Raw genomic sequence first — 57,671 nt, 5'->3', positions numbered from 1 at the left:
CGAGACGTTCGCGTTCTGCCTGTTCGGCGGCCTGGCGGGCGAGTTCTTCCTGTTGGAGACGGAGTTGTTCTTCTGCCAGCAAGGCTTGTTCTTCGGTTATCTGGGCTTGTCCTCCCGGGGTGAGTAACTTGCCTTGCGATGCTGCCTGTGCCGCTGTAGCGGGGGAAAACAATTTGGGGCGTACTTCGGATTGGCCTCCTGCTGGAACTCCGGTGATGAGGGTTCGTTTTTTCAAAAGAGGAGGATTGGGCTGTGAGTCGGGCTGGTCACTCATAGGAAAAATTGTCTGCTAAGAATAAAAAAAGTTTATGAAAAAGAGGCCTTGTCGGCAATCAAAGAATGTGGAGATATGGGAAATACAATGGGATATTATTTGACGAGGGGGATGGCTCCTGTGAGGAAGGTATCCTCGGAATTGGCTCCCTGGGTTATTTTTTCCAGAATAATTTTGACGGATTTAACCGATCCCTTGAAGTAGGGCGGGATGACGAGTTGTTCATTCCAATCGTCGCGCAGAGTTGCTTTGAATTCGTATTGCCCGTCGTTGAGAATGACTCTAATACTATGGGGCCTGTTATACAGGGAATAGGCGATGGCGGGGTGGCGTCTTGCTTCAGTATCGCCGTTGCGACCAAGGCGGACGGGAGAGATCCCCGGTTGGATGAGCAGTCCTTCCAATTTTTGCGGAGTAGGGAATGTGATGAGAATGAACTGTGATTCTCCATCGCCTTCCGCTCCTTCGGCCCAGAATCCTTGACTACCCTCCCGCAGGTTGTCTGGGGAACAGGCATTGCCGAACGGATCGGCCCCAGCTGAGGATGATGTTTCAATTTTGTAATCTCCAGGGATGCGAATCGGGGTGTTGTTCAGTTTCAGTGAAGTACGTTTTTCATTTGCATTTTCGCGAAAACTCAGACGAGGTCCGAATTCCAGGGCAAGGGTATCGGTCGGGGGCTGTCCGGCCTGCGGAGTGAAATCCCATTTCATGACGCCTTTTTCGGAGCGTGTAACAGCATTTTTGTCCTGCGGAGAGATGAGATTCAGGGAATCGGGGAGCATTTCCTCCGAAAAGATAAGGATTTCTCCGTGCTGGATGGGGGCGGACCAGGTACGGATGGCATTGAGATCCATCTGGAAGAGCAGAGGATTCTGAATGATTTGTGCGCCATCTTGATGAGGCAGATACTGGCGTGTTTGGCGATAGGGAACGGTGAAATGGATCGTGAGGGTATTAGGCCCTTGTTTCAGCTTGGGGGAAAACGTCAGCCAATGCGTGATATCGCTGACTTGTTGCAGAGATGGTGCCTGGTATTGAGGATGCCTACCTTCGACCTGCTTCCATTCTTCGGCCAGCTGATTGACTCCGACACTGATGTCTCCCAGCGATTTGGAGAAAGGAACGCGGTGGATGGGCAACGGGGACGATGCATTGGCTTCGGCATCGGGCAGTTTGTACTGGAAGGGAATGCCCATAGGCAGTTTCTTGCCGGCTTGTTGAGCGTCACAGGTGAGAGTACATGTATAGATGACGAGCACTTCGTGCTGGCGGACGGCCAGATCGATATGGACGGAGTCGAGGCTGACTCCGTCCATGGCACTGAGGTTCATGGGCATGGGAATTCCGGGAATGGGTGCCGGGAAAGTTGCCGTGTATTCCGCCTTCGCATGGTTCTGCTGGGGCGCTTCTTGCGTTTGAGATGGCTTGTCTGTGGGAATGGGGGCTTCTCCGCAGACGGGAAACGAGCCGGACAGTAAAAGCCCGGCGGTCAACATGCAATGAAGGGAGAACGGCAATTTCATGGATTCCCATGATGATGAACTGGCATTTTTCTTCAAGCTCATTTCCCGCCTTAACTCCTTCCGGCTTTCTCTTGGATGTGATGAAAAAAATTCATCCCATGGATTGATCTCCCTCGTCGGAAAACGTTGAGACTTCTTGATAATATACTATATATTGTGGTGCGACAAAAGGAGTCACGCAATATTTTTCTTTTCCTCTCCATGAAGATTCGATAGAAGAAGCCACTACTGCAATCCGGAAACCGGTTGCCATCCCCCCCTTCGGCCATGAAAGATTCTGATAACGAACAGCTATCCTTTTTGCCTAATCAATCTCAACCTTCACCTACTCCAAAAGAGCCTACAGAAATGAGTACCCCTCCCTCCGCACCAACGACAACTGTGCTGAAATTGCGCAATGGGCAGGAAATCGTCCTTCCTCCACGTAAAGATCTACTGGGCGGCCTGAAATTTACCAGGAGATTTTCCTCTCCTTCGGTGTTCCCCTACGATGAAGTGATTTGGGAACGTCGCGATGTCCGTATCATGGACTGGAAAACGGGCAAGCCTATTTATGAACGCCTGGGGGTGGAAGCTCCTGCCCATTGGGATGACAACGCCGTCAAAATTACGGCTGACAAATACTTGTTCGGCAGTGTTCCCGGTACTCCCGAGTATGAGGAAAGTTTCCGCAACGTGTTTGACCGTGTGGCCAATACTTATACGGTGTGGGGGTGGGAAGAAGGCTATTTTGCCGATCTGGAAGACGCCGAAGTGTTTAATGAAGAACTGAAAGCTATGCTTATCAAGCAGATTTGGGCTCCGAACTCTCCGGTCTGGTTTAATATCGGGCATTGGGAACAGTGGCGCTGGGGACGTCCGGATCTTCGCGACTCTTACTCCGGTCATGGCAATAAGTCTTATCATACCAAGGGATCGAAGGAAAACCTTCAGACCTATACCCTGCAGTCGACTTACGAATATCCGCAATGTTCCGCATGCTTCCTGACGGAAGTGGGAGACAGTATGGAGGATATTCTGGAACACCTGACGACGGAAGGCCGTATTTTTGCGTCCGGTTCCGGTGTCGGCATCAATATTTCGTCTCTGCGTTCTTCCCGCGAGCCTATCAGCGGCAAGGGGCGTTCGTCCGGTCCTATTTCCTTTGATCGTGGATGGGACAGAATGGCCGGAGCTATCAAGTCCGGGGGGAAAACGCGCCGTGCCGCCCGCATGGTGCTGATGTTCAGCGATCATCCTGATATCTTCGATTTCATCAATGTGAAGAACCGTCAGGAAGATGTCGCCAAGGTTATTCTTCGTGAACACAATGTCCATGTGGAACTCAAGCGCCTGGCTGAAACCAAGCTTATTGCCGGTACCCCTGCGGAAAAGACGGCTGCCCGCGTGATTCTATCTTTGCCGTTGACGACGGATGAGAGTTTCGATCCGCACATGGACGCCTTGTTGTATGGGGAAACCCTCTCCAACCAGAATGCCAACCATTCCGTTTCCCTGAAGGGCGACTTCTGGCAGGCTCATGCCAGTAACGGTAATACCTATACCCGTTGGGTGACGAATCCCTCCCGCATCGAACAAACCTTTCGTGCCCAGGAACTTCTGGAATCCATGGCTAAGTCTATTTGGGAAAACGGTGAACCCGGCGTACATAACAATGACGTGATCAATCTTTGGAATCCCGTCAAATCCATTGGAGACATCACAACCTCCAATCCCTGTTCCGAGTACGTTTTCCTCAACAATACGAGTTGCAACCTCTCATCGTTCAATGCCTACCGCTTCCTTCGCAAGGAACATGGCTCCGTTTCTTTTGATGCGGACTCTCTCGTGCATGCTGCCCGTCTGGCTATGGTCTGTGCCGACTTGAATGTAGAGCGCGGCGGATTCCCGATTCCAGAAATCGCGCAGGGTACTTACCGTTTCCGCACGACTGGTATCGGATATGCCAATGTGGGAGGAGCCCTGATGGCTATCGGTGTACCTTACGATTCCGACGAAGGCCGCTGGATTGCTTCCCAATTGTGTAGTCTGTTGACCGCAGCCTGCTGGACTGCCTCCGCGGAAATGGGAGCCGAGTTGGGTTCTTATATCGAATACCCGGAAAGCAAGAATGACCTGAAGGCTGTTCTCCGCCTGCACCGCGCTACCCAGCAGCTTGCTTCTTCCATCACCGGGATCAAAACGGACAAGGATGCAGAAAAGATTATCTCCGGCATTATGGATAAGGCAGACGGTCCGTTGCCTGAAGCACAAGGACTGAATGCCGCTTACGCCCTCAATGCCTATTTACGCAGTTTCAAGGCTCCTTCCCGCATGAATGCAGACCGTGTGGCTTGTGCCCGGGAACTGCAGGAAAAGGCTTCCGAACTTTGGGATAAGGTCGTTAAGGCCAAGGCCTACCGCAATTCCTTCGTGTCTGTGATGGCTCCTACCGGGACGATTTCAGCTCCGCTGGGGTGTTACGATGAAGGAACGACATCCATTGAGCCGGACTACACTCTCGTCAAATGGAAGCAGCTTGCAGGAGGCGGTTCCCTCAAAATGTTCAATCGCCTTGCTTTGGAAGGTCTCCGGACATTGGGATATGACGAAAGTTATGTTGTTGAAGCCTCTTTTGAAGTTGCCGGTATCGATGGCCTGCTCAGTGCCTGCGGCGGTCGTATGGACGATGTCGTTTCCCAGCTGATCCTGGATCCCTGTGGCGATGAAGCCGGTCCGGTACGTGCCGCATGGCGTCGTCTGTTGAAGGGTTCCGAAACCCGTACCGAAATTTTGGAGAAGGTGACCTACATCACCAATCCTTCCAACATGCCCGTGTTGTCAGCCGATGAGCTTATCATTGTCAACGGCGCTGCGCACATTGAATCCATCCCGTGGCTCCAAAAGTCGGATCTGGCCGTATTTGACTGTGCTGCGACCAATGGAAACGGCGTGCGCGCCATAGCCCCCTCCGGTCATGTCTTGATGCTCGGGGCTTTGCAGCCGTTTATTTCGGGGGCTTGCTCCAAGACGGTCAATATGCCTGTGAGCGCTACGGAAAAGGACATTTACGATTCCCTCGTCTTGTCTCACGACCTGGGAGTCAAGTGCATCGCCATTTTCCGAGCCGGTTCCAAGGCTAATGCCGTTTATGTGGTGGATACCCCGGAAACGCGCCGCTTTAAAGCCGACCACATTTGGAAGCAGCTGGTCGACGGAGGCCAGGAAGCTATTGATGAAATTATTGCCGAAGCCTCCAAGCCACGCCAGAGGAAACTTCCCGGTCGTCGCTTGGGACAGACCGTCAAGTTCTCTGTGGGAGGACAGTTGACCGGTTACCTTACGGTCGGAGTTTACACCGACGGTACCTGCGGTGAAGTATTCGGACGTTTGGGGCAGGTTGGTTCCTTTGCCTCCGGGATGTTTGAAGCTTACTGCAAACTTCTTTCTACTGCTCTTCAATTCGGAGTACCGTTGAAGGAAGTGGTCAAGGGGTTCCGCAATTATTCGTTTGAACCGTCCGGTTTTTGCCGCGTCGGGGATGATACGGATGGGGATACCTGTACGGAGATCCGTTCCTGTGCTTCTGTCGTGGACTTGATTGCCAAGATCCTCGCATGGCTCTTCCCGGAAAGCCATGGATATCGGTTACGCGACGTTTTTGCCATTTCCAGTGAAAGCATTCTGATGCATACGCTGGATGCCGCTCAGGTGACTGCTCTGCCTCCGCGTATGATATCAGCCCCGGCTTCCACGGCTCCTGCTCCGGAGGAAGAAAACCGGAATGCTGCCATTGACTCCGGTCTGAACGGTGCCGCCATCTGCCCGCAGTGCCACTCGCTTTCCTATGTGCAGGATGGCAAATGCAAGGTGTGCCGCTCTTGTGGATACAAGGATGGCGGTTGTGGGGAATAACCCTTGCATGTTGGTTTTTTACCATTCAGGGAGGCCGTTTGAGGACGGTCTCCTTTTTTATTATCAAGTATGGTCCGTTCTTTGGAAGACAACGCCTTGAGGCTCCGAGACACAAATGATGGGCTTCTTTTTTCTTGAACTGAACCGAACGATTCATGTACGTTAAAACCATCATATACTACCTTTCAGACAAATTGTGAAACCTGCAATCGATATACGCAACGATGATTGGCCGGAGGCCATTTGGGATGTGTCCGGTATCTTTGCCAATGACCGGGAGCTGATCTATTTCCACGACTACTTTCTCAATCATTTCGGATTAAAACCCTTTTCCCTGGTTCATGGATCTCCGTTGTCAACATGGAACAGCGGTCGCGTCCTGCCGCATTTGCTCCGTTCCGGGGAAGAACTGGAACTCTGTATCAAATCGTGGCAGGAACGTAAGGTTGCCATGGATTTGACATTTTCCAATCCGTTCCTGACCGAGGAGAATTTGAAAGAGGCATTGGGTAACTCCCTTCTGGAAGTAGCCGAACGCGTCAATCCGACAGGGGAGAACGGAGTGATCATGTCATCTGATCTCCTTTATCAGTACATCAAAAAGCGTTATCCCAAAGTCAAAACCGTTTCTTCCATTCTGAAGGTAACTATGGAAAAAGGTGGGGGAAATCTCGACTATTACAAGCGCCTGGCCGACCTCTACGACAAGGTGATGCTGCACCCCAATGATAACGACAACTACGAGTTGCTTGAAAAATTGGAGGACAAAAACAAATACGAGATAATCGTCAACGAGAACTGTGCCCGCCAGTGCGCCATCAGGCATAAGCACTATGAATCTCTTTCCAAAATGGCACTGAACTTTTTGGGGCATACGGATAATTTCGATGACTTGCGCAATAAGAACGCATGCGCCAAAATCGATGTCCTTCTGGGAACCTCTTCCCAATGCACGACCCAGTTAAGCCGCGAAGAGATGAAAACGTTGTACGACATGGGATTCCGCCGCTTCAAAATACAGGGACGCGGCCTTGGCAATGCCGGTGGGGAGATCATGGATCTGCTGCGGTTGATCTTGAAAAAGGATGACGGTTCCCCCGTATCGACAGATGCTATCATCATCCGGTTTCTGGAATCCATGCGCGAAATCATTTAATCATCATATCGAGAGGAAGCAATAAACATGAAGGAAACATCTCTTCCCTCCGAAGAAGGCAAAGGCAAATCCGCCCCTAAGGGCAAAGCGAAGATGGCCCGTTCATCTCAAACCGGCAAACAGGCAAGTGTTGCCCAGGTGAATCCGGCAACTCAAAACACGAAGAAAGGCCCTGGCAAAAAAACGGTGGCGCCTTCTGTTGACAAACCCCAGAACAGGCCTGTCAGAAAGCCGTCTGTGAAAGCCAAACCGGAATCCCTGCAATATCTGTTCCGTTCGGACATGCCGCTGGCTGACTGGAACATCGGCGGTGTATTCCGGTGGGACAAGCTTTGTATGGGGGTACTGGGCACTCTCATGCTCTTGAAAACGCCGGAAGTAAAATTACCGGAATTCAGCGGATGCCCTCCCTGTTTATGGGCACTTAACTGGTTTACCCCGGAGCCTCTTATGGCTCCCAACAAAATCAGAGCTACCATCGAAGCCTACGTGAAGGAAAAAGTGGGTGTCTTCCTGTACTTCGACAATCCGTTCCTGACGCCGGCGGATATGCGCGATACCTTGTGCAACGGCATGATCAATCTTCTTGCCGAATGTAATCCCCATCGCCTCAATGGCGTTTATGTGGCTTCCCCGCTTTTGGCAAAACACGTACGGGCCAATTTCCCGGGACTCCGCATTCGCCTGGCCGCGAATTTCCATATTAAGGAAAAGTTCCGTACGGCCCAATGGTACAATAACCTCTCCATGCGTTATGACCGTGTTGCTTTGGATCCCCGGGATGGAATCAATACGGAATTGCTTTCCAAATTGCGCGATAAAAAGAAATTCGAAATCACGGTCAACGATACATGGTTGGATTCAAGCCAGGTCCGCCGGAAGCATCTGGAGCTTCTTGGAAAAATTCTCCGAGAACCTTTGAATGTTGACTATAAGCTTGAACGACAGAAATACTTGCAGGATGCCGGCTTCCTGGATCCGAAAGTCCCGTTAGGTTCGCGACCTCTGACCTTGACCGTAGGGGAGGTGAAAGCCATGTACGACCAAGGATTTCGTCATTTCCGTCTTCAGGCGGAAAGTTTGAGCTGCGAACTGACATTGGCTCATTTTGCCGTCAAACACTTTTTGACGGACGAACCGGGAACGGAACACAAAAAAGCCGTTTTGTTGACAACTCTTCTTATTCAGCGTGATCCTACTGTTCCCTCGCTTCCGACAAGCATGAAAAACTACGTGATCCGCCATTATGAATAAATAAGGTGGTAAGCGTTGGAATGGGTGATTGACACCATGCCTAAAAACAAGGATAAGGAGATCAAAACCAATATGATGCGCATCCTGGACGGATGGAGTGTCGACTATCGGTATTACACGTATGAATGCGGAGAATTCATTGATGCTCTTCATACGGCACGTTCTCTCAATCAACCTCCGGAAAAACTCTACAAGACTCTCGTAACGGAAGGTGCTCCCCGACAATACTATGTTTTTGTCATCCCGATTGCCATGGAGCTGGATCTGAAGAAAGCAGCCCGAGTTGTCGGTACCAAATCGCTTGCCATGATTCCCGTCAAAGACATCAACTTTGTGACTGGGTATATCCGGGGAGGTTGTACGTCAATCGGAATGAAAAAGAAGTATCCCACAGTGATCGATTCTTCGGCAAATCATCGTAAGTCGATTATTGTTAGCGGTGGACGGATCGGTTTGCAGATTGAACTTGCTCCGGAAGATTTGCTCCGTGTCACCAGTGCTCAATTTGCCGACGTTGTCGCTGGAACAATCAGTGTGGGAGAGATGGAAAAATCGCAATCCGGGGAGTGACGATTTTTTTTACAGCATGACAAATCATCTGCAATTGTGTATAATGATTTGAAAATTAGGTGTTAATAAATTTTTTTTCTAAAGGTTTTTGGAAAAAAGTTAAGTGCTGTAATGGAAAAAGCTGGAAAAATTCAAAAGAAGTTGGGATATTACTGACCTCAGCAAGGAAACATACCCGACGATACGCCGATGAAAAAAGACGATATGCCCCAAGAAGAGAATGATTCTATCTTCATGTTCGATCCCGATAAAGATTGGACGGATGAACCGACCCAGGAGGACGAAGGAGAAATGACGGAGCTGGGTGCCGCATGCCTTTTCTATTCCATAGATGAGATCCGGCAGTTGCTTGACCAAGGAGAAGATGTCGATGGACGAGATCCCGAGGGATTCACTCCTTTGATGCTTATGTGCGAAGAAGGAGATGAAGAGAACTGTGAAGAAGTTGTACGCCTCTTACTCGAGCGCGGCGCCAAGGTTAATGTCCGCAGTAAAGAAGGCACTACACCTTTGATGTTGGCTTGTCGGAGTGCTCGGAGGGGTATCGTTCGTCTTCTTCTGGATCAAGGAGCCATTTTCGAGGCTCGTGACGATAGCGGTTTTACTGCGCTGATGTATGCCTGTATAGGCGGAGACGTCGAGATTGTTCGCATGCTTCTCAAGCAGGGGGCAGATCTGAATGATCGTGAAGACGAAGGTGTTACTCCTCTGATGTGCGCCAGCATTTCTGAAAACATGGAAATGATCGATTTTCTCCTCGACCTGGATGCCGATGTGAATGAAACGGAACAGGAAGGCGGTAGAGTTTTGTTGACTGCCTGCAGGCTGGGCAATGTGGAGCTTATCCAAAGATTTTTGGATGCTGGGGCGGATATTGATATTCGGAATGTCGATGGATTGACTCCTTTGATGATGGCCTGCAAGAGCAAGAATATAGACGCCGTCCGCCTGGTCCTCGGTTTGGGAGTAGACGTAGATGCTGCCGATAACAATGGCGTCACTTCCTTAATGATGGCTTGTTCTCTGAGCGCCGCGAATATTGTGCATGCCCTTTGCGATTGTGGCGCAGACTGGAAGATCCGTGACAAACGCAAACGATCTGTCCTGATGTATGCCAGTGAAGGCGGTAGCCATGCCATCGTGAAATACTTGGTTGATCAAGGGGCGGAAGTCAATGATTCCGATGTCGATGGGGACACCGCCTTAATGTATTCCTGTAATCAGGGTTTCGTTGGAGTAACCCGTGTTTTGGTTTCCCGAGGTGCCGAATTGAACGTCAAGAACATTGAAGGAATGACTCCTTTGATGTTTGCTTGTGAAGAAGGCAATCGTGAAACGGTCCAATTGCTTATTTCCCATGGTGCTGATGCCGCTGCACAGGATATTGCTGGTGATACCGCAGCTGTCTATGCTGAAAGATTCGGTCACCCCGAACTTATCAAACTCCTTTCTCCCAAAAAGAAAAAGTAAACGGCTTCCTCTTCTCTTAAGGAAATTTGTTTTCTTTTTCCATACTTCCTTACAAATAGAATAGACATTCCGCCCCTGTTTTTCAATTTTCCTTCGCCGGAAGTTGAGAAACAGGGGTTGTTTTTATAAGGTGGAGTTTAATTTAAGCGAACTATTTTCTACTTCGAAAGATATCACAATTTCTCGATTTGAAAGAATCCAATTGGCTTCGAGTTAGCTCTTACCAATTATCTATTATGTTTTCCGAGCCTGTCTAGGTTTCTACGTTTCCCTTTATTTCGTCGTCGTATGTAGAGCCTCCAATCCAAGAACGGAATGAAGTTTTCAAGTAATCCGAATTAAAAATAGGCTGCATCCAAAAATGGATGCAGCCTGTGTATGATAAATGAATGGAACTCTTTGTTATGAGGAGGATTTAGTCCTTCTTGTTCAAAAGGAGTTTCTCGAGGAGTGCTTGGGAAGACTGTGCCATGTCTGCAGGATTGGTGAGCATACCGGCGCGGAGCAGGGCTGTGTTGGTGATTTGGTCTGCAACAAGCTTGGCCAGATCGGGATCTTCCGTACGGAGGGTTGCGAGACGGTGGACAAGGTCGTTTTTCGGGTTGAGCTCAATCTGCGGATGGGATTCCGGAACCTCCTGTCCCATGGCTTTCATGTATTCCCGCAGTTCATTGTTCATATCGTCGGCGCCATGGAGAGCGACGGCGGCACCGGAGACGAGGCGTTTGCCGAACGTGATTTTACCGAATTTACCCTCGTAGAGTTTTTCCAGCCATTCCTGAAGGGAACTTGCTTCGTTTTCAGGCAGATCTCCTTCCGTCGAGGTTGTGCCACTGTCAGGAAGAGTAACATCGGAACGGTCAATGGCTTTGAGGGGTTTGCCGTCGATGCTGGACAGGGAATCCAGAACGAATTGGTCGCCGTGGTCGGTGAAGAAAGCGACTTCGAACCCGTGAGCCTTGAAAGCTTCGAGATAGGGGCTGGCTTCGATCATTCCACGGGATTCTCCGGTGAGGACGTAAATATCCTTCTGGTCCTCCTTCATGCGGGAGACGTATTCTTCAAACGAGGTTGTTTTTCCGGGTTCGGTGAAAGTGGATTCGAAACGCAGGAGTTTCCCGAGAGTTTCTTTGTAAGCCCAGGCAGTGACTACTCCTTCCTTCATGAACCGGGAGAATTTGGAGTAGAAGTCGCTATAGGTATCGGGGTGGTCTTTGGCAAGTTTTTCCAGGTGTTTGAGGAAACGCTTGGTGAGGATGTCGTTGATTTTGCGAATCAGGGAATTATCCTGGAGCATTTCGCGAGAAATGTTCAAGGGGAGGTCTTCGCTGTCCACGACACCGTGGAGGAAGCGGAGCCACTCGGGCAGCAACCCCTCCGGCTTGGAGTCGATAAGTACGCGTCGGCAATACAAGGCGACATTGGGCTCAATGCGTCCGAAACCGAAGCTTTCCGGATTTTCCTTGGGAATGAAGAGCAAGGCATTCAGGGCGATGGGGGCATCGGCGCTGAAATGCATGTAGGAGAGGGGTTTCTCATCGGTGTGGGCAATGAATTGGAAGAATTCGTCGTACTCCTCGGGTTTGATGTCAGACTTGGACTTGGTCCAGATGGCCTGGACGGTGTTAAGACGTTCCCCTTTGAACTCGATGGGGAAGGGGACAAAGTTGGAATATCGGGTGAGGATTTCGCGGACTCGGTATTCTTTAGCGAAATCGGCATATTCCTCTTTGAGGTGGATGACGATCCGAGTGCCGCGGTCGACATTTTCAGCGGTGTCGATGGTATATCCTTCGCGTCCGTCGCTGGTCCAGACGAGGCCTTCTCCCTGGGGATGCCAGGTACGCGTGTAGACTTCCACCTTGTCGGCAACCATGAAAGAACTGTAGAACCCGACACCGAACTGGCCGATAAGGTCGGCATTGCCTTCGGCGTTCTTCAGGGCTTCGAGGAATTTTTTGGTACCGGAGTGGGCGATGGTGCCGAGATTTTCGACAAGGTCGTCGCGAGTCATGCCAATCCCGGTGTCGGCGATAGTGATGGTACGTTTTTCTTCATCAGTAGTGACGGAGATATCTAGAGCTTTGTCCGGTTGGTAGATTTCCTCGTTCTTGAGCTGGACGAGACGAAGTTTTTCCAGTGCATCGGATGAGTTGGATACCAGCTCGCGGATGAAGATTTCACGGTCGCTGTAAAGAGCATGGATGACGATGTCCAGCAACTGCCGGACTTCTGCCTGGAATGTATGTGTTGAAGTACTCATGTGTGTCTGGAGAAATATGAATGGTAATTGAGACATTAATGCCAGGGAAAAGTCTCAAAAGTGAAGACCTATATTGCGTCATAAGCAGGTAGGAGACGGGAAATGATGAAAAATAACGTTTTCTTCTGAATTGAGAACATTTTCTTGATGCAAAGTATGGATCGTGATGATAATGTGGTGACATGAAAAAAGTACTTGTTGCCATTGATTTTTCGGATGCCTCTGACCAGGTGGTGGAAAAACTCGCCCATTTGGTTTGCTCGCAGGAAAACACGATCGTATATTTGCTCCATATCCTGGAACCCAGTATTTGCTATGAAGTGACGGGAGTACTGCCGGACGATATCCCGTATCCTGTTCTTGATACGGAGGAACGTACCGTGATTCGTTTGAGTGCTTCGAAATACCTTCACACCTATGCGGAAAAACTTCATCAGCTCTCCGGTGTCCAGGTGGAAGAAATTATCAGTGACGAATTTGAGGTGGGTGAATCCATCATCCATTACGCCCAGGAACATGAGATGGATCTAATCGTCCTCGGTAAACATGGTCGTGGTTTCTTGGAAAGCGTTCTGGTGGGCAGCGTCGCCACATCCGTTGTCAGGAATTCCCCCTTGCCCGTGCTGGTGATTCCCGTCGCCAAAAAGAAGAAATAATCCGTTCATGCTTACAATCCTGTTTGTTGGGGACATCGTCGGGGAACCCGGACGCAAGGCCTTCATGCATATGTTGCCGGAACTTAAGCATGAATTTGGCGTGGATGTAACGATTGCCAACGCTGAAAACGCTGCCGCCGGTCGTGGACTGACTCCCAAGCTGGCTCAAGAACTTTTGTCGGCCGGTGCCGATGTATTGACTACCGGGGACCATGTTTGGGATCAGCCCGAATTAGCTCCTTGGCTCCAGTTGGGGGATGCGAAAGTTCTACGTCCTCTCAACTATCCCGAAGGTACGCCCGGAAACGGTAGCATCGTTCTGGATACGCCGAAGGGCAGGGTAGCCGTCATGCAACTTCAAGGGAGGTCTTTCATCCAGCCTCCACTGGAGAATCCTTTCCAACTGGGGGAATCGGAAGCCATTCGCCTGCGTGAGGAAGAAAAAGCGAACATTATCTTCGTAGATATACACGCGGAAACAACTAGTGAAAAAGTCTCTACCGGTTACAACCTGGACGGACTGGTCTCTGCCGTCATAGGAACCCATACCCATGTCCAGACAGCGGACGAAATCATTTTGGAACAGGGGACGGCTTACCTGACGGATGCCGGCATGTGCGGCCCTTCCATCGGTGTCTTGGGGAGGGAAAGAGAACCCATTATCAAGAGATTCCGCACTTCCATGCCGACCAAGTTTCCCGTCGCCGGATGGCCTGTGCGCCTTTGCGGAGCAGTCATTCGCGTAGATGAACAGACAGGAAAAGCCTTGGATATCGTACGCATCCAGAGAATGGTAGAAAAATCCGACCTGCATGCCTCATGACAACACCAGTGGATTGTTTCGGCGGGATCGGCCGTCTGTATGGCACCCCTGCCTATGATTACTTTCGTCAAGCCAGAGTTGCCGTCATCGGGATTGGCGGGGTAGGTTCCTGGGTAGCAGAAGCATTGGCACGCAGCGCCGTGGGTACCATCATCCTGATGGATATGGACGATATCTGCGTGACCAACACCAATCGCCAACTGCATGCTCTGCATTCCACCTATGGCACAATGAAAGTAGATGCCATGGCTGACCGTATTCTTGATATCTGCCCACAGACCGAAGTTGTGCGGATGGCTTGTTTTTACACGGAAAAGAATGCAAAACTTCTTTGGGAGGAACACCCTGACATTGTCGTAGATGCCATTGATTCCATGGCATCCAAATCTCACCTTATTGCTTCCTGCTATCATCAAGGCATACCTGTCGTCACATGTGGCGGAGCCGGAGGGCGCCGGGATGTTTCCATGATCCGTGTCGATGATATCGCTCGGACGGAAGGGGACCAGCTGCTGTCCCGCCTTCGCAGAATTCTCAAACATGAATACGGAATGCCATTTCATGAAAAGAAACGCAAGCTGGGCATTCCCTGTGTTTTTTCAGTGGAAAAGCCTGTTTATCCCACCTGCGATGGAGGTACCTCCTGCCAGAGAGACCCCGGATTCCATGGTCGTATGGCTTGCGATGCAGGTTTCGGCTCCGTTTCCCACATTACGGGGACATTCGGACTTATGGCTGCCGGGGAAGCCTTGCGACTGTTAGAAAAGCAATCCAGGAAACACGGGTCATCGGTAGAAGAGGCACCTCCATCGCATGGCGATCCGGATTCCTCTGACATTGAAATTCCCGGGAACTCCAATTATTGTAGCAAAACTTCCGACGGAGAATGAAAGACTTAGGACATCTTCTTCCCTTGACTCCGTCTGCAACACGTATCATACCCGTCCCGTCCATGAAAAAACTGCTCCTCTTTACCCTCTCCTTGGCCTGCTTCCCTTTGACGCAGTGTAATACCATGTTGAAAGACCAGCAAGCTATTGCCTTGCGAGAACAAGCCATTTCCGCCGAACCTAAAGGCAATTATTACATTGGCCGTCGCTATCATGTTCCGGCAACTCGTTTTTGGGGTTATTTACGTAAGCCCGGTTCTTCTTGGCGAGATGCCCAACTCGTCATCATGGACGAAAGTGTCAAACTGGCTCCCGACCGTTATCCGGAAGTCGGTTCCTCACCCTCCTTTGCCTTCGACGACAACTACGAATACCGCATTTATGGCCGTTACACCGGAAAAACAGCCTACGAACCTAATTCCAATCTCAAACTCCCTGTTTTCAGACTGACCGGCTACGAACTGATCGACAAAAATCCCGGCTGGCTTTTCAAACCATCAGAACGTCGTTCTGATGAAGCAGTTAGCCTCCGTCCCATCATCATGCCACCTCCTCTCTCCTCAGAAACTCGCTAATTTTTTTCAAAAAGAGCTTGCAAAAACAGGCTAGAGAAGATATAAATCTTTCCGCCGACTGGCGACACCCAAGTGCTCGGGTGGCGGAATTGGTAGACGCGCTAGACTAAGGATCTAGTGGTGATAAACCGTAGGGGTTCGAGCCCCCTCTCGAGTACCAACTGATAAGCCCCTTAATTCGAAAGAATTAAGGGGCTTTCCTTTATCAAAATATCGAGCTCTCCAATTTAGAGTCATTATCAAAAATCGGCACGAATTCGCAAAATTCGGAACACGTTTGGTAGCCATTGGTAGCCGAAATCGCTTTCCAAAAGACTCGTTTACAGCGGTATGTGAAGCTTTGAATTTTGAAGAAACATTTTTGCAGGGCATTTCATATACATTTCCGTTATTTTCCTGTTTTTGAAGACTTCTTTCCGGGAGTGACGAGATTCAGGACATGACCTGTCGTCGAAATGTGCTACAAAGGGGCGATGTCCAAACCTTCCGTCATACGATGCGTGCTTGACGAACAACGCAAGGCCCAAAAGAGGAAAACGATCTACCGTGTTTCCATACCGGCTGAGTTGTCGGAAACAGGCAAGAGACAAAATCGTTATTTCACGACACAGAGGGAAGGCAATGCCTTTGCTGCTCAGGTGAGGAGAAGAAGAAATGCAGAAGACGGCAGTGTGTTTCAGGTTTCTGCATCTGAAGCGCAGTTGTTAAGGGAAGCACAGCATATTCTGGAACCTTATGGGCTTGATGTCTTTGTGGTTATCAAGGAGCTTGCACCGCTTTTGGAACAGGTGAATGATATATCGGAAATCAGACGTCTTGTTCGGATGGGGATGGAGCAGGAAAAGAGAGACAGTAAATCCATTCCTTTTTGTGACGCCGTATCAAAGTTGCTGGAAGTAAAACAGCACATTCAAAAACGCAGGGAAAAGCACACTTGCCCAGACTGTTAGATAACAGGACGTATCAGCAAATGCTGTCCGGATTTTGCTGTGACGTTCCTTTCTCAGCTGACGACGGACGACTGCCGGAAGATGATTGGCAGGACCTTCTGTACAAGTTAATCTTCATACCGTCGTGCAACAACCTGTGAGAGGGAAGGAGGGGGGAATTTTTCTGCAGCTTATTCTGTACATTTCCCCTTCAGAGCGATGCGAACTAGAATAAAGTTGACCGGACATACATAAACAGCGGGGCCAGTGACTAACCGACTCCAATCCAGAGAAATACATTGAGCAACACTATATGCAGACCATAGTTCACCAAATGGTTTCCGATAAATCCGATTCCCTTCTTGACGTCTGGTTTTGTTTTGAATGTGAAGTAATTTGACAGGTAATAATTCATCACAAAACTTAGCCCATACGCTACATTCACATTCATCCACAGGGTCAGCAACAAATACACCCCATAGTGGACGCCCGTAGCTAGAACGCCTACCAAAAAAACGTACGGCCTCTCCTCCGAAACACTGTTTGAGTTGCTCCAGAGTCGTTGGTAAATTGGCCTTAGACTTAGAATTTAAACAAGTACGAGTTCCTGAATTTGCGCCTGGCTTTCGGAAAGATGATGAATTTGGAAAGAAGGCGGACAATTTTGTTAAGCTTTCTGACTCGCTTCGAATTTTTCCATTCTAAAAATAATGCATTCTCCTCAAGGAACTCTTGCAAGTAGTCCGTCCATTCCTGAGGATTGTTCACAGACAATTTTTTATGGTTCAAGAATCGCAGGACAAGTTCTTGTTGCAAGGTTTCATTACTATCGAGGATTTTTTTGAGAATATCCTGAAATTGATCGATCTGCAATACCATGTCTTGGTGTTCGTTCAACCATTCCACACAGATTTGATCTTTTTCACGATTGACGCTCTCTTCCAGGATCCGTTCCAGATGACTTACCCACCAAAGTTTTCCTCGGCCATGTGCATGCGCATAATCGATGATGTCCTTATAATGGTGTTTTATTTTTATAATCTGCCCGGCTACAGAATCGATCATCTCCGGAGTGATTGCAGGCATGCAGGGTAGGGTAAAACCGCATGCAAGGAAGTTCAGATTCGTTCTCAGGCACTTTTCACATTTGCCGCAATTGCGCTGGATATGAGATTCTTGAGATAAAACATTTTCCCAACATACGCGGAGATGGTGGGTTGCCAATTCCCATTTCGATACAAGAGCCGCTTTTTCTGTTCTTCCATATTCCAACCCATCCAGGTGGACATTGAAAGTATCCGATGAAAATAGAGGATCGGTAATTGGATTACTTCCCCAGATATTGACGAATGAGTCGATATAATTTCTGGAACCGCCAACTAACAAGTTGGGATACAACGGTGCAAGGAAGGAGCCCAAACCGGCAATACAGGCAATGTGTGTGAATGCCCCCCATTCCTGCCCAGAGACGACATGTTGTATTGGAAAATTACGGAAATTACTCTTAATTGAATGCAATTGATCAATTCCAAGATCTTTGAGCATCATCAAGGAATTTTGCCATGATTCCTGTAAAAAATCCTGTTCGTTCAAGGGGATGTCAGCACCTTCGATCATCAGCCCCGCTTGAATGGATAGATTATTGTTTCCAACCATTCCCTTCCGGTGGCGGTAACAGGAAAAACAGGCATCCAAACCACCGGAAAAACAGACTAACGCTTTCTTTGAAGATTGAATGACAGCATCGTCATTGTAAATATTTTCGGGAATTATGGTGATTGGAGAACAGATCCCAGGAGAAGTATTGCACCAGAATCCGACCATTTCCTCGATATTTTTCAGGAGAGATTTGCTAACGGTTCCCTTGATATGAAATTTTCCTCCATAGGACATCATGTGGAAAACCAGCATGCGAATCCATGGATCGCTTTTTGGCTCAATCTGGTCGATGTGTTCGACGCCGGATATTTCTGCATGCACAAGGAAATTCCCCTGCGGAGAAATAAACCGCGCTCCAACCATGAAATGGTTGCTATCGGTTTGCAAAGGTTTGAGAGGAACAATGGCCCGGTCATAGTCAAATGCCGTAGGATTCATATCCTGCCAGAAAGGGAAGTCGTCCGGATCTTTCAGGAAGTGAACATGAGGATATTTTGAGAAGGAAAGCTCAAAGGTATTGGAAAGTTTGCCATAGCTGTTGTCCAACATGTAGACTTCCTTATTCATTAAGAATGATCCGATGGCACCATGCAAGCGATCGGATAAAACAATATCTGCCTGGTCAATAAGAGAAAGAAATAGTTTTACATACTTTCTATTGATTTCCGGATTTTCACAATCATCGCTATGCAAGGCGGATAGGTCAAAGGTATTGAATCCCTTGTAAATTTCTTTGTCGGCCCCCAATGTTCCTTCGCGATCACTGCGGAGCAGGAGAAGTATTTTTTTCCCATTGGGAAGAGTAATGAGAGAATCTTCTAAGCGTTGTCTGAAACATAATTCCTCAAATGTGGGATCCGATGGATTTTTATCGAGAAATTCTTTTGCATTCATCGATAGAGCGATATCGTCGGAAACCAGGAAGCGGGCTCGATAATTCCTTGATTTGCAATAAGAAAAGCTCGTCCAATCTCTGCAGAAGACGGTAAATCGTTCATCAAAGACCGCGAGGAGTTGCTCGCAATTATGTACACTTTGTGGAAGAACAAGGCAGTTTTTGATCCTGGGGTCAGAAAAGATTTCAATGAACCATGGCAGGCAATTCCAGTCCGGAATGAATGCTCCCCCTCCTCCATAAACCATATTGTAGGAGGTAACACCATGATCTAAAGATTTGTATTCCTTTGGAGAGAGTCCCGAACGGGAAAATAATTCCTGTGTGGCTACGGCAATAAGGGCATCACCGACGTTGCCAGGATCCGGTTTGTAATAAAAAGAATCCCATTCGGCAAGTAGATCCGTGATCTCGGATGCTGTTCGATAATAGGACTGCATCAACTCATGGGCACTATCGGAACATTTCATGAGATCAATGAATTCCCGGATACCGGGATTCAGTGCGCTAAAGAAATCGTTGTCCTTGCAATAGGATAGGAGTTCAAGAAATGTTTTCTTCACAATAGTAAAAGATCGTTTCTTATTTTCCAGAGGGGTATCCCAAAAATCCCAGTATAACTGTTCAATCAGGCAATGGGAAAGACAACTGCGTTTCAGAGATTCATCCTGGATTGTCCGGAAAATAAATTCTGCCTGGAGTAGAATAATCTGGCAGAGAGAATCAAAATGCATTGCTCTTGCCCGAGTAATCGATGCTTTGTGCTGCCTGTAATAATAAAAACTTTCTTTCCGTAATCCGATTCGTTGGGCTTGAAACAATGCTTTTCGGAAAAAGAGATTGTCTTCAAAATATAAACCGATCGGGAAACGCAGGTGACAACGTTCTATGAATTCTCGATTCCATAGTGTCGTACATGCCATGACCGGAAGTTTCCACAAAGCATGCCAATCTGATGAAAAATCGTTGTAAGTGAAGCATTTGTCGTTGAGATGTTCAGGAATAATTGCAGAGTAATCCGTATAGGTATAAAATTGTGTGTCCTGAGTTTCTTCAAAGTACAGGTTTGCCTGGAACATGAGCATATCGACTTGATCGGCATCCGCTTGTTCCCATAAACATTCAAATGCATTTAATTTCAGCCAGTCGTCCGAATCGACAAATACCACATATTTTCCCTGGGCAATGTCCAGGGCATTGTTGCGGGAAGCACTTAATCCCTGGTTCGATTGATTAATGATGGTGATCCGCGAATCTTGCGAAGCATATTCCTGAAGAATAACTGTACTTTTGTCTGAAGAACCGTCATTGATACAAATGATCTCCAGATCGTGTAATGTCTGATTGACTATACTATCCAGACACTGACGTAGATATCGTTCCGTATTATAGACGGGAACAATGACCGATATTTTTGGAGATGATTGATTCATAAATTGAAAAGGGAAAAGATGAATTTGATAGATGGTAAAAATTAAACTGGTCTGTGAATTGTCTATTGAGAAAATTTGGATATATTACTTGGCATTTTTTATTAATTTTCTATACATTATGTAGCGCCGCAATTTGTTTCCAATAAGACGAATACATTTCTTTCTATTCAAATCCACAAGTTCGTTTTGAAAAGATTCCCACAGCACTTTCTTGCCTCTTTCCTCGGATCGTAGAATCAGATTGAATTGTTGTTTAAGGATATTGGGAAAAATATTCCGAAGAATGAATTTGAATTCTTTCGATCCAAAACATTCGTTGTAAATATAATTCAATCCAATATGGTAATCTTGAATTTTCCGAGGAGTAACATTTGTTTGTGTAATTGATGAGGGATTATAGGTATAATTATATAGTTTTGTTTGCAGAATGATGGTTGTGGGCTGGCTTTTCAATAGACAGACAATATATGGATAATCTTCAAAGTATATACCTGGAATAAATTTCCTGTTCTTAATTATTGAACTTCGGAATAGTTTTCCCCATGCCGTAAAAGAGATACTCCATTTCCCTTTTTTATTACAAAAAAAGAGTGGTTTATTCGTTAGTTTATAGGGAGTGTCTTTCGAATTGTCAATTTGTGAAATATCTTTATAAAGGTGATCAATTCGGACATATGAGAACGATACTACATCGGCGGTATGCCGCTCTGCCAATGCGTGCGTAATCTCAAGTGTTCGAGTATGAATAGAATCGTCTGAATCAACAAAAAGGACATATTTTCCGGATGCGGCTTCCAATCCATTATTTCTTGCTTCTGAAAGTCCTGCATTGTTCTGTGTAATGATTTTAACCCTGTTGTCGTTTTTAGCATATTTTGCAAGAATGTCAGCGCTTTCGTCGGTAGAACCATCGTCGACACAAATTACTTCGAAGCCGGAAAATGTTTGTCCAAGAATAGAATCAAGACAATTTGAAAGATATTTTCCAGTGTTGAAAACTGGGACAATGATAGAAATTTCGGGCATGAATATAATGTTGTAGGTATCGTCCTTGTTACAATTTTCCGCTGTTGGATAAGGCTATGATTTTCGTAAGGTTGGCATATGTTTTTCCATCGATTTCATTTTTAAATCGATCAATTCCAATATTCCTTAAAATAGATGCTGTAATATGGCTGAGAGCTAATTTATTGTCGCTTGATGACAAATCATCTACAAGGGATATGATATTATAGGATAATTTGAAGAATTCATCGGCATATTCATGAATTATGTGATATTTTTCCAGATGGTTGTATATATCAATAATAATAAATAATCTGTCGTGGATATATGATTGTTGAGAAACCATGGAATTTCCGGTTATAGATCCTGTTCTTCTGTAATAATTATAAAATTTTTCATTTATGAAATAAACACTTTTGGCGAGCGTAAAATATTTCCAGAAAAATGAATTGTCTTCGAAGGCCAGACCTTCTGGAAAGCGAAGATGATATTGGTCAATGATGGATTTTTTGAATATCTTGTTCCAGGCGACTACATTGCAAGAGGCTAGTACTGATTTATCGATCTTCTGAAATTTAGTCTTATCAATAGCAAAGAATTGATCATCACTATTTTTGATAAAGAGGAAATCTGGATCGTATTTGACATCAACTCCACAGACGGAAACGTCTGCACCGCTTTCTTGCATGAACTTCATCATGGTTTCATACATGTTAGATGCGACAGTGTCGTCTGAATCGACAAAAGCGACATACGGAGCTCTGGCTGCCAGGATTCCAGTGTTTCTTGCCGCAGACAGACCTTTGTTCTTGTCATGATAGATGATTTTGATGTTCGGATGCGTAAGTGCGTATTCTTCAAGAATCTTCCGGGAATTATCCGTAGATACATCTTCAACACAAATGATTTCTATGGAGCCAAGAGTTTGATCAGCAAGGCTTTCAAGGCATGGAACAAGGTAGTTTTCAACGTTGTAGACAGGGACGATTACTGAAAGAATGGGAGGAGGTTCTTCTGTCGTGGAGTCGGGAATATGCTGGGAAGGAATATCGTCTGGAATAATAGAAGCGATAAAAGTATCAAGCATGGCCAGGAATTGCGATTTGTACTCTTCTTTGAAGGAAGAGGAAAGCAGTCCGAGCTTCTGTAAATTGATATGAATTGTATCCTTTAAAAGAATGAATAATGTTTTTTGTGAAAAACATTGATCTTTTGCATAGTATAGCAGTTTCTTCGAAATATCAATTTGGTCTAAAATTTTCTTTTTATACATGGCATCTTCCTTTCTGGGAGATGCTGAAATACCGGCAAATGTATTGTAGTAATACTTGGGGGAATCTTCGTCCAAAAGAACAATCTTGTTCGCATGATAAAATGCGCACAGATTGAAAAACTGATCCTCTCCAACAAGACCTTCGGCAAAGGATATGTCATTGTGATGGAGCAGCAGTTCTCTTTTATACAAATGTTTGCATGCTCCGGTGTTTGAATTTTTGTAGAGAAGGTTAATCTTTTCGCTTTCTCCTATGTATTCGCTTTTTTCTATTTTGCAATATTCATACCATGTTGCAAGGCGTATCATTCCTGTTTTATCCCGAACAAAAACTTTTGCCGATGTAATGTCGGCATTCGTTGTTGTGGCGGATAGATAAAGTTTTTCTATATAGTTGAAATCGATAAAGTCGTCTGAATCAATGAAAATGAGATAGTCTCCATGCGATTCACGGATACCAAGATTTCTGGCGATTCCCTGTCCTTGATTTTTCTCCTGTCTGAGTATTTTTACACGGGAATCAATTTCAGCAATTTCCGATATAATCTGAAATGAACGGTCGGAAGAACAGTCGTCGATACATATGACTTCGATGTTTTTAAATGTTTGATTGAGAACTGTAGCGAGGCAATAACCAATATATTGCTCGACATTGTAGACAGGGATGATGATGGATACTTGCTTCTGATATTCATCAGGCAAATAGGAAACGAGATGATCCTTTATTCTTCTGAGAAGATCGGCATGACTCCTTTTCAGTTCTTCTTCAAATACGTTGTTATCTTGCAGTTCATAAAAATCATAGTAATTCGACGTTTTTTCTTCGTCTGAATCTGGAGAAGTACAGGGTGAAATCTGTATATATAATGGCTTATTGAGATTCCTCCTCCATTTGCGTCGATATTTTGCGATTGGAATTAAAAACAGTAATGACTTTAAAATTTTTCTTCCTGTCGGGAGTTTTTGTTTCTCTTTGAAAAATATTTGATTATTTTTGTCCGATTCTTGTTTCATTATGATCTAAATAACTTTAGAAGGAGATAATATACTTTCCCAATTTATGAAAATAAGTTGTTGGCAATCGTAGAACTGAGCAGGCGTTTTTGTCGACAAATTCTAGTTTCAAATAAAGGAAATCGCAACAGACTGTGGAATGGGGTGAATTCATGCCGAACGGTAATCGTCCACCAGAAAGAGAGCTCTCGAAAAGACACTCTCTTACTCAAAGATATCTCAATGTCCATCATTTTACGCCACCTGTCCAATAATGAGCATAATATTGTTTCATGACTCGTGATGTACTCTTCATCACGAATAGTGCATATGTGAAACAAGTAAGCCATTCAATTCGAAAAGGTAACAACAATACATAGCTTCTCTGGATGAGTATCAGAGAAGAGATGGTGTGAATCTAACGAATAAAAAAACCGCCAGCAAGCCTAAAATCAGCATGATTTCTCATTCGCATAATTTTTTTATTATCTGCGGATTATGAAAAAAGCATAGGGGATGCCTGACAGAGTAAGGATTCTCTCACATGGAATTTTGTCACTAAATTGCCCTGTTTGCTTTCTCCGACTACCCTAAATTTTTCTTGCATGATTTTTTCAGAATACCTGATTCTCTTTTTCCTCTTCTTTATGAAAACTTTGCAAAGTTTATGAGAAAAAGCATACTAAAAATTTAGCAACTAGATAAATACTGATTATAATTGTATTAATATTAACATATTAGAGATATTAATGGCGGTTTTTTTATCCGCTATCTTCAAATCCGAAAATATAAAACTCAGGAAACGGTCCCCCTGGCAATCAATCAGCGTTTTTGTCCGATGAGGTCGGATAATGAAGTGGTAGGGGGGTGTTTTCAGTCTTCCTACATAGTATGTTTACAGGATTAAAATATTTGGTTGTTGGTAGCGGCCTCTATGGTGCTGTCATGGCAGAGCGTCTGGCGAGCCAGCTTGGAGAACGCGTGCTTGTTATTGACAAGCGTCCGAATCCCGGAGGAAATTGCCATTCATCGTTTGATCCTGAAACAGGAATCGAAATCCATACATATGGTTCCCATATTTTCCATACGTCACAGGAAAAGGTGTGGGACTATATCAATTGTTTTACAAGTTTTACTCCATATCGCCACTTTGTACAAACTGTTTACCGTGGACAGGTTTATCCAATGCCTATCAGCCTGGCGACGATCAATTCGTTTTTTAGATCTGCCATGGGACCGGATGAAGCCCAAAGATTTATTGAGAATGAGATAGCTACGCTTTCGATTGATAATCCAGTCAATTTGGAGGAAAAGGCTATTTCTTTGATTGGTCCTAGTCTTTATCATGCTTTCATTAAAGGTTATACGGCGAAACAGTGGGAAAAATCTCCTCGCGAACTGCCGTCTGATATCATTACCCGTCTTCCGGTTCGTTTTAATTACAATACAAACTATTTTAACGATCCTTGGCAAGGTCTTCCCGTGGACGGATATAGTGCTATGTTTGAAAAACTTTTGGCACACTCTAACATTGAGGTTCGAACAGGAATTGATTTCAAGGATATTCGGTCACAGGTTCCTTCTGACTGTACAGTGATTTACACGGGTATGATTGACGAATACTTTGATAATTGTTTCGGAACTCTCGATTGGCGTAGTTTGCGATTTGATGTCGAACGCGTTGAAACTGGTGATTATCAGGGATGTCCTGTGATGAATTATGCTGATGAGGATGTTCCATGGACACGAATTCACGAGTTCAAGCATTATAATCCGGAGCGTGTAAGTGCCTTTAATGCTTCGTCTTCCATCATCTGCCGAGAGTATTCTCAAACGTATTGTCCCGGTATGGAAGCTTATTACCCGATTAATAACGACAGGAATCAAGCCATTTATTCTCAATATGCCAGGAAGGCTAGTCAATGTTCGAATCTTGTGCTGGGCGGACGTCTGGGCTGTTATCGATACTGGGATATGGATAAGACCATTTTCTATGCCCTGGAACAATTCGAACAGTGTTTTCTCAATCGATAATTTTGGAATATCCTCTATTTCAAGTCATTTATGTTTTGCGACGATACCAGAAGTTTGTCTCCCTTAGTGTCTATCATAGTTCCCGTCTATAATTCTCGGGATTATTTGCATAGGTGTCTGGATTCCCTGTCGAAGCAGACATACAAAAATCTGGAGATCATTTGTATCAATGATGGTTCGACTGATGATTCTCTTGATATCCTACGTGAACATGAAAAGAAAGATCCTCGTATTTATTTGATAGACAAAGAAAACCGAGGTTATGGGAATACCCTTAATATTGGTCTGGATGTAGCAAGGGGGACTTATATCGGGATTCTTGAATCAGATGATTTTGCCGAAGAACGGATGTATCAAGAATTGGTGGATCTTGCAGAGTTGCATGGTGTTGATGTAGTAAAATCAGATTATTATGACCACTGGGACAAACAGGGGAAAATACATCCCAAAGGTATCTTCAGGGGAATGGAGACCCTGACTGTTTCAGTTCTTACCCCTACCGTCCATCCGCGGTTATTCCTGATGCCTCCCTCTATTTGGTCAGCCATCTACAGAAAGGATTTTTTGGATACGCATGGTATTCGATTTTTAGAAACTCCCGGTGCTTCCTATCAGGATACAAGTTTTAACTTTAAGGTACTGGCTAAGGCGAGAAGTATTTGGTTGCAACCTGAATGTCTTGTTCATTATCGCCGAGACAATGAACAATCTTCCATTCTCAGCAAAGAAAAAATATTCAGCATCTGTGTGGAGAACGATGAAATACTGCGTTGTCTCGTCCCAGGTAGCGAATCAGCAACAACGATTTTAAGAGTTGCCAACAAAGTGTTCGTAAACAGTTATTTGTGGAATATGAACAGAATCCCTCTCAATGCTGTACCTGGTTTCTTGCAACGGATGAAGGAAGATGTCTTGAAGCGTTTGGATTCCGGGCAGTGGGAGCCGTCATTTTTGTCGACCTGGGAACGGATGTTTATTTTCCTGCTTACCAAGTCAGCCCGCTTTGCTTATTGGTTCCACCTCTTGAATCGAAGTAACATTATCAAGATATCCACAGGAACGTATACAAGAGTTAAAGTATTGGGAATAAGAGTATTAAAAAATAAATCCCATATGGACGAATGACGGCATTATCTCCAACAATTTCTATAATCGTACCGGTATTCAATGTCGAATGCTATTTAGAACAGTGTCTGGAGTCCATTACCGGTCAGACATACGAAAATTTGGAAATCATCATCATAGATGATGCTTCCACCGACCGTAGCCTGCGACTGGTGGAGGAGATCTCCAAGGGAGATTCTCGCTTTACGATCCTGCGTCAGTCTTCCAATTCCGGATATGGGGCAGCCGTTAATCGAGGGATAGATTTTGCGCATGGTGAATATATTTCTATCATTGAGCCGGATGACTTTATATCTACGGATATGATGGAGATACTTCTGGATAACATCATACAACACGATGCACAAATAGCCAAATGTTCGTTTGAGCAAATTGATACACAAAGAGGTAACAAGCACAGCAGGCAGGAATGGTTTGTTCCGGGCAAAGCTCCTGCACAGATTTTCAATATTACAGATTACCCAGAATTCCTCTTTTATCATCCTAGCATCTGGAGTTGCCTCTACAAAACGAGCTTCCTCAGGGGACACCACATTCGTTTCAAAGAATATCCCGGTGCTGCGTGGGTCGATAATCTATTTCAAGTTCAGGTACTTACTCAGGCTGAAAAAATAATTTTTGTTGATGTTCCCCTGTACTATTATCGTATTGGACATAACGAATCTTCCAGTTGCCTCAAAAATATCAATATTCCCTTTGATCGCTGTAAGGAAATTAATGAGTATATGAAAAATAGAGACCTGGATCATTCCGTTCTTATGGCCTTTCTTTATAAAAGAGAAATATCCTATATGAAGCTTGTTCTTTATTCCCCATGTGACTATGTTGAAAATGTTTCGTCGATGTACAATGTTCTTATCCGTACTGCCCGTTCTTTTCACGAGGACGTATTGAAGCAATTCAAGATATTTTCTTCCTCGGAACAAAAACTGGTACAGATTTTTTGTCAAGGAGACAAAAGAAAAATGAGAAGAATACACAAGAAATATCAATCCAGGAATAAACGACTTTTTAGAATAAAAATTTCGAAAAGAAAAATACTTGTCAAAATTTTCGGATTATCAATTTATGAATCATGAAGATAAGTTATGAATAGTATTCCAAAGGTTTCAATTATTGTTCCTGTGTATAATGTGGAAAAATATCTCTCTGAATGCCTGAATTCAATAGTCAATCAGACTTTGCAAGAAATAGAAATTATAATTATCAACGATGGATCGACTGATACAAGTCCTGATATTATTGATAAATATGTTCAACAGGATTCAAGGATAAGAGCTGTACATCAGGAAAATGGTGGGTATGGAAAAGCCATGAATCATGGCCTGGAGCTTGCAAAAGGTGAGTATATTGGAATTGTCGAGTCTGATGATTATGTAGAACTGGATATGTTCGAAATTTTGTATAAGAAAGCAAAAGAATATGATCTGGATATAGTGAGGTGCCATTATTATTTTTATAAATCAAAAGAGAGAAAAAATGATTTAATCGATTTGTCTTGGATCCCTCAGAATATAATGTTTGATCCACTGAAAAACCCTATCCCGTTTTACCAGGCTCCTGCAATTTGGTCAGCTATTTACAAGAGGGATATGATAGAATCAAATTCTATCAGATTTTTGGAAACTCCTGGAGCTTCCTATCAAGATACTTCGTTTGCATTTAAAACTTATGCTTGTTCCAGGAATTTTATACTTATGGATTATCCCGGACTTCATTATAGAATAGATAATGAATCATCATCTGTTAATTCCCCGAGCAAAGTATTCTGTGTCTGTGAAGAGTTTAATGAAATTGAACGATTTATTAAAACTAATCCATTTTTATATAATACCTTGCGAAAAGTTGTTCCTCGATTAAAATATGGTTGTTATGCCTGGAATCATTCCCGATTGTCGTATCCATACAAATATAAGTTTTTAAAAGTATGGTCCAAGGAATTGTGGCGTGATTTAATATCTTTGAATATTTCTAGAAAATATTTCACAAAAAATGAAAAAATAACTGTTTTAAAAATTGCATTATTTCCTTTCCTATTTAGAAAGACGAAAACTTTCATATAAATTATGAATCCTCTATTATCGGTTATTATCCCTATATATAATGTTGAAAAATATATTGAAAAATGTCTGGATAGTCTAATTTTTCAGACATATAGAAATATAGAAATTATTTGTGTCAATGACGGATCTACTGACAATAGTTTGTTCGTTTTGCAAAAAATGGCTCAATATGATAATAGAATATCAATAATAAATCAAAAAAATAAAGGTCAGGCAGTAGCTAGAAATTCCGGGCTTAAAAAAGCTCGTGGTAGATTTGTGACATTTGTTGATGGAGATGATTTTTTAGATTCTGAAACCTATGAAGTGTCACTTCAATATTTTAAGGAAAATATAGATGTCGTCTGTTTTGGTATTTCCGTGGAAGGTGATTTTCTTCTGGAAAAGAGAAGAGATGATGAAGAATATTATAAAATCAAATATTCTGGAGTTGTTGATATTAATTCTGATGTTATTTTGAATGTGGATGTATCTCCATGTAATAAAATTTTCAGGATGGATGTCATAAAAAAATATAATGTGTTTTTTCCAAATGGAATTAAATATGAAGATTTTTCTTTTTTCTGCAAATATTTTATTGTTTCGAGAAAAGCATTTTTTATAAAAAATAAATTTTACCATTATATCAGAAGAGAAGGTTCTACTATGTCAAATACATTTGACAAAAGTGGGAATCTGGCAATTGATCACTTATATTCTTTTCGAGATGCTTATGTGTTTGCAAGTAAAAAATCACTTCAGAACAATACTATGGAATTGTTTGAGAGATTATTTGCAATGTGTTTTTATTTTTCGTATTTTAATGTCGCAAAAAAGAGCAGGAATCTTGTTCTTTCAGAATCCAGGAATATGCTTCGTGAATTAGGATTTAATAAGAATGACTCCAGCTTAATTGGATGTTTGATTAATTCCAGATGGTCAAAGATAGAAGGGATAAAGTATTATACATTTTGGCAGAAAATATTTTCTATAAGAAATCATAATGAATGGAAGTTAATTCGAATATTGGGAATTAAATTTAAATTTATTAGATATAATTTTATACTTGAAATGAAAATAAATCAAGTTTTATTAATGCAGGATAAAATAATTGATAAGGTTAATAATCTTGAAAATACTGTACTGAATTGTAATGATGATTTATGAATATACCTTTTTTTACTAAAATTTTATCGATGTTTATTCCATCACGAAATTTACGACATAAATTCCGTGACTATGTAAGAAAAACTTCAAAAAGAGGAATACTTGATAGAGTTGATTTTTTATATGATAGGATCGAATCTCTCTATAATAGGGTTGAATATCTCTGCGAAAAAGTTGATAAAAACGATTTATTAATACAATATAAAAATAAATCGAATTCTGATAATATTTTCCATTATTTGGATATGGAGATAAATAATCTCATGAATAAAATAGATAATGATATAAATTATTTCGTATCAAAGATTAACAGGGATTGTTTTTTTAGTTCGTTTAATCACGTTTGCGGGGTAAATAATCATATTTATCTGGTTGAGAATGGGGTTGAGAAAGAGGTGTTTGATGGAGATTCAATTCCAGGATTGAATATTTATATTAATGGTAATAATAATTCTATTCGCATTAATATGCCAATAAATTTTTATCGTTCTTCAATTCAAATTGGAAATAAAGGAATTAAGATTGATGGAGTTGATATATTACTGGATTCTCCTAGCATATTTCATAATGTTTTTTTACAATGTATAACAGGTGGGAATCAAAAATTTTCAATAGGTCATTTGTCTCGAATATGGGGTGGAAAAATAATTTTGGATGAATCAGGGTCATGCCACATAGGGAAGGATTGTAATATTTCAAAAATTATTGGCATTTGGGGAGCGGATGGACATGCTATTATTGACAGGAAAACAGGTAAAATTTTGAATAAGACAACACATTCGGTTGAGATTGGAGATCATTCCTGGATTGGGCATGGGGTTCGCTTTACAAAAAATGCTTCAATTCCTCCCCATACGATTGTAGGTGGGGGTGCTGTTGTTACTAAAAGATTTACGGAAGAATATACAATTCTTGCCGGTAATCCTGCAAAGGTTATTCGCAGAAACGTTATTCGTGATCCATTGACAAGAAGCTCTTATCAGCTACAACGGGAATTTGGCGAAGACTATATTTTCAAGGATCTTATGGAGAATCAGAATTCTTCAGACGAATCATAAAATCCGAGTAGTTATGGAAAGTATGTTCTACTGTTTTCCCGGGGTAGGAACAACTTAGGACGATAATAGCTACCTCCGTCCAAAATGAGGAAAGGTCTTGTTTTATGGTTGATAGGACGATTCTTGTCTAATACTAAAGAAATGCAGATAGCCTGTGAGTACAGAGAGATGTATCTTGCCGTATTCCAGAGAATTGGGTGGGGAATGACGGAGATGAGGCACGGGGGGGAGGCTTTTGCTGATTGACGGGCGAGGTGTGGCATGTACTCTTTGATTCATTATTGTCACCGTGATGATGAACGAGCACTCTGACGACCCAGTTGTCCCCACAAACGATCATGCGGCCGTGCGCCGGATGGTCGAGGCCGTCGTGGCATCGATGGAAGCACGGACGGGGCTTTTGTGGCGGTGTTTGTTTGCTTTGGCTGTGGTGGCGGCAGTCTGGGGACTGGGCTGGAGCGCCTGGCGTATCGGTGCGGAAGGTGTCGGGGTGCTTGGGGTGACGAATGATGTGCCGTGGGGGCTGGATATCGTGCATTTTGTGTTTTGGATCGGCCTGGGGCATGCCGGGACGTTGATTTCCGCGGTGCTTTTGCTGACGGGGCAGCATTGGCGGAGTCCGATTGCACGGGGGGCGGAGTTGATGACTTTGTGCGCTGTGGTGTGCGCGGCGATTTTCCCGGTGGTGCATGTGGGGCGTATCTGGATGGCGTGGATGGTGTCTCCCTTGCCGGAGGTGTCGGGTGTGTGGCCGGATTTGTCGTCGCCTCTGGTGTGGGATGTGCTGGCGGTGAGTACGTATTTTTCCTTGTCGGTTTTGTATTGGGGGATGGGGCTGGTGCCCGATTGTGCGGTCTTGAGGGATCGTTGTTCGTCGCCATGGAGGCGGAGGCTCTACGGTGTGCTGTCGCTGGGGTGGAACGGTTCCGGGAGGCAATGGGCTGTTTATGAACGGTGCAGTGTGCTGCTGGCCGTGGTGTTGACTCCTCTCGTGGTGTCGGTGCATTCGGTGGTGAGTTTTGATTTTGCGGTGACGCAGGTGCATGGATGGCATGAGACGATGTTTCCTCCGTATTTTGTGGCGGGTGCGATTTTGAGCGGTATGGCGATGGTTCAGTTGATTTTGCTGACGGTGCGCAAGTTGTCTCCGGCAGCTGTGGGGGGGTATATTACGCCGCGTGTGGTGGGGATGACGTCGCGGTTTGTGCTGGGATTGAGCCTGGTGATGGCTGTGATGTATTTCTGGGAGGCAGGGACGGCTTTGTTGTCGGGAGGGAATGCGTGGGGGATGATGGCGGCGAGGTGCGGCGATCCTGTGTTCTGGATGATGGCGGCGTGCAATGTGGTGGTTCCGCAGTTGTTCTGGGTGAAGCGCTGGCGGCGTTCTCCGTGGGTGGTTGTTCCGGTGGCATGCTGTGTGCTGGTCGGGATGTGGTCGGAGCGTTGGCTGATTGTCGTTCGTTCTCTGGAACATGGTCTTTGGAAGGCGATGGATTCACAGTATGTGCCGACTTCGGTCGATGTGGCGATGGCGGTGGGTGCGCTGGGGCTTTTTGTGGCGATGTATATGGGGATGATGAAGGTGGCTCCGTTTTTTTCCCTGTGTGAAATGAGGTCGCATTTGCAGTCTGGTGTGAAGGAGCCTGTCGGTGGGGGCGATGTCGGTGCAGAGAGGGCGATGGTGAAAAATCCGGGGGAAGTACCTGAGGAATCAGGGGGCGGGACTTTCTTTGCTTTTGGAGATGAAGATGGCTTGCTCCGGGCGGTGAAGTCTGTGACTGCCGCGAATGGGATGCATGTAGTCGCCGTGTCGGCTCCGTATCCTTGTGAGGCGGTGCGTCTGGATGAGGCGTGGCATGGCGGGGTAACGCGTGGACGCAGGTTGTCGGTTTGGGGTGTGTGCGGCGGGGGGATCGGTGTGGCTGTCGTGGTCGGGTGGTTGTATGTGACGCAGGTACTGGCGGATCCTCTGGTGGTTCAAGGGCGTGTCCAGGGATGGGGGATGTGGCCGGGGTATGTACCTGGGATTTTTGAGGGGATGTTGCTGGGTGCCGGCCTTGCTCTTGTTTTCGGTTTTTTGGTGGAGGGTGGTTTTCTGAGTCGGAGGCGGGGGATGTTCGGGGAGGTGGAGGAAGGTGTTATCCGTACTGAAGAAGGATGTGATTTTGTGATGCAGGTGCCGGGTTGTTCCCGGAGCCTGGTGACTGCTTTGCTGGAAGCGGAGGGAATGTCCTATACGGTGTTGTGCCGTGATGCCGGTGAAGAGAGCGCGGGGGGAGACCGTGTAGATGGAAGGGAGGCTGAGGGACGATGAGGAGGGACTGGATTGTTGCGGCTGTGGCTTTGGCCCTTGTTGCGGGATGGGTGGTGTTCCGGGATGATTCCGGACACGGATCTGCGGATTATTTGTTTGATAACCATGTGACACAGGAGCGACTTGATTCCCAACGCCGGGTTGAGGAGCAGGGACGGACGGTGATGACAGTACCTCCTCATGTGCAGCCGGTCGGTATTCCTGCTCCGGGGATGACGGGGGAGCTTGTGTTCCCGAGATCCGGCGGAGGGTATTTGGAAACGGGGAAGCGGGCCGGAAGTTTTGGGGATACGGTTCCTGTCGAGTTAACGTCTGTGATGCCGGTTCGCGAGTTGACGCAGCGTGGGAAGATTATTTATGACCGGCATTGTGCCTGTTGCCACGGGGAGGATGGTCAGGGGAAGGGACCGGTGGCTTTGTATCAGGGGTATCCGGCGATTTTGCCTTTTGATGACCGAAAGTTTGAGCGTTATCCTCTTGGCAAGATTTTTGCAAGTGCGGCGTTCGGGCAGGGGAACATGCCTGCGTTCGGGACAGCGCTGACGGTGGATGAAATGTGGCAGGCGGCTCTATGGGTAAGGTATTTGTACGGCGCTTCCTCTTCCGTATTTCCCGGCGGGGGGGACGGACGGAGCACAAAGGCGGATGGGATTGTGCAAGATGAGGAAGGAGGACTTTCACGATGAGTGAGTTGGAGAAGAAGTCAGAATCCGGAAGGGTACGATTCCGCGGAATTCCCCGTTCCCTGGTTTTGTGCGTTTTTGTCGGGGTTGCTGTTTTGTTATGCTCGCTGTTTCGCCAGTGTTATGTGGCGATGCCGTGGGATGATGTCTCGTTGGCTGGGATTCGTCTGGCATGGTTGAGAAAACCGTTGGGGGCGGCGTTCATGTCGGTCGGGATGTGGGGGGCATGCTTGTCGGCGGGAGCCTTGTTCTGGTTTGCCGTGGCACAGGTGGCAGGAGCCCGTTGGAGTGTGCCTGTAAGGGATGTTTGGACTCGGCTGGGGCTGGCCGGGTCGGGGGCGTGGCTTGGAATGCTGTGCGTGGTGTTTTGTTTGCTGCCGGTACTTTTCCCATGGGCAGGTACGGCTCGCGATGTGTTGAAGGAAGCGTGGCTGTCAGGGGATTCCCCTTGGCGTAGAATGGCCTTGGAGGCGGCAGGAGAGGGGCGGTTGGCGGAGTTGTCCTGGTGGTTGAATGTGCCATTTTTCATGGGACGCCAGCTGGCGTACTTTGCATTGTTGACGGGGCTTGCTTTTGTGTGGCGGCGGGCTGGAACCGGTTCGATTGCTTTGGGAGCCGAGAGGAGGTTGAGGACGGGGGCTGCAATTGCTTTGCCGTTTTTGGTTGTAGTGATTGGATTGATGGGGGTGGATTGGGTTCTGATGTTGCCCTCCGGCTGGATTTCTTCCATGGGGCCGCTGTATATGGTGGCTTATGCAGGCGTAGCCGGGTTGGCTGCATCCATGCTTTTTGTGGGGAAGGGAGCATGGTCCCGTACGGGGATGAATGCCGGGGGAATAAGCCGAAGTCCCGGCAATGCGATGGCGTCCCTGTTGTTGGCGGCTTTGTTGTTCAAGGCGTATTTTGCCTATTCCCAGTATATGTTGGTCTGGTATGCACAGCTTCCGGCGGAGCAGGGGTGGATGGCCCCGAGGTTGGCTGATGGATGGAGTGTATGTGGTGTGTGGGCAATGGCGGGAGGGATATTGGTACCGGCTGTCTGTTTGATGTTGCCTGGCGTTCGCCGAAGTGCTCCGGGTTGTCGGGCGTTGTCGGTTCTTATTGTTGCATTTTCGTTATTGGAGGCGTGTTGGCTGGTAGCTCCGGCAGAGGGGATTTCTTCCTCGGACGGGATGTTTGCCAGTCTGGCCGGGGTGGCAACCGTGATGATTGCCGGATTGATGGTGCTGGGGGCGCTGGCCCGGAGCCGGAGTGAAGAGAAGGGGGGGCGCAATGAATGATCGTTCTTGTGTGATGCATGACAATGGGAAGGATTCTTCAGGACGCATGTGGTGGCTATGCTGCCTGGCCTGGCTTGCCGTGGCATGTTTGCTGGGGATGGCACAGTCAGCCACCGTGGTAGATGTGTTGGCAGGACTGGCCGGCGGTGATATTGCCAATATCGGGTTGCTTGTTTTGGCGAGGGAAGGGGTGATGTTGTATGGTTTTGGCTGGTCGTGCCTGATGGGGATGTCCCGGGCCGTGGCCGGGAGTGGGGTGGGCGGGCCGATGTCCGGAGGGGAACGGTTGTTGACTGTTTTGTGGTCTTTTTGTGTCGCCCTGGGGACACTGAGCGTTCTTGTCGGATCCGGCAGCGGCGTTCCCGTAATGCCGTTTGCTCCGTGGGTGATGCCCGCGTTGCTCGTGATTGGGGTATTGCAGGTTGTTCTGCTTGTCCGGAAGGGAGAACGCGGAACAGGCATGGTGCCTTGTGTGGTTGCCTTGGGGCTGGTATGGGGGTGCATGGCGGCGGGATACTGGAGTTTGTCGGACGGTGTGACGGGGGCGGACGGTCAATTCGTTGTTTTCGGGTGGTTGAAGCAGGCGTGGTGTATTGGAGCTGCGATGTGCGGCAGTGCCTTGTTTTTGAAGTGGTCCGGTGTGCAAGGCTGGCACGTGTGGGTGCCGATGCTCCTGTTGGCGGCGTATGCCGGGGATTCCGGATCATGGTATATGCCTGTTGCGCATGGTGTATGGAGTTCCCCCGGTTCATCTGTGTGGCTGGGGGGAGGTGCTTTGCTGGTGGTGATTCTGACTGCCCTGATGAGGGGCAGGGGAGGGGCTCGGCGCCTGTCGGGTTTCTGGCTGGCGAGTTTGTGCCTGTGGGGGGCTGCCCTGATTGTAGTGCCTGACGGAGCCGGAGTGTTCCAACTTTCGCCGATGAATTGGTATGTTGTGGATGCGACGCTTGTGTTGGCTGTAGCTGTTCCCTTGATGACGGGGTGTTCCGCAAAGTGGACCCGCTGGTGTCTGGGGATTGGTGTTGTCGTGTTTTTGCTGGTGTTTGTGTTTTCGGCCACGGCTTTACTACCGGGCGAGTACGCGAGAGGGGACAAGCAGACGACGCTGCTGGATCTGGGGCTTGTGATCGTTTCGTCCGGCTATGCCGTTGCCTGGCTTTTGTGGATGGCTTTTGCCATGGGAGAAGTCCGACTTGCATACCGGGGGAAAACTTCCGGTGGGATGGAGCCGGCAGCTGGTGACCGGGGAAGGAGGGATTGCTCCGAAAGGAATGGGGGAGGAAGATGGCTGCCCGGATGGGTTCTGCCGGTTGTGTTGGCGGCAGGGTGTGTCGTGCCTGTGATGTCCTTTGTCGGGAAGCTTTCCCCGGTTACTGGGGGTGGCGGTTTGGTTTCCAAACGCCCGGGTGCTGATCGACAGGGCGCTGCTCTTTATGCTTCATCCGGATGTGGCGTTTGCCATACTCAAATTGTCCGGCGTCTTCCCGACGGGAAAGATCTTCAGGAATCCGTGTACCAGAATGGGAATGGGGACGGTGTTGCCCGTGTCAGCGAACCGGAGGACTGGTCTCGTCCGGCCGGGGAAGGGCTTCCTCACTTGGGCTGGGTACGCCTGGGACCGGACTTGTTCCAGTTGGGGGCTTGGGCGGAACAACGCGTCCGCTTTACCAATCAGGATGGTCAGGGAGAACCTGTCGCCCGTCCCGAGGAATGGTTGATGCTACACCTGTATAACCCGCGCGACCGTCGTTTTGGACGTACCGGTTCGTTGTGTCCTTCGCTGGCCGAATGGTTCGATGTGGTGGAGGAACAAGCCGGACAATCGCATGCGGATTCTCTGCCTATTCAGAGTCCTCCCGGAACGATCGTTGTACCCGGAGAGAAAATCCGTCATCTTGTTGCCTACCTGCGTACTTTGAAACGCGGGAACGTGACGCGGGCGGAGATGTTGCAAGGCATTGCCCAGGTTGTGCCTGATGCTGAACTTCATGCCCGTCCCTTTGTCGAGGCCTCCTACGCACGCAATCTTCCTGCAATTGATACCAGCCGGAAGGAACAAGCCCTCGATGTCCTCGTGATGCAAAAAGGTAAACAGCTTTACTCGACGAAGTGTACTCTTTGCCATGGTGCCGATGGACGAGGCGACGGTGTTAATTACCCGCCGCTTGAACAATCCGAATGGATCGCGAAAGAACCGTCGATCATGGCGCGCATCGTTCGCAATGGCGTTACGGGAAAAATCCCGGTGGCCGGAAAAACGTGGGATACTACCATGCTGCCCCCCGGAATCTCCTCCCCGGAAGAAGCTGCTGCCGTGATGACCTATGTGCGCCGTCGTTTCGGGACATCTGAATCCCCCCGAATTTCAGTTGACCAGGTTCGGGACTGGTGGCGGCAGTATGGTGATGAACCTTACCGGGTTTCGGAACCGTAAGCTTTTCTTTTCTACCTGTTCCCGGCCGGAGGTGGCTTGGAACTTAATTCTTTGTCGGTTGAGGGGAAAATACGCCCATGAAGAGCATGAGCGGTTCCGTCGTATCATGGATGACCCACATGAAGGGACGGTTAAAGATATAGGTTTGCGTTCCGCCTCCGAATGGATCCGTCGATTCATCTATGGCGCGAGCCCTTACTCCCTCTTCACTGACACGGATGATACAGCTCTGTTTCCAGATGCCTCTTTCTTCGGGCAATGTGGTGAAACATCCCTCCAAGGCCGGAAAGCTTGACACTGGACTGATCATATCCATCGCTTTCGATTTGTTACCGAAACGGGGTAAGTACAGGACAATGTAAGCTTGTATATTCTGATCTGACTTTGGAGTTGCCAGGATCTTCTTCAGCTGTTCCTGAGTGAGCCGGGCAATGAAATCTTGGAGTGACTGACGGGTCGTCGGCATAATGCAAGTCATGGCAATCTGATGACCATCCGGATTGGGTTTGCAGGGAATGGATACAAAGGAATATCCTTCTTCCTTCCCATGGGCACAGGGAAGTAAATCGTGTTTCATCATGGGGACGATTAGGGAATGTCCGGGTGCAATATAGAATTTTGAATTTTTAGTTTTATTGCGATAGAAGGGGAATTCCCACGTCAGGCGAACATCAAGGATGCTTGTGAGGATGAAACGCAATTGAGGATGTATTTGTTCCGGGGTGAACGATGAAGTAAAACCGCCTTCCGATTTATACTGAACCCATTGATTTATTTCCTCAACGAGCTTGTCTCCATGCGTGAAATCCTTTCGGACGGCAAGTTTCGTATAGGGATAGCCTTTCGGCATTTTGAACTTGTTGTTGATGAAGAGGAAAAAATTCGTTGTAGCTGTATGAGACCGTGAATTTTGCCGGGGAAGGCATTGGGTAAGGGTATCGTAATTTTTACCGCTTCCCAGTATCGTTTCAATTTGTTGTCGGGAGGACTCCGGAGACAATCCCTTGATGAGTTCCAGAGAGGAGACCATATTCAAAGGTGAGAACGTGAACGATTTGTAGGATTCTTTCTGCTGTTGTGAGAAATACTTGAAGACATGGAACCCAAGTTGGTTGACTGCCGGTAGAGAGGGGGCTTCCTCTCCGTGGAGCAAGGGAAGGGCAAGGAGACTCAGGCAAAGCGTCGTATGGAGGATGAAGCGAGGAATCGTATTCATTCAGTACCATCTATGAATACAGTTCATGACATGAACAAGCAGAAAATAAAATTCACGGGTCCTGGGGTAGTGCTCCAGACTTAGGACTCCGTTGGTGCGGTCTGGAGTTTTTCCAGAGCATGATCCCTTTCCTGACGATGGAGCCGATTGAGAGGGGAGAGAGAATCAGGTTCCGAAAGATTGTTTTGATTCTCTTCCTGATCGTAGGGATTGGGAATCAAGCGGCTGGGATCTTCTTCCGTTCCCATGAAAATGATATTGCCGGTGTTCGGGTCATAAATGCACCAGAAAAACGAACGGTCGATACGGATAGCAGGAATGACTGTGGAGGATGCTTCTTCCGGGGATGATGTTCCGGAGAGGGGCTCTGGAGGATTTTGAGCATCATTTACCGCTGTTACCGTCACCATGCATTGCTGATAGAAATCTCCCAGGAAAAGCGGGGTTGCCGGAGGCGTTGCAACCAACCCCGAAAAATCGGCTTGAGACGGAGAAAACAAAACCCCCAGTCCCGCGAACTCCAGAAACGGTTTCAACGAAGGGGAATAGGCCGTGACGGTTTTGAATGCGGGTATTGTGGCTCGGACTTTGCAGGGAGGGGAGGAGGGAAGAATGCCCTGGAGTTTCTCCGGTGTCAGGTCGCGCAGGAAATTCCGCAATGTCGATGATTCGGAGGGCATGATCATTACCATCAAGAGCGGAGTTGAAGATGGCGTTTTGCCGTCCGTTGTTCGAGGGGCATAGGGAAGGGCCAGCATTGTGTAATCCGGGGTTGTTGCATAGGTTGCCCGGACTTCATGAGTCATCATGCTTGTCTCGACATTTTGCGAACCGACCCGGAAGTTGCCTTTCGTGACGGAACTTGCCGGAAAAGGAGTTTCCCAAATGCCCGAGAATGTAAAAGCTCCAACGGCAACCATGGGAGTTTGTTCACCAACGGAGCCATCCGTTAGAGTAAGCTGGAACGCACCATTCGTTTGCTGGGCAACCCATTGATTGATAGATTGGGTGGATTGTTCCGGATTTTGTGCAAGGTCAAGCCGGGTAACCATCGCCTGGGATGGGTAAAAGTCATCAATTGCAAACTTGTTGGAAAGAAACACCCGTTCCGCCTGCCGAAAGGCAATCCGGTTGTGTTGCCGGATATTTTGCCATACCTGAAAAGCTTGTACTCCATCCGTAGATTGACCAAGCACATGATCCAGGGCATCTTTCGTATCACCGCGGGAACCCGGCTGGAGAATTGCCAGAGTGGATGCTATTCCAGCCGGTGACAGCACGATATTGCCATCCGGCGACACCTTCTGATCGAACATGCGCTTGAGAACCAGAAGACCTAGGGCATTGCTCCGGGTTGTATCCTTCTCTATCAGGGCTTGCTCCGGACTAGCACTGTTACCCGGCAGCATGGTGAGAGTTAGCACTGTTCCCATCGAAAGCGCCAATAAACGGGACTTCTTCATATGCCTGTGAGACAATCCGGAAACCAGCCATGTTCACTTCTGTATGCAAAAGGGGGGAGCTGAATGACGGCTTGATACGAGCTTCTCTTATTATATATTCACAAAAATTGGTCTCCTGATTTAATTGTGTGAATAAGTCTGTCTGTTTCTCCTTGCCAAGGAAACGTAATTTCCCATGATATCAGGAGATGATGGGAGTTTTAAAAACGATGTGTTACTGTTGCCTGGGTATATTGGGGTTGGCTTCTTCGGGGGCTAGTGGAGGAGACGGAGGCAATTCATTTTGCTTCGGTTTGGTGGCCGATATCCAGTATGGGGATTGTGATGCCAACCGGGCTCGGTTTTACCGTAATTCTTTATCGAAGCTGGAGGAATGTATTACTGCCTTTAATGAGGCGGAGGTTGCTTTTACGGTGAACTTGGGGGACTCTGTGGACCGGAGCCAGAATGATTTGGCTCCTGTTTTGGAACGGTTTGCCAAGCTTCGGGCACCTTTGTATCATATAACGGGCAATCATGATTACAAGGGACTGAAGAATAATGAAACTTTATACCGTCTGTTGGGCATGCCCGGCGAATATTATTCGGTTTTACGGAATGGGTGGCGTCTGATTATGTTGAATACGAATGAGATAGCTTCTTATTCCAATTGCGGTGGTACATGGAAGGAAGCTGAGCTGGAGCAGATGGAGAAGATCATTGCCTTGGAGAAGAGGAATAATGGGCAGACATATAATGGAGGGGTCAGTTCCAAACAATTGCAGTGGCTTGACACCCAATTGCGTGAAGCTCGGGACAAAGGAGAACAAGTCCTTGTGTTTTCCCATCATCCCCTCTATCCCCCCATTGGGTTGACGGCATTGAACGACAAGGAGATCCTGAACATCCTTTCCTCTTATCCATGCGTCAAAGCCGTGATCAGCGGCCATCACCATGCTGGGGCTTATGGCGAGTACAGGGGGATTTCCTGTATAACACTGGAAGGGATGATCGAAACAGAAAAGACTACTGCCTATGCCGTGGTGAAAGTTACGCCCGAAGCCATTTCCATCAAGGGCCAGGGAAGGGCCAAGTTCCGTGTAATCCCCCTGTCATCCCTGGGCAAGAAGGATTAATCCTCCTTGCTGCATTCCTGATACCTTCTTCTCTTATTGGCATCCGGTGGGCGCAATTGCAGCACATTTGGCGTAGAGTGCGTCTAGGGATTTCCGGCTGTAATAGGAATTCAATACATTATGAAGCCTGGACGTGGTTCGTGAACGGTGTTGACTCATTAGTTCCAGGAAGGGGATGTAGCCGACATCAAGGAGGCGACGGGAAAAGACGGAAATATTTTCCCATTCTTCCCGGGTGAATGAGTCGAGGCTATTGAGTCCGAATCGCAGCCAGAGGTACATTGCCGTGAGATCGCCTTGCTGGGCGCTTTTGTAGGCAAAGCGGGATGCTTCGCAATAGTCCTTCCATCCAGCGCAGTCGTTAGGTGTGAAGATCCCCCATTTGACGAGATAGCTCTTCACAATATCTTGATGTTTCAACGAGCATTTGGATACCAGGGGAATCCGTGAGACCAGGCTATCCAGCCTCTTCCTGGTTTCCTTCTCATTGATGTGGGCATATAAACTTTTCTGTTGAAATTGGGCGAATAAAATCCTGGCAAGTTTACCTGGAGCTCGGGAATCGCCTTGTTTTTCCTGCTGGAGGAGTATTTGGCAGAGTTGTTCTTTTTCAGGGGCATGGATATTGCCGGGTGTCAGGTATTCCAACATGATATAGCTTAAAATGTCTCCTTGAAACAGTTGCTGACGGAAGTCTTCATAACCTGCGACGGAATCAAGAGATGGATAGAGTATTTCAGAAAGTAAATTTTTCCCCGGAGGCTTGTGGGCAGGAGCGAGTTGCCGATTTTTTTCAAACATTATCTTGTTTATTTCCTGAATATAGCGAAGTAAAAAAACAGAGGCTGCATGATTCGTTCGGGCGGCAAGTGCAAGATAATAAATGACAAGGGACTGTTCTTCCCTGGACATTTGAATAAAGTGTTTTTCACGGTTTGAATCTACCTCGGACTCCTGACGGAGAAGATAATAATAACAGGCCTCCCAGTTTCCTTCGTCGGCTAGTTTTTTGAGAGTAGGGAGGGGAAGACCTTCTGTCGGAACTCCTCCTCCCTGGGAGGAAGGAGGATGAACTGCAAAATCACAATCGGGTGCTAACCGGTCACGCAAATTGGTCTGTTGTTGTTTGAGTACATGATCATGGTCGATTTTATTCCTGATGTATTCATTGATGTGATCACTAGTTTGACCTGAGAATATCTGAAACAAATTGGCGTTTGTTTGCAAAGTAAACGGTCCCTGTTGATCGGGATTCAATCCGGGTTGGCAAATAGCAGGAAAAATCTTTAATCGTTCATTCCAAAGTTCGCGTTGTTCCTCGGAATACCCGGAGCCGTATTCCGGGCAGAAGAACCAGAATCCGAGAGTCGTCAGGAGGGTACCAGTGATGATGATAGGGATTTTTTTCATGGTGGACTGGTCAGGAAAAAGGAGATCTGACGGAATCATGGAATGGAGATGGTGGAAAAATTGAAGATAATCTGGAAAATGAAGGCCGTTTTATCATCATTCAGCACATGCCATCTGGATTGTCAATCTGTTCTTGATTGGAACAGTTGTTTTTTTGTTCGATTATTGCGAATTTTTACGGGAGAACGCATTTAATTTGTTGCGAGAGTTTTTCCAGATAAGAAGTCATGTTTCTTCTTCCAAGACGGCTCGTGATATTGTCGAGAAGCAGTTCGGGAGTGTTCTTATACTGGTTTTGTTGTTCCGGAGGGATGGCTGGAATTAGACCGGGAATGGATTCCGGGTTGCGTTCAAAGTCCATGAATGCGCCCATGGCACGAGGCTGAAGAGTAAACGTGATGCTTTGATGGGAGGGCCTTTGCTCGAAGTAACTCGAATAAAATTGAGGCATCCCGGTATGGAAGGCGTTGATAAAACTCAGAATGTCGATGTGGTAGTTTTCGGAGGGATTGAGACGGACGAATAGCTCGTATCCGGAAATGTCCATATTCCGAACGGTATTGGCAAAAGCGGTTGCCTGGTTGCTGTCCGGGAAAAGACGTAATGTCAGGAGCTCTTCGTTTATCCCATGGAAAACATGGGGGATAACGTACCTGTGGAAATACTCCTCCGTGATACCGCTGACGGCAACGAAGATATGGAAGGATCTGTAGGACTGATGCATGAACGATTCGATTTGCCGATACAGATTTTCGATCTGTTCTTTCCTTGTAATAGCAAGGCACAGTGCTATTTTACGTTCCCGGCAAGCGTAGGAAACTGTCTTGTCGTATAGGAAAGTACGTGGCTTTTGGTAAAAGTGATTATGTCCGGCTATTCTCATGATGAGTTCCTTCCGGTAGCAGGCTGCCTCCAGGGCATTGTCGGTAGGGAGGCGGTAGTTCAGGAAAATGTCGGCTATCTTCCGGCGTTTAGCACTGGGAATAACGAGGGCATGGGTTCCCCAGACACTGGTGTTAAGTTTACTGCGAGTTCCTGGCGGTAACGGTGTGAACTGGTAGGCCTCCGGTTTACTCGGTTCTGCCGGACATGTCACCTGCTTGTCGTGGAACAATCGGAAAATATCCGTTTCCGGGTAGCATGACATATGCCAGGCGAGACTGTTATAGAGCTTTTCCGCTTCAGTGACGGGTGTAGCATCGCTCTCGCCGAAGATGATAAAATCGTCGTCTGCGAATCTCGGATCCAGAATCATGCGGACGAACGAGCTACGGAGGGAACGTGCATACGGGGTATCCAAATCGTACTTCCAGGGGAAGATGGAGGATAGTTCGGTATCTACGGTATCCCGGAGGCAGGAGATGTCCTGAGTCGTAGGGTAGGTTTCAACATCGTATCCGAGACGGTTGAGTTCCTGACTGCCTTCGACTATTTCTCCGCGTGTTATCAGAAAGACACAGTGTAACTTGGTGTTTTTATTCATTGTCATTGAGTATGTTATGTTTTCTCCTCTCAGGTCAATGGGGTTGAAACGACACCATCGGAATATTATTGATAACAAAGGTATGGAAGGGAAACATGTGTGCGCTTTTAGGGACAGGACAGTATTGACTGAGGTAGCGGCTCTGATACACTTACTCTCTATGAGACGCCGGGACAGGGAAGTGACGGATCCGATCCGGATACGGGAAATCATCGGACAGATCAAGGTCTGTCGCCTTGGTTTGTGCGATAAGAATGAAGCTTACATTGTTCCGCTTAATTTCGGAGTGGAATGGAAGGATGAAACATTGCGTTTGTATTTCCACTCCTCGCGACACGGACGGAAGATTGATTTGTTGAAAGCTTCTCTCTGGGCGTCTTTTGAGATGGATGGCTTCCATCAGTTGGATCCAGCTCCTTCTGGCGTTTCCCTATGCAATTACGGTTACGGTTATGCCTGTGTGATGGGGCGGGGGAACGTTCGTTTCATGGAAGGCGAGGAGAAAGCGAAGGGACTTGCTTTGTTAATGCTCCATCAGGCCGGACTGGATTGTTCGTTCAGTGAAAAGGAGGCGTCTGCCGTGGAAGTATTCTGCCTGACGGCCGAGACGTATTCCGTCAAGGAAAGAGTTGTGAACGCATAGACGGAAAAAGCCGCCCTGCAATACGACGCAGGACGGCCTTCGAGTGAGATTGTAACCCGGAACGGACGCTTAGCAAACGCCTTGTTCGATCATTGAGTCGGCCACCTTGACGAAGCCGGCGATGTTGGCGCCGATGACGTAGTTGGTGAAAGACTGGTCGGAAGCGAATTCCTTGGCGTGGCTGAACGCATTGTCATGAATGTTCTTCATGATGCTGTTGAGCTTGTGGTCCACTTCTTCACGCGTCCAGGAGAGGCGCATGCTGTTTTGGGACATTTCCAGACCGGAGGTGGCAACGCCGCCGGCGTTGGCGGCCTTGGCCGGACCGTACAGGATCTTGGCTGCGAGGTAGGTGTTGATACCTTCCAGGTCGGTCGGCATGTTGGCACCTTCGGCAACGAGCTTGCAACCGTTTTTGATGAGTGTGCGGGCTTCTTCGCCATTGATTTCGTTTTGTGTGGCGGACGGGAAAGCGCAATCGCAGGGAACGCTCCAGGGGCGCTGGCCTTCGAAGTACTGAGCCTTCGTGAACTGTTTCACGTATTCGGAGATACGACCGCGACGGTTGTTCTTCAGGTCCATGACCCAGGCGAGTTTTTCAGCGTCGATGCCATCGGGATCGTAGATGAAGCCGTTGGAGTCGGACATGGTTACGGGCTTGGCTCCGAGCTGGTTGAGCTTTTCAACCGTGTACTGGGCGACATTTCCGGAACCGGACACAAGGCAAACCTTGCCCTGCAGGTCGTCGTTGCGGGTAGCAAGCATGTTCTGGGCGAAGTACACGCAGCCGTAGCCCGTAGCTTCCGGACGAATCAGGGAACCGCCCCAGTTCAGGCTCTTGCCGGTCAATACGCCTGTGAACTCGTTGCGGAGGCGCTTGTACTGGCCGAACATGTAGCCGATTTCGCGACCACCGACACCGATGTCACCAGCGGGAACATCCGTGTTGGCTCCGATGTGGCGGGAGAGCTCGATCATGAAGCTTTGGCAGAAACGCATGACTTCGTTATCACTCTTGCCCTTTGGATCGAAGTCGGAGCCGCCTTTGCCTCCGCCCATGGGGAGGGTGGTGAGGGAGTTTTTGAAAACCTGTTCGAAGCCGAGGAACTTCAGGATGCCCAGGTTGACACTCGGGTGGAAGCGGAGACCTCCCTTGTACGGCCCAATGGCGCTGTTGAACTCGACGCGATAACCGCGGTTGACTTGGACGTTGCCCTTGTCATCGATCCACGGAACGCGGAAAAGGATGGTGCGTTCCGGTTCAACAATGCGTTCCAAAATCGCATTGGCTTCATATTTCGGAGATGAAGCGAGCACGGGATCGATCGTGTTAAGGACTTCCTGTACTGCCTGAAGGAATTCCGGTTCGTGCGAGTTTTTCGCACGGACGTTTTCCAAAACGCGCTGAGAATAGGTCTGGGCCATGGATTTGATAAAGGATGGTGGATTCTGTAGCGGTCACTTGATGAACCGCTGGTGCGGGACGACTCTTTATCAAGTTTGTTTCACTCAGCAAGAAATTTTATTCTATTTTGTAATTGGGGTCAGGTCAAAAATAGAAAATATATTTTTTTGTTTCATTTTTTCATCTGACCCCAAATTGATTGGTATGGATACTTTGGGCTCTGAATGGAGAACAGGGAACAGGGCGAAAACAGGCTTTTGAACAAATAGGTATGTTCGGGAGCGTTCTTGATGGGGGAGAGAGGTTCCGGAGGAAATAGGGGAGGGGGTTATTGACTGGAGTAGTCTTCAGTGATTTTTTCAATCCATGCATGGATTTTGCGGTCATTTTCCTCCATTTGCTTGGCTCGGAACAAAAGAGTGCCCAATGACCGAGGGAGTCCCATGTGCAACCGGTTGGCAATCCAGGCATAGGGAACCATGGTTGACTTGCGGACAGCCAGGGCGATGATGAGTTTGGAGGAATGGCTATAGGGAGTTGTCAGGAGCTCTTCCTCCGTCAACCCGAAGGCGCGCAGCCCTCGAACGACGATACGCTCGGCAACGAGTTCTCCAATTTCCCCGCTCATGCTTCCGGGAGCTCCCGAGAGGCGTTTGGTCAACCCGTGCATAGCATCGACGATACGTTTTCGGAAAGTGCTGGAGCCATAGCACCAGCCTCGCTGTACGGTACCGGGGCCGACGTGTCCGACCGGGAGCAGGGCTCGCTCGTCCATGAGTTCCGCCTCGTACCTCCCTAGAAGATGATCCAGGTATTTTTCCCGTCCCTGGGAGGTATCCGTACAGCCGAAGACTCCCAGGCCGCGTTCCGGATGGATCCACTGTGCGCGTTTTTCCGGTGCCGCCAGCCATTCGTGCAGGCTGGTCCAGCGACTTCCGGAAAAGAAGGTCTGGCGGCGTACCAAGCCGGATCGTGCAGGATTCAGGTGGATGTAATCGATGATCGTCGAGAAGTAGTGGGCATTGTCCGCTTCGACCAGCATGGATTTGTATCGCCCGGCAAAAACATGTCCCTGGAAACCGTGCTTTTTATTAAAACGTACTGTATAGGTTGTCTGAAGCCATTTCATGCCGTCGACCAAGTTGGCCTGCTCCGTGCGGAATAGGATGTGATAGTGGTTATTCATCAAAGCGTAGGCATAAACCGTCCAGTTGCATCTTTCTGAGGCTTCGCGAAAGGTTTTCAGAAACAGCTCTCTATCCTCGTCGTCCAGAAAGATATCACTGTTCCTGTTCCCCTGGCATTGCACATGATAAACTGCTCCGGGATATTCGATTCTCAACGGCCTGCTCATGCTGGCTATCATGGAGGTGCCAGTTGAAAACTCAAGATTTTATTTTTGATTTTTGATCTGACCCCAATGGAAGACGAATTTGTTATTTTTTTCTGACAGTTATTTCATCTGCCTTTGTTTGACAGGTTTGGAATCGGGGGAGATTTTTGTCTGTTGCGCTGTTGCCCGGGAGGATGCTCTTGCCGGTAGGAAATATTGCTTACCTCCTGGTTTTGTGGGGAGAAGATGTCGTCTGTACCGGAAGTTCCTATGTTCAAATTGTTTCGGGTGATATGAAAATTCAAAGGGTCTTTACAAAGTAGAACGATGATCGCCGGCGGGATTCCTTGAAGGAAGAGCGGACAATAATATTGAAATAGCAGCAGCGATCAGGTAATAACGGGTAGGCCTTGTTTTCTTATTCCCAATCCATACAACATTTCCATGAACGAATTGAAAGGCACATGCATCATCGGACAGTCGGGTGGTCCCACTGCTGTTATCAACGCCAGTGCTCTGGGCGTTATTCAGGCTGGCCTTGCCAATGACCGGATTACCCGGGTGCTCGGGGCTGCCAACGGTATTGAGGGCGTGCTTGACGAACGGCTGTACGACATGTCTTATGAGGATCCTTCGGAGTTGGAGCACATGAAGTATACGCCCGCGTCCGCGCTGGGTTCCTGCCGGTACAAGATGAGCCATTTCCTGGATGATGATACGGATTATAAGCGTCTGTTAGAAGTGTTCCGCAAGTACGATGTCCGGTATTTCTTCTACAATGGGGGAAATGATTCCATGGATACCTGCAACAAGGTGTCAAAGTTTCTTCAGAAGTCGGGGTACGAATGCCGAGTGATCGGTATTCCCAAGACGATTGACAATGATTTATTCGGCACGGACCACTGTCCCGGCTTCGGATCTGCGGCTAAATTTATTGCGACGTCCTGCATGGAGATTCATCAGGATTTGCAAGTGTACGACAAGGGGCGTGTGACGATTGTGGAAATCATGGGGAGGCACGCCGGCTGGCTGGCCGGTTCCGCAGCGTTGGCAACATATGCCGGAGCGGGCCCCGATCTGGTGTATTTGCCCGAGGTGGATTTCCATCTAGACAGGTTCCTGGCAGATGTCTCTGAAGTTTACGGGCGCAAGGGAAAGTGTATGGTGGCTGTTTCGGAAGGGATCCATGATTCCTCTGGGCGTTTCATTGCTGACGCCGGCGTGGGTGGTACGGATGTGTTCGGGCATACGCAGTTGGGCGGCTTGAGTGCCATGCTTGCGGAGATCGTCAGACGGGAATTGGGGTTCAAAGTACGTGGGATTGAGCTTTCCCTTCTCCAGAGGTGCGCCTCTCATGTTGCTTCGAAGACTGATATTGAAGAAGCTTACATGGCTGGCAGGACTGCCGTCGAAATGGCTGTGCTGGGACATACCGACAAGATGATAGCCTTTGAGAGAGAGATGATGGATGGTATGTATCATTGCCGTATCAAATTGGTGGATCTGGGCGATGTGGCTAACGTGGAAAAATTGGTGCCGCGCGAGTGGATCAATTCGGAAGGTAACGGGGTGGAGGCACCGTTCATCGATTATGTTCTTCCTCTGATTCAGGGTGAAACCTTGATGGAAAAGGAGAACTCATTGCCAAGGTTCGTGCGTCTGAAGAAGGTTCAGGCTTCATGTTGAACCGCGGATAATTTGCAAGGAAAAACGGGCTGTCTTTTCCCTTTCGGGAAATAGGACGGCCCGTTTCGTTTTTTAATTAAAACAACTTGTTTGTTTTATCTGCCGTGATAATGCCCCCGGTTGTAACCGGGGGAGAATCCCGGGCGAATAGCCGGACCATGCGGACGTGGCGGGAAGGGACGATAGCTTGGGGGAGGCGGAGGAGGACATGGACGGTGGACAGGAGGAGGTGGTGGACCATGGCGATGGACTGGAGGCGGGCAATAGGGACGCCTGTAAACTCCGGCAGGCCAGAAGTAACGACCGCGATAGCAGGGGGCTGGTCCCCAGGTAGGAACATAGCAACCACTGTAAATACCATTCATGACAATAATGGGAACACCGGCGGGAGAATAGGCATAGATGGGGAAACCGGAAGGAGTGTAGCCCCATATAGGAAAACCGGCGGGGTCGTATTGGAAGGAAACGGCGGCTCCTCTCCCGAAGGTGCCTCCGACGGCGATGCTGAATGCCCCCTGGGCTTCTTGGGAAACGTAAAGGCTGCCCAGTGTGCAGATGCAGGCTAGGGTGCTCAGCGACATTAATTTAAATTGCTTCTTCATGCCTGATGTCGTTTGATATAATGTTGTGGGGAGGAATTGAATTTCTATTCCCGTCATTTGAGGAAGCGGCATCGACGATTGTTTTTGTGTAAGATGAATGGATTTATGTCACCGATTTCGGATGAGAGGAATGATTTATTTTCACTTGATCCGTTTCCGGGGGGATTTATCATAAAGCGGTTGTAAGTTATGGATCAAGAAAGGCTCTAAGTTTATTTTTCTCATGTTTTTTCGTTTCTCTCCTCAAAAAAGTTGGCAGGAAAAGGTTCTCGAACGCGTTTTTAAGAACAGAAAAATTTGTGAGGAACGCTTGCTTCCTTTCGGCTGTGTCCGGGGAAAAAGGGGTTTCCTGTATCGGGCGGGATTGTTGAACGGTGCTCTATCCATGGAATTTGAAATCTGTACGGACGGTTCTGTTCATGTGACGGTGCATAGCGTTCATGGAGAAGAGTATGAGCGAATGCTTGATTCTCAAGGAACGCCAAGATCGTATCTGGGCAGGAAACTCCGCCAGGAATATGAGGAAGAGTTATGGCATGTAGCTGAGTGCTGCTTCGTGCCGGATGCTTTTAAAGAAGACATGACTCTGCGCATCATTGATCATATACGGAATACATATGGGGACGAGCTTGAGTTCTTATGGAGAAAGTTTCCGGAAAATGCCATTGTACGCCGCCGTGACAAGAAGAAATGGTATGCCGCTTTGCTGGTTGTTCCTCGTTTCAAGTTGACCGGTGACTCTGAGGAGCGAGTCGAGATTCTCAATTTGCGAGTTTGTCCTAATGATCTTGAGCATCTTGTGGATAATCGCAGCCGTTTTCCTGGTTATCACATGAACAAGAAAAACTGGGCCACTTTCTGTCTTGATGGGTCCATTCCTTTCGATGAACTAACGACACGTCTCGAAACCAGTTACCGGCTTGTCCGGAAATGAGTGCTCGGTAATTTACTGTATATAAAAAGAAGAAGCTGTCTTACTCCGGTTATAAAACCGTGGCAAGACAGCTCCTGGAAAAATGAAACAGGGTAATTTAGTTGACGTAGTTGATTGTACCCTTGGTCCCGCGGAATTGATGGTCTGAGTCAGAGCTATTCCAATAATCGAATGTTCCGTTGATCTGACCTCTTTTCAAATGGATTCCGAACATCTGGACGCTACGTGGGAACCCGGTGGCTGTGTACCATCTGCAGCTAAGATCAAATAAGCCTTCCTGAAGATTGCCGTTAATCATATACACGGCTCCTTGGGTAGCTTCGCCATCAACGGTAATGGTAGAAGTCATCCCTTCGCCAGCCATAAGAATAATAGAACGGGCAGCAGTTCCTAAAAGGTATTCAAGATCATTGGAGTCCATGGGATCCACGGTGTCGGCGGCTCCGAGGACAATAGACAGTGTCGTCCCTGCGGGAAGGGCGTTGTCCGTGGATCTGTCGCTACCGTTGCCTCCGCAACCGGTCACAAGGAAGAGCGAGGCACAGACAGCAGTCAATAGAGAGAGAATCTTGATCATACGTGGAGTGAGCTAAAAGTGATTTGTCGTTACAATCTACCATGCATCATGGAGACGTCAATGATTTTTGAAAGGGAGGGGAGTGAATTTGCAGCCTTTCTTATGGATAAGTTGGGAGACTGGTATCAAGACCCCGCCGGCAGGGACATGCCGGCGGGGTGAAACGGGATTATTTTTTGACGGGAATGATGTCCAGTTCGGCCATGGAGGCATAGTCGTTTCCTCCGACCTCGCTGAGAGCGGTGAAGCGGAAGTAGCGTGCCTTGACAGGCTTGTCGAAGTTGACGATTTGCAATTCGTCCGAGTTCGGGAACTTGCCCTTGGCGGCCTGCTGCCATGTTTTACCGTCGGCACTGGTCTCAATGCTGTAGTCGGCGACGCGGCCGTTGGCACTGCCGTCCTGACGGGGAAGGCAGGTGATACCGCTGAATTCACGTTCCTTGCCGAGGTCGATTTCGAGGACGTGGGGATGTTTTGTCACTGTCTTGTTGTATTCCGAATGCCAGAAGGTGGAGGGATCTCCGTCGATGGCGAATTCGGCGTCGGCTTCTCCCAGTTCCTGGCTGGATACGCTCTTGATCGCGTACTTGTCAGTCCGTGTATTCATGCTCATATCCAGATTCGCGGCAGGGATACGGATGGTTTCCAGAGTACTTTGAGCCGTGATGGGGCGGATGGAGAAGTCCAGCTTATAGGGCTTGTTGGCCTTGATGATATCGCGCTCCATCGGACCCGGACCGCATGAGGCACCTCCAAGTCCGCGGGTAGCTGCCGAAAGGACGAGAACGGTTTTGTCCGTATTCTTAGGCAGTTGGACGGGATGGTTGGCCAGGATGAGATCCGTGGTAGTGTAGGGAATGGCCGAGAAGGCGAATGGCGCGTCAAGGGATCCGAAGAGCAGACCTTCTCCCTTGTCGTTGGTCAGGGCAACCCAGCGCGTGTCTTCATGGTTGCCCGTATCCTGTGGACGGCCATAGGGGAAGAACGAAGCTTGAGCGGTCGTTTTGTACTGTCCAAGGGGCATGCCGGTTTTGCGGTCTGCGTAGTTTTCTTCCGGGCCTCGTCCATAGTAGGTGATGTTGGACAGGTTGGAGGGAAGCTGGATTTCATACCCTAGGCGCAGAAGGTCCAGCATGGCGCCGCGAGGCAGCAGGACGGACTGGCAGGTGACTGTACCGTCTGCGTACACGGTCCATTCCAGATTGTTGATGAAATGGGTGTTGGCATCGTTGAGCTTCTTCTTGTTCGGGGTGATGGTCGTATTGTTTCCTCCGAAGTCGTTGAGGCTTTCGGACTGTTTGCCGCTGACCTTGATGGACTGCTTGATGGTAATGCTCTTGCCGTTGCTGGTGATTTCGCTGCTGATGAGTTCGTGTTTCAGATCGCGGAGGCCGTGATCCATGCTCTTGGCGAGGACACCGGGTTCATTGCTGGAGGCGCAACGGACGGCGTTGACGACCATCGGCTGTTTCAGCAGGGGCTGTCCGTTGACGGTGTACTGGGCCAGTTCTCCCGTTTTAGGATCAAAGCTGACGGAGAAGTTGCTGCCGGAAATGACCTGCTTGTCGGCACTGAGGCTCAATGGACCCTCCGGAGCCTTGAACATGGCTTTTTCTCCAACCGTGGGGAGGTCGATCTGGTCGAAGGCCAGTTCGTAACCTTTCTTCGCCCACGGCATGTCCTTGTTGAGATGGAAGCCGATGCGGAGGCTGTATTCGGCTCCGTTTTCCTGTTCCGGAAGGAAATCGGCCGGGATTTCCACCGTCTGGCGTGGGCCGACTTTGGGTAGGTGGAGCATGCCTTTGGCGATTTCCTTGCCGTCGCGGTTGAGCGTCCAGATAACATCGTAATCGGAGAGGTCTTTGAAGAAATTCTTGTTGAAGATCGTTACCTTGCCGTCTTTGAGGCCGGCTTTGATGTTCTGGTAAACGTGCTTGACTTCAAAATAACCGGGTTCCGGAGTCAAGTCTGCCAGGATGGTACCGTTAAAGACGAACTGACCGCTGTTGGGGTGATCGTTGAAGTCGCCTCCGTAGCACAGCATTTTTTCGCCGTTCGGCAGGGTCTTGTAGATTCCCTGGTCGATCCAGTCCCAGATGGCGCCGCCCATAATGCGGTCGGAGGACTCGATGGCTTCCCAATAGTCTGCGAGATCCCCCATGGCATTCATCATGTTGTGGGCATATTCGGAAATGTAGAAGGGCTTGGGATAATTCTTGTTGGCTGCCATGCCTTGCGTCCATCCGACGGAGGGATACTGGTTGGAACCGAGATCAACGATTTCGTTGTTACGTTCGTAATGGGTGGGACGGGACAGATCACGGGCTTTGATTGTTTTTTCGGCGACCTGGAAGTTACGACCCGGACCGGCCTCGTTGCCGAGGGACCACATGACAACGCTGGGGTTGTTCTTGTTGCGTTCCACCATGGCCATGACTCGTTCGACATGAGCGGGCATCCATTCCAGCGGATGGGAGAGGGATTCCTTGCCGTAATAGTAGCCGTGCGATTCGATGTTGGCTTCATCCTGAACGTAGATGCCGTACTTGTTGCAGAGGTAATAGAAGTACGGATCGACAGGGTAGTGGGAACAGCGAACATGGTTGATGTTGGCCCTCTTCATCATGGCAACTTCTTGTTCCATTTGTTCACGGGAGACGAAGTGGCCGGTAGAAGGATTATTTTCGTGGCGGTTGACGCCTTTGACCTTCACGGGCTGTCCGTTGACGAGGAAGACGCTGTCTTTGATAGTTACGTTGCGGAAACCAACCTGGGAGGAAACCATTTCTACAGTCTTGCCGGCCTTGTCTTTCAGTTCGATGACGAGCGTGTAAAGATTGGGCGTTTCGGCAGACCAAAGTTTGGGCTTGGAGTAGATGCCCATGAGAGAAGTCTTGAAGTCTTTCATGCCGGTGAGGCGGAGAGGTTTCTGCATGACTCCGTCGTAGGGCGCATCTTTAGGCTTGACGGGATCGACAAGTTTACCGTCTTCCGTGTAAAGGTTCATGGCGACGGAGTAGCCTTCCAGATTCTTGTGGCGGGGGAAGAGATTGCGGACATCAATGTCGGCAAGGAGACGCCAATCGCCATCTACCTTTCCGGGGTTGACGGGATCCACGGGGAGAAGAGCCCAGCTGTTCGGTTCCACGGGGTTGGTGTGGATGAAGAAATCGCGAATGTGGACTTTGGGCAGGGAGAAGATGGACACTGTGCGGAAAATCCCCGAAAGACGGAACATGTCCTGGCATTCCAGATAGGCTCCGTCGGAATGTCGATATACTTCCACGGCCACTGTGTTTTCGCCTTCCTGCAGGTAGGGGCTGATATCGAAACGGGCCGGGTTGCGGGAGTCCTTGGAGAATCCGACGTATTTACCGTTGATCCACAGATAGAAGAAGGAATCGACTCCGTCGAACTGTATGTAAACTTCCCGTCCATTCCAGCCGGCGGGAACTTCGAAGGTGCGGCGGTAGGATCCGACGGGGTTGCGTGCCTCGAAGGATGTGTATTTTTTATTGCGGGGTTCTTTGGTTACGTAGGGCCAATCCCGCTCAAAGGGATAGGGCTGGTTGGAGTAAATCGGAGTACCGTAACCCTGGGTTTGCCAGGATGCAGGAACTTTGATTTCCTTCCAGTTGCTGATGTCGTAGTCGGGCAGGAAGAAACCGACAGGACGGCTTTGCGGGTCTTTGGACCAGTTGAACTTCCATTGACCGTTCAGGGATTTCCACCATTTACTGTTTTCGGGGAGGATTTTCAGTGCCGAATTCAGATCGCTGAAACTGGAGAAGGTAGCTGTGGGAGCCTCTTTGTTCAGGTGAAGATTTTGTTCTTGTTCCCATTCAAGACCGGTGGGAGCGCTGTCGTCACCGGGGACGACCGGGGTTGCCCATGCAGGCGCCAGAGAACAGGCGGCAAAAACGGTGCAGGACAGAAGCCAGTTTTTTGTCGTAGTCATAATTATCAGATTTGGAAATGCAGCTATTGGCGGCATCAGCTAGATATACGGAGCCGGATAGCCTGTTCTTTCTATCAGAACTCAATCGGCAGGGCAAGACGCCTCTTTGTACAATTCTTGGAGAAGAAATTTATTTCTGTCCCAACTCCGTTTGTGGCAGTTCATAAACGGAGAGGAATGACTGGTGAAACCGGCATGAATTGGATAAAAAATGTCCGAAAGATATCGGTTTGAGGAAAAGGATACGAAGGCTCTTACAGGAGCCATGTACCGTATTGGGGCAGTTGGCTTTGCCGTTTCATACTGTAGGCGAGGATGTATTTCAGCACATCCGCCTGGGTTCGTCCGTGTTGGGCGGCAGCGAGGCAGATGGAGCCGGTTTTTCCCAAGTGGCAACAGATATTCATTTCCAGAATGCGGCGTTTCCCTGATTCAAAATCGATGCGGTAATCGACACGGAAGTAGTCCATGGGGCCGAGATTGTCCCAGATCGTGTTAATGTCACGGATGATATCCTCCTGCATGTTGTCGACAGGTACAAGCTGGTAACCCAGGTGGTCGTGGAGTTTCAAATCTTCCGTAATGATGTTTCCCGGTTTGTCTGATTTGGGTTGTACGAATCCCAGAATGACAGGGCGTTTCCCTCCCAGGACGGGAACGGTGACGTCAATGCCGGGACAGTATTGCTCAGCAAGGACTTCATGCCCTTCGGCAAGGAGTCGTTCTGCACAGGAAACGGCTGCCTGCCATGTCTCGCAAATACTGTCGGAGCGGATCCCTCCCGAGGCGGCACCGAATCTCTTTTTGATGAAATAGGGACCGGGGAACGGTTCATGATCCGGAATGGGTTTGTTGGGCGAAAGACCGATTCCCTGAGGCATATGAAGCCCCAGAGAGTGGAATACGTATTTGGTAAGCAACTTGTCCTCTGCAATGGCCCGGATGTTGGGAGGGGCTCCGAGATAGGGCATTTGGATGAATTCGCAGTAGGAAGAAATGAAAATTTCCGGATTAGCCATGGGAAATCTGTTCATTAGTGAAAAGACATAGTCAACATTGCCTTTGGCACATTGGACGGAGTACGGTTTGGAAGAGGATGTAACATCGTAACCGATCTCCTGGAGTGCTTTGTAAATATTGTAGTGGTAACGGGGGTATCCCCCGTTGCCCGTATAGGGTTTCTCAGAAAAGTCCGGAGCATCGGGGGCGTAAGGAGCCAGAAATAGGATACGGGCCGGTTTGCCGTAGGTGTTCAGTTGGATTTCTGCTGGTTCAAACATATTTTACTGTAATTGGATACAGATTGGAGGAAGAAAGTCGCACTCCTGTTCAAGAATAGTTCGAAGGCATAATATTTCGTCTGTTTTTAGGCTCTACGTCAGAATCGAAATCTAAAACCTACAGCCGTGCCGGCGGCCTCTTCATATAGTCTTCTCCCGATTTTTTGAATGACATCATCCAGAAACGGAAAATACCTTATAAAATCAAGGTGTTACAAAGAACCCAAAAGAAAAATGGAGCGGATGATGGGAATATTAGCCTTGATTACCAGATAGTTATGTTGTGCACGTGATTTATAATGTATAGCATGCTTTTACGTCCAAGTAAAAGCAGAAAAAGTGTCATGTTTGCAACTTTGTACAACTGAAAAAGATAACATGGACAGTGATGATGCAATAGCCGATGCTACATAGGCTTCATTTAACCTTGTTACGGTAAGTTTTCAGAAAGGGGAATCAGGATGGCGAGGGTGTGTTCTTCCTGGCTCATGGTGTACTGGAGAGGATGAAGAATTTCTTGTAGCTCTTGAAGCATCTTGTTATGGTAAGCCCGGTCTGATGGTGTGCGGGCCGGGAGCAAGTCCGCATGGACCGACAGGCGGCAAATGTCCCCGTTCTCTTCCGGGTAAAAACACCAGTCCGCATATTCCACGACGCCAAGGCCGCTCCAAGTCGTGCGGTTTTCGTAGTGCTTGAGGAGGGACGTTGCCTTTTTGACTTTCGCCACTAGGGAAGCCCATTCCGGATGGCGGCGTTCCTGTTCTTCCCGGACATATGGAACGAAAGCTTTCATCAAACGCTCTATTTCCAAGTCCGTTTCCGGCTTCAAGTCCCGTGGCTCATTGTTAGAAGCAGAAATGGTAGGCGATGTCACAGGAAAATGTTACCATG

43 protein-coding genes and 1 tRNA gene (1 of these 44 only partly in view) are annotated in these 57,671 nt (G+C 47.8%); 25 read left to right on the top strand and 19 right to left on the bottom strand.

The window, feature by feature from the left end; translation table 11 throughout:
- Nucleotides 1-274 carry the start of a hypothetical protein gene (locus tag QET40_RS04420; RefSeq protein ID WP_280125962.1) on the bottom strand. 1,907 nt of this gene lie to the left of the window's left edge, so the window shows 274 of its 2,181 coding nt (coding positions 1-274); its start codon is at nucleotides 272-274; the stop codon falls past the left edge of the window.
- A 95-nt stretch (nucleotides 275-369) separates the two neighbouring features.
- On the bottom strand, nucleotides 370-1,800 hold the full coding sequence (locus QET40_RS04415; RefSeq protein ID WP_280125961.1) for a hypothetical protein: 1,431 nt from the start codon (nucleotides 1,798-1,800) through the stop codon (nucleotides 370-372).
- A 348-nt stretch (nucleotides 1,801-2,148) separates the two neighbouring features.
- Here QET40_RS04415 and QET40_RS04410 point away from each other — a divergent pair, with 348 nt between their 5' ends.
- The 5 genes from QET40_RS04410 (at nucleotide 2,149) to QET40_RS04390 (ending at nucleotide 10,144) form a co-directional block, all read left to right on the top strand.
- Nucleotides 2,149-5,694, top strand: coding sequence for an adenosylcobalamin-dependent ribonucleoside-diphosphate reductase (locus tag QET40_RS04410; protein WP_280125960.1), 3,546 nt, complete (start codon nucleotides 2,149-2,151; stop codon nucleotides 5,692-5,694).
- A gap of 196 nt (nucleotides 5,695-5,890) precedes the next feature.
- Nucleotides 5,891-6,850, top strand: a complete 960-nt coding sequence (locus QET40_RS04405; protein WP_280125959.1) for a hypothetical protein — start codon at nucleotides 5,891-5,893, stop codon at nucleotides 6,848-6,850.
- A 27-nt stretch (nucleotides 6,851-6,877) separates the two neighbouring features.
- Nucleotides 6,878-8,104: a hypothetical protein gene (locus QET40_RS04400; protein WP_280125958.1), complete on the top strand. Its 1,227-nt coding sequence runs from the start codon at nucleotides 6,878-6,880 to the stop codon at nucleotides 8,102-8,104.
- A 36-nt stretch (nucleotides 8,105-8,140) separates the two neighbouring features.
- Nucleotides 8,141-8,674 (top strand): Cys-tRNA(Pro) deacylase, encoded by a 534-nt coding sequence (gene ybaK / locus QET40_RS04395; protein ID WP_280125957.1) that lies wholly within the window; start codon nucleotides 8,141-8,143, stop codon nucleotides 8,672-8,674.
- A gap of 204 nt (nucleotides 8,675-8,878) precedes the next feature.
- Nucleotides 8,879-10,144, top strand: coding sequence for an ankyrin repeat domain-containing protein (locus QET40_RS04390; protein WP_280125956.1), 1,266 nt, complete (start codon nucleotides 8,879-8,881; stop codon nucleotides 10,142-10,144).
- A gap of 415 nt (nucleotides 10,145-10,559) precedes the next feature.
- Here the strand turns inward: QET40_RS04390 and htpG are convergent, their stop codons facing one another.
- Nucleotides 10,560-12,407 (bottom strand): molecular chaperone HtpG, encoded by a 1,848-nt coding sequence (gene htpG / locus QET40_RS04385; RefSeq protein WP_280125955.1) that lies wholly within the window; start codon nucleotides 12,405-12,407, stop codon nucleotides 10,560-10,562.
- A 182-nt stretch (nucleotides 12,408-12,589) separates the two neighbouring features.
- On the opposite strand from htpG, the gene QET40_RS04380 reads away from it, so the two are divergent.
- From QET40_RS04380 to QET40_RS04355, 6 genes are all read left to right on the top strand, one after another.
- The gene (locus QET40_RS04380; RefSeq protein ID WP_280125954.1) at nucleotides 12,590-13,063 is read left to right on the top strand and encodes a universal stress protein; all 474 of its coding nucleotides are present in this window, start codon (nucleotides 12,590-12,592) and stop codon (nucleotides 13,061-13,063) included.
- A gap of 7 nt (nucleotides 13,064-13,070) precedes the next feature.
- Nucleotides 13,071-13,886, top strand: a complete 816-nt coding sequence (locus tag QET40_RS04375; protein ID WP_280125953.1) for a TIGR00282 family metallophosphoesterase — start codon at nucleotides 13,071-13,073, stop codon at nucleotides 13,884-13,886.
- A complete protein-coding gene (locus QET40_RS04370; protein ID WP_280125952.1) occupies nucleotides 13,883-14,776 on the top strand; it encodes a tRNA threonylcarbamoyladenosine dehydratase in 894 nt (297 codons plus the stop codon). Before QET40_RS04375 ends, QET40_RS04370 begins: the two co-directional genes overlap by 4 nt.
- 62 nt (nucleotides 14,777-14,838) lie before the next feature.
- Nucleotides 14,839-15,351, top strand: a complete 513-nt coding sequence (locus QET40_RS04365) for a hypothetical protein (protein WP_280125951.1) — start codon at nucleotides 14,839-14,841, stop codon at nucleotides 15,349-15,351.
- Between the two features lie 74 nt (nucleotides 15,352-15,425).
- Nucleotides 15,426-15,511 (top strand) — tRNA-Leu (locus QET40_RS04360).
- A gap of 340 nt (nucleotides 15,512-15,851) precedes the next feature.
- On the top strand, nucleotides 15,852-16,301 hold the full coding sequence (locus QET40_RS04355) for a hypothetical protein (RefSeq protein ID WP_280125950.1): 450 nt from the start codon (nucleotides 15,852-15,854) through the stop codon (nucleotides 16,299-16,301).
- Nucleotides 16,302-16,551: 250 nt separating this feature from the next.
- Here the strand turns inward: QET40_RS04355 and QET40_RS12535 are convergent, their stop codons facing one another.
- The 4 genes from QET40_RS12535 to QET40_RS04340 form a co-directional block, all read right to left on the bottom strand.
- Complete coding sequence (locus QET40_RS12535; RefSeq protein ID WP_345783053.1) at nucleotides 16,552-16,731, bottom strand: GtrA family protein; 180 nt, start codon at nucleotides 16,729-16,731, stop codon at nucleotides 16,552-16,554.
- A gap of 131 nt (nucleotides 16,732-16,862) precedes the next feature.
- Nucleotides 16,863-20,267, bottom strand: coding sequence for a glycosyltransferase (locus QET40_RS04350; RefSeq protein WP_280125949.1), 3,405 nt, complete (start codon nucleotides 20,265-20,267; stop codon nucleotides 16,863-16,865).
- Between the two features lie 84 nt (nucleotides 20,268-20,351).
- Nucleotides 20,352-21,293 carry a glycosyltransferase gene (locus tag QET40_RS04345; RefSeq protein WP_280125948.1) on the bottom strand — a complete coding sequence of 314 codons (942 nt, stop codon included), beginning with the start codon at nucleotides 21,291-21,293 and terminating at the stop codon, nucleotides 20,352-20,354.
- Between the two features lie 28 nt (nucleotides 21,294-21,321).
- Nucleotides 21,322-23,559: a glycosyltransferase gene (locus QET40_RS04340; protein ID WP_280125947.1), complete on the bottom strand. Its 2,238-nt coding sequence runs from the start codon at nucleotides 23,557-23,559 to the stop codon at nucleotides 21,322-21,324.
- 870 nt (nucleotides 23,560-24,429) lie between these two features.
- Here QET40_RS04340 and glf point away from each other — a divergent pair.
- The 8 genes from glf (at nucleotide 24,430) to QET40_RS04300 (ending at nucleotide 33,964) form a co-directional block, all read left to right on the top strand.
- Nucleotides 24,430-25,572: a UDP-galactopyranose mutase gene (gene glf / locus QET40_RS04335; RefSeq protein ID WP_280125946.1), complete on the top strand. Its 1,143-nt coding sequence runs from the start codon at nucleotides 24,430-24,432 to the stop codon at nucleotides 25,570-25,572.
- Between the two features lie 30 nt (nucleotides 25,573-25,602).
- Nucleotides 25,603-26,697, top strand: a complete 1,095-nt coding sequence (locus QET40_RS04330; protein ID WP_280125945.1) for a glycosyltransferase — start codon at nucleotides 25,603-25,605, stop codon at nucleotides 26,695-26,697.
- Nucleotides 26,694-27,776, top strand: a complete 1,083-nt coding sequence (locus QET40_RS04325) for a glycosyltransferase (protein WP_280125944.1) — start codon at nucleotides 26,694-26,696, stop codon at nucleotides 27,774-27,776. Before QET40_RS04330 ends, QET40_RS04325 begins: the two co-directional genes overlap by 4 nt.
- 9 nt (nucleotides 27,777-27,785) lie before the next feature.
- Nucleotides 27,786-28,760 carry a glycosyltransferase gene (locus QET40_RS04320; protein ID WP_280125943.1) on the top strand — a complete coding sequence of 325 codons (975 nt, stop codon included), beginning with the start codon at nucleotides 27,786-27,788 and terminating at the stop codon, nucleotides 28,758-28,760.
- 3 nt (nucleotides 28,761-28,763) lie between these two features.
- Nucleotides 28,764-29,906, top strand: a complete 1,143-nt coding sequence (locus QET40_RS04315; protein ID WP_280125942.1) for a glycosyltransferase — start codon at nucleotides 28,764-28,766, stop codon at nucleotides 29,904-29,906.
- Complete coding sequence (locus tag QET40_RS04310) at nucleotides 29,903-30,964, top strand: hypothetical protein (RefSeq protein WP_280125941.1); 1,062 nt, start codon at nucleotides 29,903-29,905, stop codon at nucleotides 30,962-30,964. The genes QET40_RS04315 and QET40_RS04310 overlap by 4 nt, the downstream gene beginning before the upstream one ends.
- Before the next feature lie 292 nt (nucleotides 30,965-31,256).
- Nucleotides 31,257-33,278 carry an NrfD/PsrC family molybdoenzyme membrane anchor subunit gene (nrfD, locus tag QET40_RS04305; RefSeq protein ID WP_280125940.1) on the top strand — a complete coding sequence of 674 codons (2,022 nt, stop codon included), beginning with the start codon at nucleotides 31,257-31,259 and terminating at the stop codon, nucleotides 33,276-33,278.
- Between the two features lie 23 nt (nucleotides 33,279-33,301).
- On the top strand, nucleotides 33,302-33,964 hold the full coding sequence (locus QET40_RS04300; protein ID WP_280125939.1) for a cytochrome c: 663 nt from the start codon (nucleotides 33,302-33,304) through the stop codon (nucleotides 33,962-33,964).
- Nucleotides 33,965-34,082: 118 nt separating this feature from the next.
- Here the strand turns inward: QET40_RS04300 and QET40_RS04295 are convergent, their stop codons facing one another.
- The gene (locus tag QET40_RS04295) at nucleotides 34,083-34,691 is read right to left on the bottom strand and encodes a hypothetical protein (RefSeq protein ID WP_280125938.1); all 609 of its coding nucleotides are present in this window, start codon (nucleotides 34,689-34,691) and stop codon (nucleotides 34,083-34,085) included.
- On the opposite strand from QET40_RS04295, the gene QET40_RS04290 reads away from it, so the two are divergent.
- The gene (locus tag QET40_RS04290; protein ID WP_280125937.1) at nucleotides 34,690-35,241 is read left to right on the top strand and encodes a hypothetical protein; all 552 of its coding nucleotides are present in this window, start codon (nucleotides 34,690-34,692) and stop codon (nucleotides 35,239-35,241) included. The genes QET40_RS04295 and QET40_RS04290 overlap by 2 nt on opposite strands.
- Nucleotides 35,234-37,675, top strand: a complete 2,442-nt coding sequence (locus QET40_RS04285) for a c-type cytochrome (protein ID WP_280125936.1) — start codon at nucleotides 35,234-35,236, stop codon at nucleotides 37,673-37,675. The genes QET40_RS04290 and QET40_RS04285 overlap by 8 nt, the downstream gene beginning before the upstream one ends.
- Nucleotides 37,676-37,718: 43 nt before the next feature.
- Here QET40_RS04285 and QET40_RS04280 read toward each other — a convergent pair whose 3' ends face one another.
- Nucleotides 37,719-38,891, bottom strand: a complete 1,173-nt coding sequence (locus QET40_RS04280) for a serpin family protein (RefSeq protein WP_280125935.1) — start codon at nucleotides 38,889-38,891, stop codon at nucleotides 37,719-37,721.
- An 80-nt stretch (nucleotides 38,892-38,971) separates the two neighbouring features.
- Nucleotides 38,972-40,354: a serpin family protein gene (locus QET40_RS04275; protein ID WP_280125934.1), complete on the bottom strand. Its 1,383-nt coding sequence runs from the start codon at nucleotides 40,352-40,354 to the stop codon at nucleotides 38,972-38,974.
- A gap of 209 nt (nucleotides 40,355-40,563) precedes the next feature.
- Here QET40_RS04275 and QET40_RS04270 point away from each other — a divergent pair, with 209 nt between their 5' ends.
- On the top strand, nucleotides 40,564-41,469 hold the full coding sequence (locus tag QET40_RS04270) for a metallophosphoesterase (RefSeq protein WP_280125933.1): 906 nt from the start codon (nucleotides 40,564-40,566) through the stop codon (nucleotides 41,467-41,469).
- Nucleotides 41,470-41,502: 33 nt separating this feature from the next.
- Here QET40_RS04270 and QET40_RS04265 read toward each other — a convergent pair whose 3' ends face one another.
- The gene (locus QET40_RS04265) at nucleotides 41,503-42,879 is read right to left on the bottom strand and encodes a hypothetical protein (protein ID WP_280125932.1); all 1,377 of its coding nucleotides are present in this window, start codon (nucleotides 42,877-42,879) and stop codon (nucleotides 41,503-41,505) included.
- Nucleotides 42,880-43,054: 175 nt separating this feature from the next.
- Entirely contained in the window at nucleotides 43,055-44,362 is a 1,308-nt protein-coding gene (locus QET40_RS04260; protein ID WP_280125931.1) for a hypothetical protein, read from the bottom strand.
- 160 nt (nucleotides 44,363-44,522) lie between these two features.
- Here QET40_RS04260 and QET40_RS04255 point away from each other — a divergent pair, with 160 nt between their 5' ends.
- Nucleotides 44,523-45,005, top strand: coding sequence for a pyridoxamine 5'-phosphate oxidase family protein (locus tag QET40_RS04255; RefSeq protein WP_280125930.1), 483 nt, complete (start codon nucleotides 44,523-44,525; stop codon nucleotides 45,003-45,005).
- Nucleotides 45,006-45,074: 69 nt separating this feature from the next.
- Here QET40_RS04255 and gdhA read toward each other — a convergent pair whose 3' ends face one another.
- Both gdhA and QET40_RS04245 read right to left on the bottom strand, forming a co-directional pair.
- Nucleotides 45,075-46,430, bottom strand: a complete 1,356-nt coding sequence (gene gdhA, locus QET40_RS04250; protein WP_280125929.1) for an NADP-specific glutamate dehydrogenase — start codon at nucleotides 46,428-46,430, stop codon at nucleotides 45,075-45,077.
- 308 nt (nucleotides 46,431-46,738) lie between these two features.
- Nucleotides 46,739-47,776, bottom strand: coding sequence for a transposase (locus tag QET40_RS04245; protein WP_280125928.1), 1,038 nt, complete (start codon nucleotides 47,774-47,776; stop codon nucleotides 46,739-46,741).
- A 411-nt stretch (nucleotides 47,777-48,187) separates the two neighbouring features.
- Between QET40_RS04245 and QET40_RS04240 the strand changes: the two genes are divergently transcribed.
- Nucleotides 48,188-49,429 (top strand): 6-phosphofructokinase, encoded by a 1,242-nt coding sequence (locus QET40_RS04240; protein ID WP_280125927.1) that lies wholly within the window; start codon nucleotides 48,188-48,190, stop codon nucleotides 49,427-49,429.
- Nucleotides 49,430-49,524: 95 nt separating this feature from the next.
- On the opposite strand, the gene QET40_RS04235 is transcribed toward QET40_RS04240, so the two are convergent.
- The gene (locus tag QET40_RS04235) at nucleotides 49,525-50,031 is read right to left on the bottom strand and encodes a hypothetical protein (RefSeq protein WP_280125926.1); all 507 of its coding nucleotides are present in this window, start codon (nucleotides 50,029-50,031) and stop codon (nucleotides 49,525-49,527) included.
- Between the two features lie 385 nt (nucleotides 50,032-50,416).
- On the opposite strand from QET40_RS04235, the gene QET40_RS04230 reads away from it, so the two are divergent.
- The gene (locus tag QET40_RS04230) at nucleotides 50,417-50,965 is read left to right on the top strand and encodes an MmcQ/YjbR family DNA-binding protein (protein WP_280125925.1); all 549 of its coding nucleotides are present in this window, start codon (nucleotides 50,417-50,419) and stop codon (nucleotides 50,963-50,965) included.
- A 97-nt stretch (nucleotides 50,966-51,062) separates the two neighbouring features.
- On the opposite strand, the gene QET40_RS04225 is transcribed toward QET40_RS04230, so the two are convergent.
- The 4 genes from QET40_RS04225 to QET40_RS04210 all read right to left on the bottom strand — a co-directional run bounded on the left by QET40_RS04225 (nucleotide 51,063) and on the right by QET40_RS04210 (nucleotide 57,591).
- Nucleotides 51,063-51,542 carry a hypothetical protein gene (locus QET40_RS04225; RefSeq protein ID WP_280125924.1) on the bottom strand — a complete coding sequence of 160 codons (480 nt, stop codon included), beginning with the start codon at nucleotides 51,540-51,542 and terminating at the stop codon, nucleotides 51,063-51,065.
- 169 nt (nucleotides 51,543-51,711) lie between these two features.
- Nucleotides 51,712-55,500: a glycoside hydrolase family 2 TIM barrel-domain containing protein gene (locus QET40_RS04220; RefSeq protein ID WP_280125923.1), complete on the bottom strand. Its 3,789-nt coding sequence runs from the start codon at nucleotides 55,498-55,500 to the stop codon at nucleotides 51,712-51,714.
- A gap of 254 nt (nucleotides 55,501-55,754) precedes the next feature.
- Complete coding sequence (locus tag QET40_RS04215; RefSeq protein WP_280125922.1) at nucleotides 55,755-56,780, bottom strand: hypothetical protein; 1,026 nt, start codon at nucleotides 56,778-56,780, stop codon at nucleotides 55,755-55,757.
- Between the two features lie 430 nt (nucleotides 56,781-57,210).
- Nucleotides 57,211-57,591: a hypothetical protein gene (locus tag QET40_RS04210; protein WP_280125921.1), complete on the bottom strand. Its 381-nt coding sequence runs from the start codon at nucleotides 57,589-57,591 to the stop codon at nucleotides 57,211-57,213.
- Nucleotides 57,592-57,671: the final 80 nt, after the last annotated feature.

This window comes from Akkermansia sp. N21169, assembly GCF_029854675.1.
Taxonomy (GTDB): domain Bacteria; phylum Verrucomicrobiota; class Verrucomicrobiia; order Verrucomicrobiales; family Akkermansiaceae; genus Akkermansia.
This window is presented reverse-complemented; position numbering and strand designations above follow the sequence as displayed.

What these genes read in the sequence shown, in the direction of transcription:
- QET40_RS04225 (WP_280125924.1), bottom strand. Translation starts at nt 51,542, where the DNA reads ATGATCAAGATTCTCTCTCTATTGACTGCTGTCTGTGCCTCGCTCTTC.
- QET40_RS04230 (WP_280125925.1), top strand. Translation starts at nt 50,417, where the DNA reads ATGGAATTTGAAATCTGTACGGACGGTTCTGTTCATGTGACGGTGCAT.
- QET40_RS04275 (WP_280125934.1), bottom strand. Translation starts at nt 40,354, where the DNA reads ATGAAGAAGTCCCGTTTATTGGCGCTTTCGATGGGAACAGTGCTAACT.
- QET40_RS04345 (WP_280125948.1), bottom strand. Translation starts at nt 21,293, where the DNA reads ATGCCCGAAATTTCTATCATTGTCCCAGTTTTCAACACTGGAAAATAT.
- ybaK (WP_280125957.1), top strand. Translation starts at nt 8,141, where the DNA reads ATGCCTAAAAACAAGGATAAGGAGATCAAAACCAATATGATGCGCATC.
- QET40_RS04375 (WP_280125953.1), top strand. Translation starts at nt 13,071, where the DNA reads ATGCTTACAATCCTGTTTGTTGGGGACATCGTCGGGGAACCCGGACGC.
- QET40_RS04365 (WP_280125951.1), top strand. Translation starts at nt 14,839, where the DNA reads ATGAAAAAACTGCTCCTCTTTACCCTCTCCTTGGCCTGCTTCCCTTTG.
- htpG (WP_280125955.1), bottom strand. Translation starts at nt 12,407, where the DNA reads ATGAGTACTTCAACACATACATTCCAGGCAGAAGTCCGGCAGTTGCTG.
- QET40_RS04390 (WP_280125956.1), top strand. Translation starts at nt 8,879, where the DNA reads ATGCCCCAAGAAGAGAATGATTCTATCTTCATGTTCGATCCCGATAAA.
- QET40_RS04410 (WP_280125960.1), top strand. Translation starts at nt 2,149, where the DNA reads ATGAGTACCCCTCCCTCCGCACCAACGACAACTGTGCTGAAATTGCGC.
- QET40_RS04340 (WP_280125947.1), bottom strand. Translation starts at nt 23,559, where the DNA reads ATGAAACAAGAATCGGACAAAAATAATCAAATATTTTTCAAAGAGAAA.
- QET40_RS04400 (WP_280125958.1), top strand. Translation starts at nt 6,878, where the DNA reads ATGAAGGAAACATCTCTTCCCTCCGAAGAAGGCAAAGGCAAATCCGCC.
- glf (WP_280125946.1), top strand. Translation starts at nt 24,430, where the DNA reads ATGTTTACAGGATTAAAATATTTGGTTGTTGGTAGCGGCCTCTATGGT.
- QET40_RS04295 (WP_280125938.1), bottom strand. Translation starts at nt 34,691, where the DNA reads ATGGAAGAAATCCAGCCGGAGGGCAACATCAGAACCCAATCCACCCCC.
- QET40_RS04240 (WP_280125927.1), top strand. Translation starts at nt 48,188, where the DNA reads ATGAACGAATTGAAAGGCACATGCATCATCGGACAGTCGGGTGGTCCC.
- QET40_RS04265 (WP_280125932.1), bottom strand. Translation starts at nt 42,879, where the DNA reads ATGAAAAAAATCCCTATCATCATCACTGGTACCCTCCTGACGACTCTC.
- QET40_RS04270 (WP_280125933.1), top strand. Translation starts at nt 40,564, where the DNA reads ATGTGTTACTGTTGCCTGGGTATATTGGGGTTGGCTTCTTCGGGGGCT.
- QET40_RS04315 (WP_280125942.1), top strand. Translation starts at nt 28,764, where the DNA reads ATGAATCCTCTATTATCGGTTATTATCCCTATATATAATGTTGAAAAA.
- QET40_RS04245 (WP_280125928.1), bottom strand. Translation starts at nt 47,776, where the DNA reads ATGATAGCCAGCATGAGCAGGCCGTTGAGAATCGAATATCCCGGAGCA.
- QET40_RS04290 (WP_280125937.1), top strand. Translation starts at nt 34,690, where the DNA reads ATGGGGCCGCTGTATATGGTGGCTTATGCAGGCGTAGCCGGGTTGGCT.
- QET40_RS04280 (WP_280125935.1), bottom strand. Translation starts at nt 38,891, where the DNA reads ATGAATACGATTCCTCGCTTCATCCTCCATACGACGCTTTGCCTGAGT.
- QET40_RS04325 (WP_280125944.1), top strand. Translation starts at nt 26,694, where the DNA reads ATGACGGCATTATCTCCAACAATTTCTATAATCGTACCGGTATTCAAT.
- QET40_RS04320 (WP_280125943.1), top strand. Translation starts at nt 27,786, where the DNA reads ATGAATAGTATTCCAAAGGTTTCAATTATTGTTCCTGTGTATAATGTG.
- QET40_RS04260 (WP_280125931.1), bottom strand. Translation starts at nt 44,362, where the DNA reads ATGAATAAAAACACCAAGTTACACTGTGTCTTTCTGATAACACGCGGA.
- QET40_RS04215 (WP_280125922.1), bottom strand. Translation starts at nt 56,780, where the DNA reads ATGTTTGAACCAGCAGAAATCCAACTGAACACCTACGGCAAACCGGCC.
- gdhA (WP_280125929.1), bottom strand. Translation starts at nt 46,430, where the DNA reads ATGGCCCAGACCTATTCTCAGCGCGTTTTGGAAAACGTCCGTGCGAAA.
- QET40_RS04350 (WP_280125949.1), bottom strand. Translation starts at nt 20,267, where the DNA reads ATGAATCAATCATCTCCAAAAATATCGGTCATTGTTCCCGTCTATAAT.
- QET40_RS04285 (WP_280125936.1), top strand. Translation starts at nt 35,234, where the DNA reads ATGAATGATCGTTCTTGTGTGATGCATGACAATGGGAAGGATTCTTCA.
- QET40_RS04235 (WP_280125926.1), bottom strand. Translation starts at nt 50,031, where the DNA reads ATGAAGAAGCAATTTAAATTAATGTCGCTGAGCACCCTAGCCTGCATC.
- QET40_RS04415 (WP_280125961.1), bottom strand. Translation starts at nt 1,800, where the DNA reads ATGAAATTGCCGTTCTCCCTTCATTGCATGTTGACCGCCGGGCTTTTA.
- nrfD (WP_280125940.1), top strand. Translation starts at nt 31,257, where the DNA reads ATGATGAACGAGCACTCTGACGACCCAGTTGTCCCCACAAACGATCAT.
- QET40_RS04255 (WP_280125930.1), top strand. Translation starts at nt 44,523, where the DNA reads ATGAGACGCCGGGACAGGGAAGTGACGGATCCGATCCGGATACGGGAA.
- QET40_RS12535 (WP_345783053.1), bottom strand. Translation starts at nt 16,731, where the DNA reads ATGAATGTGAATGTAGCGTATGGGCTAAGTTTTGTGATGAATTATTAC.
- QET40_RS04380 (WP_280125954.1), top strand. Translation starts at nt 12,590, where the DNA reads ATGAAAAAAGTACTTGTTGCCATTGATTTTTCGGATGCCTCTGACCAG.
- QET40_RS04310 (WP_280125941.1), top strand. Translation starts at nt 29,903, where the DNA reads ATGAATATACCTTTTTTTACTAAAATTTTATCGATGTTTATTCCATCA.
- QET40_RS04220 (WP_280125923.1), bottom strand. Translation starts at nt 55,500, where the DNA reads ATGACTACGACAAAAAACTGGCTTCTGTCCTGCACCGTTTTTGCCGCC.
- QET40_RS04330 (WP_280125945.1), top strand. Translation starts at nt 25,603, where the DNA reads ATGTTTTGCGACGATACCAGAAGTTTGTCTCCCTTAGTGTCTATCATA.
- QET40_RS04370 (WP_280125952.1), top strand. Translation starts at nt 13,883, where the DNA reads ATGACAACACCAGTGGATTGTTTCGGCGGGATCGGCCGTCTGTATGGC.